The organism is Pseudomonas sp. RA_15y_Pfl2_54 (assembly GCF_963971015.1).
Taxonomy (GTDB): domain Bacteria; phylum Pseudomonadota; class Gammaproteobacteria; order Pseudomonadales; family Pseudomonadaceae; genus Aquipseudomonas; species Aquipseudomonas baetica_A.
In genome coordinates, this window is record NZ_CAXAPN010000034.1 from 1 (window position 1) to 55,936 (window position 55,936).

The window sequence follows — 55,936 nt, forward strand, 5'->3', positions numbered from 1 at the left end:
CGGCGGATGGAACGCTGGTGATTCAGGCCGGGCCGCATGCGCGGGTTACCGCGAGCCAAGTGGTGATTGATGCCGGGACAAGCCTGACGCTGAGTGCTGGCGGTCATCACATCGTCATCAATTCGGGTGGGATCTTCAGCAGCGTCGCTATCGTCGAGGGCGGCGCGCCAGTGGTTGGAGTGACGGCGTTATCTGCTATCCCATCAGCCGAGATCGCCCTTCAAGCCCCCGTATTAATTCAAACGCAGCGTCTGACCCTGATGGCCAAGAGGCCGATCTGCGCTGTTTGCGAAGCCGCCAAACAGCAGCGTGGAGAAGCCGATGCTTGAATTACCGTCCTTACCCGATGACTTGCCATGGTCCGTGCAGGCCTATTTGCTGCTGGATGGTGTAAGTGTCCCCAACCTGCCGCAATGCCTGCGCCGCTGGGACAATCCGGCTTACTGCCTCTACCAAGGCACACGCTGGCAGGAGCTGGCGGATATTTCGCCGTACCTGATCACACTCAAAGGCGCAGACGATCCGCTGCTCACGTACTTTCAGGAAAACGCCACGCAGGAATGGGGCTTCTTGCTGTTCAGCAAGGCCGATGCGCCAACGCTCTGCAAACACTGGCGTCGCCTGCTCACCGTCAAGCACCCGAGTTCGATTGAGGTCATGCTGCGCATCGCCGATCCAGCCGTCATGCATCCATTGCTGAACCTTGCGCAGCAAGCCAATAGCGCGCGCTGGTTCGGCCCGGTTCAGCACCTGTGCCTGCCCGATGGGCTACACGCCGTCTGGCAACAACATCAACGTGCGGACGCTGCTGCGCCCGACACCACCGATATCTATCAGTTGACCGAACAGGAACTCACCGCTCTGGGAGAGGCGCAGTTTCATCAGTCGGTGCTCAGCCTCAACAATCACTTGCAGCGATATTTCCCCGGATTCATGGCGGCCTGTTCAGCCTGGGAACGCCTTCGATTTGCCGAGAAAACAGCACAGCAGGCCTATCAACAAGGCTTCACCTCGGAACAGGAAATCACCCTCTACGCCAACGTTTTCGGCTATCTGGGCGAACAACCACTGAGCGCCCACCCGGACATTGCACAACTGCTGACAGCGTCCTCCCAACAATCTCCCTTGAGCCGCGTGCGGCGCGCCGCCCAATTGGCGCATGAGCGCACCACCCATTCACCGAGCGACTTGCCATGACAGCCGACGCCAATATTGCCGCCATGGCCAAGAGCGCCCAGGACACCCGTTCCCCTCTGGGAATGTGTCACTTGATGAGCGAAAAAGTGCAACTGTTACCGCTGCGCTATGGCCTGGTCGAACAGCTTGATCCTTCTTCTGAACTGAGCATGCCGCTGAGCCTGAGCAGCCAACCGCTGGGCATTCGACTGTTGCGTGACGGCTACCTGTACATCATCGATAACGGCACCGGTTACTTGCACGAATACCGCATTGAGCAAGGCCAGATCAGCAAACTGGTCTGGAAAGGCCAGGAAGTGGCCAGCGACACGCGCACAGCATCGGTCGGAGAGCCGCAACTGATCTTCACCCGGCAGCACACGCTGTTCGCTGGCTATTCGGAAATCCAGTGGACGGCCTACAAATGTTCGCAAGTGCTCAAGGACGCGACAGAGCGTGAACGTCTGATGCAACGCATCGAACCGGCGAGCGCCTGTCCGGACAAGGGCGGTGCGCACTTGTTGAGCCAGCGTCAGACCAATGCCTGGCTGGCAGAGGTCGCCGAAAAATCCGCGCCAATCGATCTGCCCGAGGGCGCCAACCCGCAAGAGCGCCAGTCTTACGCCTGGGAAGACACGCCGCTATTCAAGAACACGTCGATTGAAACCCTCACCAGCCAAGTGCTGGGGGCCTATCAGAACGATTACCTGTTTCTGGTCTTGCGCGACGACTTCGGCGTGATGCGCGATCTGGCCAGCGCCCAACTGAAAGTCGCGCACTGGCTCGATCAATGGAGCCGCGATGATGCCGCCCAGCGCCAGTACCTGACCGGCGCCTATATTCAGTCGTTGTACGAAGTGACCCCGGCACGCCTTGATGCACTGGCCAACACCGAACCCGCCGTCAAAGCCCTGAAGGACGAGACCAGCGCCGAGCAACAAGCGGCCGTTGACGACTACTTGCGGGCGAAACGTGACAACGCCGGACCGTCAATCTTTGGCGACGAGGCTCATTGGCGAAAAGCGGCGCTGAGCAATCCTTACGCACGCGCCGCCGTCAATTTGCAGGACGCATTGGGTGAAGTGCTTTGGCAAAAACACCAAGGCACGATCACGGCACTTCACTTGCAAACCTGGGAGGCGCTGCACGGAAAAGAGATCGGCCAACGCGGCATCGATCACCTGATCAACCGCAGCGACATGCAAGCATTCGTCAGCCGGCAGCAGACGCTGCTGAGCCATTGGCAAAAGCGCTTGCAGGCCATTCGCGAAGATCGCCTGAACATGATCGTGGGTGGTCATTTTCACCGAGCGGCTTGGTACTACGACTTGCGCAACGACGAGCAGATCCGCCATCGGCTGGAAACCGAATTCCTTTGCGTGGCCGCCCTGTGCTGGAACCGCGAGGCCACGGAAAAACTGGCCACCTACCTGGAAAGCAACCTGCTCACCGTCGTACCGGGGCTCGAGACCCTGACCCTGGCCGATCAGATGGACGTGAGCAAAAAACTCATGGACCTGAGCAGCTTCTCGATCAAGGTCGCGGCGGCGCAGGAAAGCCTTGATGCGGTGGACGTGCTGACCAATCAGTTCAGAAGCTTGATGAATGAGCGGTTGCCGAACTTTGCGGATTTGAATACGCGGTTTAGTGGGCTGCAGAGTTTGTTGGATGGGGGCGTACATGCCAGCGCATCAGTTGATCGCAGCGGATCAGTTGGATCGAGCGCATACAGAATTCAAACGCCAACAACCAATCGATCCCAACAGCTTCATCCGTGGCCTCGGCGTCTCAACTCGCCTGCAACTGCTGCGCGAATTCTCCCGCAGTGGCCTGACCCTGCGGGCCGCGTCGGCGTCCGAATTCCAGGCCTTCAACAAAGCCCGCGATACCGCGCTCGACCTGCGCCGCCGACTCAAGGACAGCTACAAATTGCGTCACCGCGAGTTGTCGCGGCAGATCCATGGCTTGGCCCCATCCGGTAGCGAGCAGGTGCATAACCAGCGCATCAATCAGCTCAGGGCTGCGTTGGTACCGCTGGAGGATAATCTGAGCCGCGCCCTGACCGTCGGCTCAAGCGGGCCGGGACAAATCGGCACGGTGATCGATGGCATGGCCCCGGCGTTGCGAGAGGAGATGCACAGAACCGTGCGTGATTTCCGCGCGACGGGGACGTTTGGCAAACCTATTGTGACTGCGCTGAAATCCAAGGGTGACGGGATTGCGTTATTGCTGTTTGTTTATCAGGGGCAGAAGTTTTTGGAAGCGTTGAGCTCGATTCTGAAAAAGGATGATCGTTCTTTAGTTGATGCAGTGGGTCTCGCTGAATCATTCTTTGGTATGTCGGCTGCGGGATTTGCAGCGGTACAAGGCCTGTCGGTAACCATCCTTCAAGCGCATATCGAGCAAATGGAGAGCGCCGCTGGAAAACTCAACACTATGAGCCGATTAGGCCGCTGGATGGGCATTGCCGGAAGCGGCGCATTTGTAGCAGGGGCCTTGGCCGCTGCTTTCGATTTAGGTAAGCACTCACAGCAATGGAGCAAAGCGCTGGCCGAAGGTAATCACCAAGCATTGGCTGCCACTACTATGCAAATTGCCGGCGACGCTTCCCTCGTAGGCACAAACATCTGGGGGGCCAAACACACGACGTCGATCATCAATCAGGTTCTGAAAAAACCCGCCGAATTGCGAGCTATTGCCTGGGCCGAAGCCAGTCCCCGGCTGCTGGGCATCGCTGCGCAAGCCAATCTCATAGGCTTGATCGGCACAGCCCTGCAACTGCTGGGCGAAGGCTTCTACAACTACTTCAATCTGGACGCCTTGCAAAAGTGGCTGCAGGCCAGCGCTTGGGGCACCGCCAACCAGCAGCGCAGCCTGTCAGAGGACTGGAGTGCATTGGCTACCGTGGTGCAACAACCGACCTGCGAGCTGATCCGCGAGAGTAAGCGCACCTATTTGCAACTCAGATTACCCGGCGTCCGCACACGGGAAATGGACAGCCGCCGACTGCAACTGCTGGCCTATCAGCAAACTCGCGCGGTACCGTTCCCCGGCCCCTACAACAGCCAGTTGCCACCCCGGCGCTGGCAGGAGTGCAGCGCCGCATGGGCCGCGGTGGCCGTAGTCGTCAGCCAGGAAGACGAGGCTCTGACCTTGCACCTGCCGATCCCCGATGTCCTGCAAACATCGGATTTCGCCCTGGCCCTGAACATTGGCTACCAATTGGAAGCCGAACGCGATTTGATCCATCGCACCTGTTTTGTCCTGCGCGATCTGCGCATTTCCACGGAACGTGGTGTACGGTTGCCGGCCCAAGGCCGATTTACACTCGACCCTGTGGAAGCTTTGCCCACTGGATTGAGCAAGGCCCCGTACTGGTTGTTCACCCGCGACGAAATGGCGACTGTCGATGTTTAGCAAACTGTTCAAGCGCAAAAAAAAGCCTGAAGCCAAAGACTCGGCACCGGACATTCGAAGCCAGCGGCCTAGTGCCGGTGAACTGCGGGTCAGGGGCTTGAACGAAACGCTGTTTCTGGCGCCGCTGCCGGTTTATACCGGCCAGGCGCAGGTGTCTCGGCGTAACTTTTCGGCGATGAATGAGGTTTATCTGGAGTTGGGAGGAAGTAACCGAGGGATGGTCGAGCAGGGGAAGATACTCGCATTTGGAATTTGGCTCGTCGTATTCATAACCTTTATTGCGCCCACCCTTTTCATCATTTATGGAGTGCTCTTCTATCCAGAAAACTTCAAAACCCCATTGCAGGAACTACTCGAGTTCCTAAATTTTATGATTCTGATTTCTTGGGGGGGAATCCTCCCCATCGGCGCCTTCATCTACGGCATGCTCTCCAACGTCCGCACCCTCGCCAAAAGTTACCCCGTGCGCTTCAACCGCCAACGCCGCGAAGTCTGCTACATCGACGACACCACCCATCGCGTACTTATCGTGCCGTGGGAAAGCGTGGTGGCCTGGGTCGCTCGCAGTCAGGGCGTCACCAGTTACGGCGCCATGCGCGATTACACCTTCGGCATGGGGCTGGAAGACGAAGAGCACGACACCGTGCAATTTATCCTGTCGGCCCAACCCAGCGATGTGCATGCACTGGGTATGTGGACGTCCATTCGCAATTACATGGAAGAAGGCGAATTGGTGGATGCCCCCAATCCCATGCTCGTTCTGTTGGGACTGACTCCAACCGAAGACGAACTCAAGCCTTATGAAGGCCTGCACACGTTCGAGATTGAACGTAAAGGTGCGCGCTTCACGGGTTCGCTTGACGATGGCGCCGAGCACCTGACCGCCGAACAACGTCACCGTTACGGTTACGGCAAACGCACCTCATGGCCCCTGCGCTGGTGGTACGTGCGCCGCATCCTGACCTTCTGGAAAATGCCCTACCTGATCGCCGAATGGGCGCACCGCAAGGGCCGCCCGACCCTGCCGGAAAACGTGCAAGCCTGGTCGCAACCCCTGCCCCCGGAACAATGGGCCAAACCCAGCCCAGCCCTGCAAAAGGCCAATGCACAGGTCAAACACGCCATGGACAAAAAAGGTGTCAACTTCGTCGATGCCTGCAAAGCGGCAGGGTTGCATTGAGCGCGCCCTTTGAAACCTTGCCCAGCGGATTGAGCGGGACGCCGGACTGGTTGTTAGATATCCAGAACCAGTAACTCGGCAACTCCTACACTGGCGGTTGCTGCATCGTTATTTATCCCGCGTGTCGATTCGCGGCGTTCCCGTTCGACTAAGCAGTGAATCCCCCACACTCCACGGAGTCACCACTATGCGATTCATGATCCTCGTAAAAGCCAGCGCCGATTCCGAGGCCGGCATCATGCCCAGCGAAGAACTGCTTAGCGCCATGGGCAATTTCAACGAAGCACTGGCCAAAGCCGGCATCCTGGTAGCGGCCGATGGCCTGCACCCGAGCAGCAAAGGTGTTCGGGTGCAATTCTCGGGTGATAAACGCACGGTCATTGACGGCCCTTTCATCGAAACCAAAGAGCTGGTGGCCGGCTACTGGATCTGGGACGTGAAGTCGACAGCAGAAGCCATCGAATGGGTCAAGCGTTGCCCCAACCCGATGCCGGGCACCGACTCGGATATCGAGATTCGCCAGATATTCTCCGCCGAGGATTTCGGCGCCGAATTCACCCCGCAACTGCGCGAGCAGGAAGAGCGCATTCGCGAACAGGCGAAGAAGCCCTGACCGCCCCTGCCCACCTCGCGCTCGATTAACTTTAGGAGCTGTCGAGTGAAACGAGGCTGCGATCTTTTGATCTTGCTTCTAAAGACCAAGATCAAAAAATCGCAGCCTGCGGCAGATATCAAGATCGTTGCGGTTCAGATGAGATGTATGTTTTTAGCTTGTTTGCCTGATTTGTCTACCGTTACATCAAACGAAACTCTTTGACCATCTCGAAGCAATTCTATATCTGTACGTTGAAGCTCAGAGAAATGCACAAAAAGATCATTCCCGTCCTCATCCGACGTGATATAGCCAAAACCCTTCGCCTCGTTAAAAAACTTCACCGTTCCCGTAGCCATATTTGCCTTCCTTCTTTCATTTACGCGCAAGCCGATAATTTTGCGCGGCACCCAACCATCAAAAACCCATATCTCCATTCCGACAACTGTCAAACCTGACAGGGTGTAAATATCCACAGTCTCACCCGCCTGCCGCTGGCCTGGCCGCGATTACCTGCTAGCTTCAATCGCAGGTGTCCTGAACGCTTGGTAAAGCAGGATTACTCATTAGCGGCACAGGCGTGCCGGCATCGACAATGTTCATCAGAGAGTCGTGAATTCATGGCGAAGAAAATGAGAAGGCATGCATGGCTATTGGCGGCGGCTCTTTTGCCCGCGATTGCGTTTGTCAGCTGTGGCGTCGGTACTTGAGAACTCGGCTCCCAAGCCCTTAGGCATTGCCTCGGATCACGCCTGAGGCAATGCCTGAAAGCGTCGGCTTATTTGGATTTGAGCTTGAGATAAGACTGGTTCAGATCCGACGCCCAGCCATCGATTACGCTTTTCACGTCATCAGCCTTCATGACCTGCGATTCGTTTGCCAGCGGCTTGCCGGTGCCCTTGCGTACCACCTGAGCAACCACTTTGTTGTTAGCGCCATCCAGGAACACCGCTTCGGTGGCCAGGGTGGTTTCCTGATCACGGATACCGCTCGCCGTACTGACAGCCGCAGCTACCAGCGCAATTGGGATCACTTCATAAGGTTTGAGACCTTCGGTCTTGCTGCTGACGGCGGTGATCGCCGCTCGCACCACCATCACGCCCGGGCCTGGACCGGTGGCCAATGGCAAGGACTTGCCGATTTCGCGTTTGAGTGCCTGATCGTAATAGCGGGTGATACCGTTGAGCGTCTGTTGCGGGATCTTGGCGGTTGGCTGGGGTTGGGGATAGAGCTGGGTCGGTTCAATGTAAACGCTGGTGAACTTGTTGATGTCGGCTTTGGGGTCGATCCAACGCATCACTTCGGCACCGGACGGTGACTTGGCCTCTTTGAGCAGGCTGTAGTCCTTGAGAAACCCGGAGTATTCATCGGGAGCAACGGTTTTGCTGGAGCACCCGAGCACTGCGAGGGTGGCAATGCACAAGGTGCCCATCATTACGGCTGGCTTCATGCTGTAACTCCTTTCAACAAGGCCTGAATGTATTGCGTCAGGGGAAGTTACAGGTATAGCTAAAGTCCGGAAAATTGCACTGCCGCCGAATGAGGGGGCTTTTGCCCCCTCGACTCTTCACCAGGACGACGTCTCGCCACTTCTCAACGCCATCTCACGCCGACTGTTGGCGCGCATCGCCTTGATCAGCGACACCGTACCTACCAACAAAATCGCGGCGCCAAACAGGAAGTCGATGTTGTACAGCTGAAAGTCTTGCACCGGTCCGATCAGCAGCACCCGCACCACCGCAATGCCTGCTAGCGTGGCAAGGAAGTCGATCCCCGGCTCATCGCGATAGAACACCAGCATCAACGGCAGGCACAGCACCAGCAGCATCAACAGCACCACGACCTTGAACGAGCCTTTGCGTTCGACGCTGAACGCGCATTCATGCGGGCCGTAGGCCTTGTAGTCTTCGTCGCGGATCATCGAGTTTTTCTCGTTGATGTAATCGACGCGGTTGTACTTCTGGATCGGTGTGAAGGTGTTGGACATCGCCATCAGCGTGGTGATGTTCTTGAAACGCAAGTCAATGCGTTCGCTCCCCTTGAGGTAATAGAGCACCGGTTTATAGCCGTAACGGTAGGTATCGAACGGGAACTCGGTGACCTGACCCTGAACGCCGATCGGGCGAGGCTCAAGTTCAGCGTAGGCACTTTTGTTGGAGGACGAGAGATTGCGGCTCAGTGGCTGAACCTTGACCTGCTCCAGGAAGATCGGCGTGACGCCGTAGGACCACTGCAACGGTTCCAGACGCAGGCGCAGTTCGTTGCGGCCCAGGTCGTAACGGTTGAACGTGCGTTCGGACACCACCACAGAACCGCTGAGCATGAATTCGCCGCGCAGGTTGTTGGTGACGCGCAAGGTCAGTTGGTCCTTGCCCAGCAACGCCGCCTCGTTGGTCGGCGGTGTGCCGCACCACGCGGTACTTTCACCGGCACCGCCGAGTTGGCCGTCGCGGTTTTCCTTGAATACATAAAAGTAACTGGCCCACAGCGTCAGCATCAAAAGCGACGCGGTGAGGCTCAGGATTTTCTTGCCCGGACTCACTGAACAGACTCCCTTCTTCGGTCCCATCGGCCAGCCGAAAACCCGCTGGCGACGGCGACTCTACCAAAAGGCCACCATCGACCCAAGAAAAAAAGCCCGAAACGTCAGCGCTCTAAGGGTTTCCCCTGTACCGGCAAAGGGTTAGCGGCGGCGGAATAACGGCCGCGGCTCAATCACCGAACGGCCATACAACACGCTCATCCCCGCCAGCCCTTTGAGCGCATCTTCAGCCGATTTGTCTTCGCGCACGGCAAAACTGTCGAACCCGCATTGGCGCATATGGCTGAGTTGATCACGCAGCACATCGCCAATTGCGCGCAACTCCCCTGCCCAGCCGAAACGACTGCGCAGCAGATACGCCTGACTGTAGGCGCGGCCGTCGCGAAAGCTTGGGAAGTCCAACGCGATTAGCGGCAGCGACGCCAGCCACGGGACCAGGCTTTCGACGTCATCGTCCGGCCCCAGCCACACCGCGTGGGTGGACGGTGACTCCAGCCAATGGGCCAGCGGCAGAATCAACAACCCTGCGGGCCTTGGTGTCGAAGGCTCGCGCACCAGCCTCCACGGATCATTCAGCTCAATCCGCGCCACTCCCTGCTCAAGTCGTAACAGATTGTTCATGCCGACACCTCCAGCGCCTTCGGATACACACGCTCCTTGAACGGCTCCAGCCCGATACGCGCCAACGTATCGACGAACAACTCCTCGCTTTCGCGATAGCGCACAAACGTGCCGATAATCCGTTCGATCACTTGCGGCACCTCGGCGGCACTGAACGACGGGCCGATGACTTTGCCCAACGCGCTGTTCTTGCCCTGGGCGCCACCGAGGGTGATCTGGTACCACTCGCTGCCGTTCTTATCAACGCCGAGGATGCCGATATTGCCGATGTGGTGATGGCCGCAAGCGTTGATGCAGCCGGAAATGTTCAAGCTGATATCGCCCAGGTCGTGCAGGTAATCGAGGTTATCGAAACGCGACTGAATCGCCTGGGCAATCGGGATCGACTTGGCGTTGGCCAGCGCGCAGAAATCACCGCCCGGGCAGGCGATGATGTCGGTCAGCAGGCCCACGTTGGCACTGCCTAGACTTTGCTCACACGCCAGTTGCCACAGGGCGTACAAATCCGCTTTCGGCACATCCGGCAGGACGATGTTCTGCTCATGGGCGATGCGAATCTCGCCAAAACCGAAACGTTCCGACCACTGCGCCACCGCGAGCATTTGCAACCCGGTGACGTCTCCTGGCGGTGCCGCCAGACCCGGTTTTGTCGACAGCACGACGCTGGTGTAACCGGCCACTTTGTGCGGCTTCACGTTACGCGCAACCCAGCGGGCAAAAGCCGGGCTTTCGGCCAGTCGCGTGCCGAAGTCCAGATCGGTGTCGGCCAGCGTGCGATAGGTCGGCGGCACAAAAGCGCTGGCGACCCGTTGATACTCGGCGTCGGTCAACTGCGCCGGGCCGTCCTTGAGGTGTTGCCATTCCTCTTCGACTTCTTTGGCGAACGCCTCGATGCCCAGCGCCTTGACCAGAATCTTGATCCTCGCCTTGTATTTGTTGTCGCGCCGCCCGTGGCGGTTGTAGACGCGCAGCACCGCCTCGACGTAGGACAACAAATGCTGCCACGGCAAACCTTCGCGGATCTGCAAACCAAGGATCGGCGTGCGCCCTAACCCGCCGCCGACGATCACTCGCAACAGCATTTGCCCGTCGCGGCCGGGATAAAGATACAGACCGATGTCGTGCATCATGATCGCCGCGCGATCTTGCTTCGCCGAGCAGATGGCGATTTTGAATTTGCGCGGCAAGAACAGGAATTCCGGGTTGATCGTCGACCACTGGCGCAGGATCTCCGCTAACGGACGCGGGTCGATCATCTCGTCCGCTGCGACCCCGGCGAACGCTTCGGTGGTGATGTTGCGCACGCAGTTGCCGGAGGTCTGGATTGCATGCATGTTCACTTGCGCCAGACGCTCGAGGATGTCCGGCACCTGGGCCAGTTCGATCCAGTTGAACTGCATGTTCTGCCGCGTGGTGAAGTGGCCGTAACCTCGGTCGTAATCACTGGCAATGCTCGCCAGCGTGCGCATCTGCTCAGCGCTCAGCGTCCCGTAAGGAATCGCCACGCGCAGCATGTACGCGTGCTTTTGCATGTACAGGCCGTTTTGCAGACGCAGCGGCAGGAACTCCTCTTCACTCAATTCTCCCGCCATGAACCGTTCGACCTGATCGCGAAATTGCGCAACGCGCTCGAACACCAGTGCGCGGTCGTAATCGTCGTATTGATACATGCAGCGGCTACCTCATCAGGTTGAACGAATATCAGAACTATGGGAGATAGCCACTATGCCGTTACAGCGCAGCACGTTACAGATTCACCTGAACGTATAAAAACCGTATCAGGGCGCGGCAGATCGCCGCAGGCAGCAGCCTGATCTGATCCGCACAAATGAAAGATTCCTGAGCCTGTTTTGTTTTTGACGGGGTTTCTACAGTGCAGCTCGTGCCAGACCGGGTGGCCTGGCAAGACTTTGCAACCGTGGATGAACTGACCATGAGCACAGCAACAATCGGACAGGCTTACAACTACAAGGTCGTCCGCCAATTCGTTATCGCGACGGTTTTCTGGGGTGTGGTGGGCATGGCGATGGGCGTGTTGATCGCCTCGCAACTGGTATGGCCGGAAATGAATCTGGACCTGCCGTGGACCACCTTCGGTCGCTTGCGACCGCTGCACACCAGCCTGGTGATTTTCGGTTTCGCCGGCAGCGCGCAATTCGCCGCCAGTTACTACGCCGTGCAGCGCACCTGCCAGGTGCGGCTGTATTCGGACACGCTGGCCGCGTTCACTTTCTGGGGTTGGCAATCGGTGATCGTGATCATGCTGATCACCCTGCCGATGGGCTACACCACCACCAAGGAATATGCCGAGATCGAATTCTCGGGCGCCGTGTGGATGGCCGTGGTCTGGGTCGCCTACGCCGTGGTTTTCTTCACCACTGTGGTGCAGCGCAAAACCAAGCACATCTACGTCGGCAACTGGTTTTTTGGTGCGTTCATTCTGGTGATCGCCATGCTGCATGTGGTCAATCACTTGTCGATTCCGGTGGACTGGTTCAAGTCTTATCCGGTGTATTCCGGCGCCACCGACGCGATGGTGCAGTGGTGGTACGGGCACAACGCAGTGGGGTTCTTCCTGACCACCGGGTTCCTGGGGATGATGTATTACTTCGTGCCCAAACAGGTCAACCGGCCGGTGTACTCGTACCGATTGTCGATCGTGCACTTCTGGGCGCTGATCACCCTTTACATCTGGGCCGGCCCGCACCATTTGCACTACACCGCACTGCCGGACTGGGCGCAGTCGCTGGGCATGGCGATGTCGCTGATCCTGTTGGCGCCGAGCTGGGGCGGGATGATCAACGGCATGATGACGCTCTCGGGCGCCTGGCATAAGTTGCGCACCGACCCGATTTTGCGCTTCCTGGTGCTGTCGCTGGCGTTCTACGGCATGTCGACGTTCGAAGGGCCAATGATGGCGATCAAAACCGTCAACGCCCTCTCCCACTACACCGACTGGACCATCGGCCACGTCCACGCCGGCGCATTGGGCTGGGTGGCGATGATCACCTTCGGCGCGACGTATCACATGGTGCCCAAGGTGTTTGGCCGCGAGCAGATGTACAGCACGCCGCTGATCAACCTGCACTTCTGGCTGGCGACCATTGGCACGGTGTTGTACATCGCTTCGATGTGGGTCAACGGCATTACTCAAGGCCTGATGTGGCGAGCGATCAACGAGGACGGCACGCTGACATACTCCTTCGTCGAGGCGCTGCAGGCCAGTCATCCGGGGTTCATCGTGCGCTTTGCCGGTGGGGTGTTCTTCCTCAGCGGCATGTTGTTGATGGCCTACAACGTCTGGCGCACGGTGCGAGTAGCGGATGTGGCGCTGGCGCGCAGTGAAGCGCAGATCGCCTGAGGCAGGGAGCCGGTGATGTTCGATATTTTCTTGAATGTGCTGGGGGTGGTGTTTTTGTGGCTGGCGGTGGAGTACTGCTTGCGGCACGAGACCGCGCAAAGTCTGGACGATGCGAGCATGGTGCCTTTTGCTGATGATCCGCAGGTGGCTCGGCGAGTTGAGCTGGCAACAGGCAAAACCGTGAAAGCGGTGGCGCCGGAAGAGGCGAAACCGGGTTGGATCAACCTGGATATGTAGCGTTACCCCTTACTTCCTGTGGGAGCGGGCTGGCCGGCTCCCACAGGGGGAAGGTGTGAGCCCTTGAAACTACGCGCGATCACGCGGGATCAGGCTCTGCAGTTGCAACGCCAGAAAATCCGCATCAAACAAAAACGTATCCGGATCCTTCAAGCCATTGGTCTTGCGCCATTGCCACTCTGCGCCCGGCAATCCCACCAGCGAAATACTGCCGTAACGCGCCGCCGTCAAGCCCATCACCGCCAGTGAAATCTGCCCCGCGCTGCCCATCACATCGGGCACGAACTCCACTGGTTTGCCAGCAATCACGATCGTCAGCTTCTCTGTCTTGAAGGTCGAGGTCTCGACCGGAGTGCTCGGTCCGAAGGCGACATAGGCTTCGCGGTTAACCTCCAGCAGATTCGGTGCCTGCACCGGTTGCAGCCATTGCTGAATATTGCCGAACAATTCGGTGATTCGCGTCGCCCATGCCTCCGACTGCGTTGTGAACAGTTGCTTCTTGTGCGCTTCGCTTTCGGCGTAGTGACGAAGCATCTCGCCCAGTTGCTGTACATCGTTCATTTGCTGCATTCCTCAGGGGAGCCTGCGAACTTCGATAGTGGCAGATCGAAGTCTGCGCGTACGGCAATCGTCAGTTTCGTAGTCCTGTACCACGTCTTAATGCGACGGACGGTATGTATCCACCGTGTTCACCTGTCAGATCTGACAGTAGGCACCCGTCCCCCATAGGTTTTAAATACGCCTATCCGTTAATGACACAGATTGGGGCATTCGCGATGGCGCAGCAGATCGATGACGAAGGACCGTTGAAAATCGACCGGGTCAATATTCCCGGCTGCGTTTCGCCAGTGGAGCACCCGCAGAAACCGCACTGTGGCTTGCCACTTTCTTTGATCTCGGATGGAAACATCCAACTGGTCGTCGACCCCTGGACCAATCAGTCCGCTTTTGACTTCGCCGATGTGTTGCTCAATGAGTCCGATACCTCGGTGGCCCATAAAACAATTCAGCCGGGTGAAGAGAACGAGCAATTCGATATGAATTTGCCGGCGGATCTTTTGAATGACGGTATCAATCAGCTTCGTTTACGGGTAAAGCGGATCAGCGGGAACGAGGATAGCTCTGATCCACTGGTTGTGCTTTACCACACGCCGCGACCGGCCGGCGAGATCACCGGCCCCGGGGACAACCCGAATCTGCTCATGAACCTTCCGGCTGACGTGATTACCCATGGTATCGATGCCGACCGGGCAGCGCGCGGAGTGGAGGTCACCCTGAGTTACGTTTACATGCGAGAACACGACGTCATCACGCTCGATTGTGACGGTCGAAACATATCGCATAAGGTGACCGCGGCCCAAGTGACCGCCCGCCGTGTGATTTTGACGCTCACCACCGCCAACTTCTGGCAAGACAACCCGAAATTCGCCCTGCGTTTCAGGGTGGTCGACCAGCTCGGTAATAGCTCGGGGCCGCGCGCAATCTTGTCAAAAACCACGTTTGTTGACGTACACATCCGCAAAATTGAGCTGGATCTGCTCCAACCCAAAGTCCTGGAAGCCAAGGACGCCAACGGCACTGTATTGAATTTTGTGCGCGATTTTTATTCCGCGCAGCACGCGACGGTCGAGGTGAAATACACCGGCTCCGATGAAGGACAGAGCGTCAAGGTGTATTGGCTGGGGCGTAATTCCACTTATGGCAGCGAAATTCAGAACATAACTGTCGCTGGCCAGACGTTGCGTTTTCTTGTTCCTCGCCAGGAAGTGGTGGACACCGTGGGAAGCGGCGCTGCGGTTTACTACACCGTCCGGCTGCCCGGCACCGATGAAGATCTGCCATCGAAAGACCTGCGATTGACAGTCACCAGGCAAAGACACGATCTGCCGGAACCGACGCTGAACGCCGCCAAGGACAACCTTAGAATTTACTACCCTACCCTTGAAGCGGATTACAAAGCCCGGATCTCTTTGACCGTTGGAACAGATCGCCAAGACAGTGAAGAATTTGAAATCACCCAGGCGTCTTATACAAACGTTCCCGTCCCGGCGAGTTGGATCATATCGAACAAAGGGAAGCTGGGGTTATTCAACTACACCCTCAGAAAAACCGGCACAAACGAGCCGATCATCTTTTCCTGGTACTTACGCGTGACGCTCTGACCAGGCCAGAACTCTGCACAACAGCTCCCCATTAACGGTTTCGGTTTACGAATAAACGTAGGGACAGTGTCATGCGTTATCTAATAGCCTTAATATTTATCAGCCTGTTGGCCGGTTGTTCCCAAACCAGTCCACAAGCCCCGACAATGATTAACGCCAGTAGTACGCAAGTAGTGGATGGCTTCGCCATCGCTGCTTATCTGCAAACGCTATACGGGCGCAAATTCCCCAACTGCAACAAAGTAAATTCGCAACCTGCATTTCTCTGTTCCGGCGTGACCATACGGGTCACATTGAAGAGCACCAGTTATAAAGTCTGGGAACCCAGCCCGTTTTCAGTGAGACAGGGTGGTGTCGCATTTTCATACTTGCGGGCGGATGCGGACTTCGGTCGCTTCGCCTATGCGCGTGCAAACGGTTACATCCTTTACCCCGTCCTCGAAGCGCCGGTCGATAAATACAAAATGCACTATTTGTGCGCTTACCCTTATGACGCTTGGTCCCAGACCCGTGAGGCAGACAAGCCATGCGGTCCGCACCCAAGCTATCCGGCTCAAAGCAGACTGTGCCAAGACACTGGGGTAACGACCGCAGAACAGTGGCTCGCCGTGTGGAGGATACCGGAGGGCAACCCCAACCAGCGGCAGTGCGGATTCGACGTGAATGACAATCGCAATGCGCTCGCCGGCCCTGCTTTTTATCAGTCGATCCGCGCCAGAAGCCTGGTGAACGGGAGTGGAGTCAATGAACACAACGAGCTCACGATCAAGACCTGGTGCGATCCCCTCAGCACCAATCCACAGAAGTCTTGTGCGCAATCGTTCCCGGCGAACAAGTTTCCGATCATGGCCTTCTTCTACACGCAAGACGGCCAGGCCCTGGCGGATGCTCAATACAATCAGCGGGATTTCTACAACTCGACCAACCCGAAAATCATCGTGCCGATCATTCGTCTTGTGCTCTCGACCAGCATTCCAGGCACAGCGAAGTTCGAATATATCCCTGCGGATCAAACAGTTACGCCATAAGCGCTTGCAGCGCAGCACCGAAGTACGCGGCATATTCTCGTAATGGCTAACGAGTGCAGTTCCACAAACAACGTGCAGTCGATTTTTCCACCTGTTTTTAACCGGACGAAGACAAACCATGAACAAAATAATTGCATTACTGTTTTTCGCTCTTTTGGTTGGTTGCTCACAACCTGCATCGCAAACGCCTGATGTCATCAGCGGGACCAGTGTTCAGAGCCAGAGAATGGATGGCGCGGCCACCGCTGCTTATCTCACTACGCTGTACGGTCGCCAGTTTCCGAATTGCAACAAAGTGAATTCGCAACCTGCGTTTCTGTGTTCAGGTGTCATGATAAGGGTCACGGACAAAGATCCGAACAACACCTATAAAGTCTGGGACCCCAGCCCCACTTCCATTAAAAATGGCGGTATCAACTTTTCCTACTTGCGGGTTGATAGCAACTTTAACAAGTTCGCCTGGAATAAAACCAATGCCAATGGCTACATTCTTTATCCCGTACTGGAGAGGCCTGCGAATACCGAGCAACTGCAGGTGCTGTGTTCCTATCCCATGGACTCCTATGGGTGGCATCGCAGTTCAACCGCAGTGTGTGTGGCCCACCCGTCTTATCCTGATAGTGGACATTGCCAAGACGCTGGTATCACCACAGCCGAGCAATTCAAGAACGCCTGGAGTTCGGCACCCGGCGACCAAAACAGGCGCCAGTGCGATTTCGACGTGAGGGACGAACGCAATATGCTGGCCGGCCCGGCGTTTTATCAGTCGTTACGCGCTAAATCACTGCTAGGCGCAACAGGCTTCGACCAATGGAACGACGTACTCGTTAAAACCTGGGTCGCCGGTAAACCAAACGGTTTACCAATACTCGCGTTCTTTTACGTGCCAGCAAAAAACGATCCTAATGCGCTCGCCGATGCGCGATACAACCAAAGGGATTTTTATAACGCCACCAACCCGAAAATTACCGTACCGATCATTCGTGTAGCACTTCCCACCGTCATAACCGGTAAGGCCACATTTACCTACGTAGCAGCAGATCAGGGAATCACACAATGAACATACTCAACCCGCCCTCGAACCTCCTCGCGCGTGCACTGGCAGCTGCCTGTCTGACAGTGCTCGGCATTTCTACCGCCCATGCGCAAGACACTGCGTCCGGTGACAGCGTCATTGTGGTCGCAGAGCGCTGCAATAAATACATCGAAAGTGCCCATTGGTTTTACAGAGACTACCAGTGGTCGTTTTCCATCACCCCCACCCCGTGTGCCAGGAGAACGCTGGAATCGGGCACTGCTTACTTGTGGAATGAACTCACACGCGACTACTCCAATAGTCGCTACTGGCAAAACACCCATGGCATGCGTCACCAGTTGATTTGCCACCTGGCCATCGCTCGCGACAAACCAGAATGGAATCTGGAGCCGTGGCGCCCGGATGTGGGGTATGCCAAAACGCTGGCAGCCGGATGTAATCACGTCGCCCCATTGCCAGAACCAGCACCCTGACACCTGAGCAAAACTTCAGCGATACAGTTGATTTGACGCTGGTATCCGTCATTGAACCGAAGGACACTCGGGGCACGCCTGAATCGACCGATACAGGCCATTGCCCGAGGACATTCAATGCGCACCATCGGCCTGATCGGCGGCATGAGCTGGGAGTCCAGCGCCGAATATTATCGACTCATCAATCAGCAGGTGCGTGATCGCCTTGGTCCATTACGGTCGGCGCAAGTGCTGATGTACAGCGTCGACTTCGGCCCGGTCGAACAGGCACAGCATGCCGGGCGCTGGGATGACGCAGCGGCGATTCTGGTGGATGCGGCGCGCAGGCTCCAAGCGGGTGGAGCTGAATGCGTGGTGCTGTGTACCAACACCATGCACAAGGTGGCCGATCACGTTCAGGCGGCGATCAACATTCCGTTCCTGCACATCGCCGAACCGGCGGCGCAGGCGGCTTTGGCGATTGATGCGCGCACCGTCGGGTTGCTCGGCACAGCGTTCACCATGGAACAGGACTTTCTCAAGCAACGCCTGATCGCCCAAGGCCTGACGGTATGGGTGCCGGACGACGCTGAGCGCAAGGAGGTGCACCGGATTATCTACGACGAGTTGTGTGTCGGCGTGATCAGTGACGAGTCGCGGCAAATCTATCAACGGGTGATCGAATCGCTGACCGCACGCGGCGCTCAGGCAATCATCCTTGGCTGCACGGAAATCGGCCTGCTGGTCAAAGCCGAGCACAGCGCCGTGCCCTTGCTCGACACCACCGAACTGCACGCGCAGTCGGCGGTGGCGTTCGCCTTGGGCGACTGACTCAAACCTTCGATGAGCTACGCAGGCGGGCCATGCTCAGGGTGTCGACCCATTGCCCGTCGCGCACCGCGTAATCGCGAAACAGGCCTTCGGTCTCGAAACCGAACTTGCGGTAGAGACCAATAGCCGCCTCGTTATCGGCGAACACCGAAAGTTCGACGCGGTGCAGGTTCATCCAGTTGTCGGCAACCTCGAGCGCCGCTGCCAACAGTTTCGAACCCACGCCTTTGCCCTGCCAGGCGAGCGCTACGCCCATGCCGAGACTGCCGGCGTGGCTGCGGCGAATCCGCGAATAGTTTTCCAGCCCCAGATGGCCGATGACCGCGCCCTGATGCAGCGCCACCAGTTTCACCGTTCGTTCGTTTTCCGCCATCAGCCGTTGCCGCCAGATCTCGGCGGATTGAAACGGCATCTGCAACACCTGCCGGGCAACGGCTGGATCGTTATAGAGCGCGGTAACGCTCTCAACGTGGGACTCGTTGAAACGTTCGAGATGTATCGCGGGGCTGTGCTCGGGCATGGCGGATCCTTCCTGGATCGATGGGTGGCCGATCACTCTAAACCGGCGGTTATCAATTTGGCGAGGTGCAAAACGGTGAGAGCGGCGTGGCGACGATTCGACTGGCTCGCGAATGCGGTGTTTCATTCAAAGCTATTGTTGATTGTTCGGCCGCTTTCGCGAGCAAGCCCGCGACCACAGGGGGCGGGGTTAAGTCTGGAACCATTCGTGGCGCTCGTTGAAGGTGTTGTGGATGAGTTCGATCAGGGTTTGTACTTCAGCGATGTCTTGCGATTGGGCATTCACCGCCAGCCACGCTTGCAATCGCATCGGCTCATCGAACAATCCGGGCAACGCCACCAATCCGCGATCAAACCGGCTCATGTAAGCCGGCAACAAACCGATGCAAGCGCTGCAGCGAATCATCTCCAGCATCAATTCATAAGACTGCATCTGCACCACACCCGCCAAACGTTGTTCGACCAGATCGTTCCATGGGCGAAAGCTGTCGATCTGCCGGTCATGCTGCCATTGCACCAGCATGAAATCGGCAAGGTCATCGGCACTCGCCGGGCGTGCGGTGACGCGGGAGTAGCGTTTGGCGATGTGGGGAAGGTAGTCCAGGCTCGCCAGGCGCTGCGGTGGCTGGGTGGCGAAGGTCGGGCCAGGGTTGGGGGTTTCGCCGTGGGCCAGCCACAGGATGACATCGGCGCTGACGGCGCGCAGTGACAGTTCGCTGTCGAGGGCGATGATGTCCAGACGCACACTGGCATTGCGGCGCAGCAGTGCGATCAGATCGCGCCCGAGGATGTCGTGCAGGATGGACTCGGCGACGGCCAGGCGAATCAGCGGCTGCTCAACCACCGGCAGTTTGCGCTCGTTGGCCAGGGCGACCAGTTTGGCCTGAAGTTGCTGGCCTTCGCGGGTCAGGCTCAGTGCGCTTCCCTGAAAGCTGAACAATGTGTGTTGGAGCTCCTGTTCAAGCTGCGCCAGTTGTTTGCGCAGCAGGGTCGAACGCACGTTGAGGCTGCGCGCGGCCTGCATAAAGCAACCGCAGCGAGCGCTGACCAGAAAATACTGCGCGACCTCAGCGTCGATGCTCGCGGTGTGTGACAGCCAGGGTTCGCTGCCGTCCTGCGCCCAGCGAAAATCGGCGCTGCCCTGTCGTCCTGCGGGTTCGTTGAATGACATCGATGACTCCCTGTCGATCTTTGTATTTTATTGGCTTTGTGCACTGTGAAAAATTTCTGAATCAGACTCCCAAAGTTTTTGTATCGGATAAAAAATCAGTGTTTTTCCTCGAGGACTTTATTGAGTTGCGCCCCGTCGATACTCAGCGTCGCCGTGTTGAGCATCCCGTCCAGATACGCCTGCGCAATCTGCTCCTGACGCTGGGCACGCAAGGCCTGCGTCAGTTGATCGCGCAGTTCATCCAGTGTCGCAGTGCGCGCGGGTTGTTGTTCGGTGAGTTTGATCACATGGAAACCGGCCGCACTTTGCACCGGCTCAGACACCGCGCCGACCTTCAGCCGCGCCACAGCACCGCGCACCTCAGGAACGAGTTGCTGCAACGGTTGCAAACCGGTATCACCACCACGCTCAGCGGTGACGCGATCTTGGGAATACTGAATCGCCAGCGCGGCAAACTCCGCCGGTGTCGCCTGCGCTTTTTTGCTCAGATCGAGCGCCTGCTTGCGCACGGCGTCAAGAGTCTGCGGCTCATTCACCCCAAGAAAAATCTGGCTGACCCGATACAGCGCCGGGGTCTGCCAGTTCACCTTGCCGGCGTCATACGCCTTCTGCAACTCGGCCGCACTCGGGTAATCGGCCGGCACCTCACTGACCGAACGCAGGTAATCGCGAAAGACGATCTGCTCAGTCGCCGCCCGAGTTTGTCGCGCGACGTCCGGGCGCTGCGCCCAACCCTGCGCATCGGCCTGCTCCAGCACGGCTTTCTCGGCCAGTCGCGTGCGGATCCAGCGCTCCAGCGCCTCACGATTACCGCGCAGTTGTTTGCGGGTTTCTGGCGGCACGGCCGCCAGCAGTGCCTGCAATTCGTCAGGCGAAACCTGCTGATTACCCAACCGCGCGACCGCCGGCCCCGTTACCGCCGTCGACACCGGTGCCGGTTGCTGGGCGGCGACCGGGTCACTGCCCGGCCGCAGCACCAGTGCCAGGGCTACCACCAACAGCGCCACTGCTCCAGCGCCGATCACCATGGCAGGCTTTTTCACAGCGCGACTTCCTCTTGCTCGGCGATGGCAACTTTTGCAGTCGAGGCGTGAGCGGCCTGGCTGAAGTCACGCAGATAAACGATGAATTCCTGCAGCAAGCGATCCCACAGTTCCAGATTGCCGCGCAGGTGATCGCTGCTCACGCCGGCGGCCAGCACCACGTCCATTTCCATCACCAGAAACTCGCCCTGCAACGACAGCCGTGCAAAACGTCGCGTCGCGTTCCACTGCTCGGCCACACCTTGTGGCAGCTCACCCTGCACGCGCAGCGCACAACTGAACGTGAAATCGACGTAGGTGCCCTGCTCCACCGCCGGGTTGCCGAAACGCACGGCATAACCGATGCCCTGACTGGCGCTGAGCAATTGGACGATACCGTTCTGTTCGGTCTGGTTGACGCGATAACCGGCCGCTTGCAGGACGTCGGTCAGCGATTGCGGGGAAACGTGGGTGATCAATTGAGTCATTGTTTCTTCCTTGTTTATCAGTGCGCGAGCGCGGCTTGCGGCGCGTCGAATTGAGTCTTGTAGAGCTCGTCGCCAAACCCCTGGGCCAGTTCATCGAACTTGACCCGGGCGCTGCCCGCGAAGGGCTGGCGGATCTTCATTACTTCGGCCACATCGATGTTTTCGTAGGCACTGAGGATCTGCTTGGCGACGCCGTACATCTGCTGATTCTTGACTGAACATTGCTGCACTTGTGTGTCACGTTCAGTCAATTGCGCTTGTAGCCTGGAACGCTCGGCTTCTTTCGCACGGGCCATGACCAACAACTCGTCATAGGCCTTCTTGTACTTGCCGGTCTGCTCAGCGCTGGCCGCCACTTGCGCCTGCGCCTGGCTGTGCAGGCTCTGCTGCTGCCCGGCCAATTGCTCGGCGACGCCTTTGACCTTGGCCAGTTCAGCGGTCAATTGCTTGATTTGCGCCTGCGCAGCCTTAGCCTCGTTTTGCGCTGCCAGTTGCGCAGCGCTGGCCTGAGCCTGCTGACTTTGCAAGGCCTGCAACTGCTGGGTGGTGCTACGCAATTGCGTACGCAAGCGCTCCTCCATGCCCTCGGCACTGGCGCCGGTGGCAACCAACATCCCAAGGCCCAGCAACAACAATCGCGTGTTCATAACCCTCTCCCGGCGCCTTAGAAGCGCGTGTTGATCTCAAGCTGCAAGACGTCGATGTCGAACGGCGCGCCATATACCGCCTCGGTGCTCAACCAGCGGCCGGTCGCAAAAACGTTCTTCGCCAGACCGTAGTTGCCGCCAATGAAATAACCTTTGGCGTTGGTGCCACCGAGGTGGAACGTCGAGTCGTTAAAGCCGTCCGGCAAGGCGTCCGGCTGGATGTACTTGTAGCCGGCGAACATATTCCAGTCGCCCTGCTTCTTAAGATCCAGGGCGTTGCCGAGGGTGAACTGCACCATCCACGCATTGGCGCCGCTTTCGATATCGCCGTTGCTGTCGAGGTTGTTGACGATTTGCCCGGCCGAACGCTTGCGCATGTCGCCTTCGTCGTAGCTGAGGTTATGGATGTAGTTGCCCTGGCTGCGCAGCTTGAAGTCTTGCGGCAAGTCGGCGTCCCACACCAGGTTCAGATCGAGCAGGTTGAACTCGGACGCCAGGCCGACGTATTGCGGTTGCGGCGTGGTCGTCGGGTTGAGCGGGTTCGGCGTGATGTCACGCAGCAGGAACACGCTGTTGCCCTTCTGCATGAACGCTGCGCGGCTGCCGTCGCTGTCGCAACCCGGTGCGCCGGCCCACGGTTCGCAAGGGCTGGAGCGCTGGCCTTCGATGTCGTCGAAGCGGTAATAAGCCAGCGCACCCTTCAAGCGGTTGTTGCTGTTGACCGCCCATTTGGCGCCGATTTGCGCGCCGTACAGCCATTTGTTGTCGCTCTCTTGCTTGTCGAAACCGTTGCTGCTGGTGGTGTCGTTTGTGTAGTCCACCGGGAACGCGCCGACGGTGCCGAACACGCCCCAATCACGATTGAGTTTGTGGTCGAAAATCGCCGCCACACCGTCGAAGTTAAGGTCGTTGGAATAGAGCATGTCGGTGGACATGAACGGGTTGGCAAAACGCCCGCCGGTGAGCGTCAGCTCATCCGAAGGTTTCCAGGTCAGATAACCCTGGTCGAGCCAGATGTCTTTTTTGGCGAAGCCACCGCCGAGGCTTTGCGTGGTCGATACCGGATTGTTGTCCGAGCCGGTGCCGATGCGGATGCCGGCGGTCCACTCTGGCGAGATCACCGCTTTCATGCCCAGACGTGCGCGAATGCGGAACTGGTTGGTGCGATCTTCGCGGGTATTGAGCAGCGGCGGCAGACTGGTGCTGCTGTTGGGGTTCACGTCATACGGGCCGTTGTTGTTGAGCTTGGCGAAGTCGACGATTTCGTTGCTGTTGCTGTCGGAGTAGTAGCGCGATTCGTCCCGCAAACGAATGTCGCCGTCAAAGCTGATGCGCGATGCCCAGTCGGGGAAGGTGTTGGGCGCAGCCCAGTTTTCCTGCTTGGCGGTGGCCATGACTTCGGCTTTGACCTGATCGCGAATCTGATCACGCACCGCCGCCGGCACGTACTGCACACGCACATCGCCAGGCGCGGCGACGGGGCCTGCCGCCACGGCGGTGGAGGCAGCGGCCTGCTTGGCCTGGACGGCCTCGTTCTGCGCCTGAGCGATCAGTGCGTCGGCCTTGTCCTGCTTCAAAATGCCCTGCTCGACCAGCAAGCGGATCAGATTGATCGTGGCGTTTTCCGAAGGCGCAGGCGCTGCTGCGGCCTGACCGACCAGGGTCGCGATGACCATGCCGACCGCCAGGGACAATCGATTCACATTGGAAATCATCTGCACACAACTCCTTTTGGCAAAACTGTAAGAATTCGGTTAACCCGCACGCCGCCCTTGCAGGGACAGGCGCACAGGCAAAGTCATGGAGGCCGGTGGCCGTTCGCTTAAGTGCGGCGCATTGCGCAGCGCCGCCAAAACCTGCGTGTCGATTTCAGGGTTGCCGCTGGACTTGATCAGCTCGACCCGGGTGATCTCGCCGACGCTGCTCAGCCACACATCGGCCTGCAAGGTGAACGCGAGGTTGCGCAGTTCAGGGCTCTCGCGCAGCAGCTTCTGGAACGTGAACGCGAGGAACTGGCTGTAAGTGCCGTTACCCAACCGCCCGCCTCCGGCGCCCACCATGCCGCCGCCCTTGCCCGCGCCGATGTTGAAGGCGTCGTTGCCGGACTGCGCATCGCCATCCATTTGCATCGGGTTGGCCAGATCGTCCGCCGGCGATGGCGGTGCTTCCTCTTCGGGCTTGACCTCTTGCGGCTCTGGCGTTGGCTCGGGCTCGACGACTTTTTCTTCGACCGGGGTTTCCGGCTCCGGCGGTTTCTCCGGCGGCGGAGGTGGTGGTGGCAACGGGATGATCGTCGGCACCTTCGGCGCTTCCCGGCGGATGCCGCTCATGTCGTTGGCCCACTGCCACAGGAACCACGCGGCGAGTGCGGCGAGAATCAGCCCCGCGCCCCACTTCGCATAGCGCAAGGGCGACTTCTTCACCGGCAGCGGTTCGATCGGAAGTTGTGCGGTCATGACTCAGCCCTGACTCGGTTTGCCGGTGACGAGACCGACCTGGGACAGTTCGAGCCGGCGCAACAGATCCAGCACTTCAATGACTTTCTGGTACTGCACCGTGGCGTCACCGCGCACGATCACCGGGAAGTCCGGGCTCTGTGCCTTCTCGATGCGCAGACGCTCTTCCAGTTCGGCCAAGGTCACCGGGTAGGCATCCAGGAACACTTGGCCGCCGTCGTTGACCGAAATGGCCTTGGTCTTGGCTTCGGACAACGACACCGCAGCGCTGGCCTTGGGCAGGTTGATCTGGATTCCCGACACCTGCGCGGTGGCGGTGAGGATGAACATCACCAGCACCACCATCAGCACGTCCACCAGCGGCGTGATGTTGATGCTGTCGACGGCTGAATCTTCGTCATCGTCGTGGGAGGCATTTACGGACGCCATGTCAGTGCTCCTCAGGCCGGTACGGAGTGGTTGGCGTGATGGCCGCGCGAGTGCGACGCCTCACTGAACTGGCTTTCGCCATGCATCTCCGCCAGACGCGTGATGAACTCGTCGACGAACACGCGCATGTCGGCGCTGACTTCCTTGTTGCGGGTGATCAGGCGGTTGTAGCCAAACAGCGCCGGGATCGCGACGAACAGACCCATCGCTGTCGCCAGCAAGGCAGCGGCCATGCCGGGTGCGATGGCGTTAATGTTGACGTCGCCGGCCATGGCGGTACCGAGGAACACCACCATGATCCCCAGCACCGTGCCGAGCAGGCCGATGTAGGGGCCACCGGCGATGGCGTTGGACAGGGTCGAGAGTTTCGAACTCAGTTGCTGGTTTTCCCGGGTACGCACACCGTCCATGGAGCAACGAATGGCTTCGATGGTCGCCGCCGAAACCGATGACGTGTCGGCGCCCTGTTCACGGCGGGTGCGGATTTCTTTCACGGCCACCAGATACAGGCGCCACAGCGACGAATGCTGTAGGCGCTGGGCAAGTTGCGCGTCGTCGGCAAACATCTCCAGGCGCGTGCCGACCTTGGCGAACTGCACGCGGAAATCTTCGTTGGCCGACGTCACGCGGCTGAGGGTGCGGTTTTTGCGCAGCATGATGATCCATGACTGGAACATCATCAGCACCAGCACGGCGATGATCACCCAGGCGTCCACCGGTACCGCGTTGAGCAGGAAACCGAGGCTGCCGAACCCGAAGCCCGATTGTTCTTCATCAACGCCGTAGGCGACCAGTTTCGACTCGGCGCCCTGCGAGGTGGCATCGGCGAGCAGCAACGGCGCCGGGCGGGCGACTTTTGACAGGCGCAGTTCGTCGATGGCGCCTACAAACGGCAGATAAGGGCCTTCTTGCAGATCAGCGCCGATGGCCATGACCGAATTGAACGCCGGCATGGCCAGGGCCAGTGCTGCCCCCTCACGACCGTTGATGTACAGGGTGACTTTGGCACCTTCGGCCGTCAGCGCGACGTGCTGCCATTGGCCGGGGTTGAGCGGCTGCGTGGCAACGGCGCGCTGGCCGTCGATTTCCACGAACGGCACGCCCTGATTCACCCCCGCCAGCAAACTGTTGGCACCTTCTCGGCGGGCCAGAATCAGTTGCTCGCCATCGGCCTGATCCAGTCGCAGCCAGGCGCTGAAGGTGAATGCACTGCCAGCGTTGTGCTGCAACGATGGGCTGGCCGGCAACAGCAACGGTTGGCCGCTGAACTGCAAGGCCCGCCCGATGACACCGTCAATCGCCGCGCCGGTCGCACTTTGCGCGGTGTTGCCGTAGGCCGTGGTGTCTTTGGCCGGGGTGCCGGTGGCACCGTCGAGGTGATACAGCGCGGTGTAATTCGGATCGAAGGTCAGTTGGCCGTTGCCGGTGGCCGGGGCCTTCTGATTGCCGTAGTACATCCAGATGTCCTGACGCTGACCGCCCTCGACATTCGGCACATCGACCCAGATCAACGCCATGCCCATCAGCGCGTCGAAGCTTTCGATCTGATGGTTGAGTACGGTTTTGTCATCGGCGGCGACGAAGCGCAGGTCCGAGCCGTCCTCCTTCACACCGTCGAAGGTGAAGTTGCCGGTGTGCAGGCGCACCAGTAGCGCGGTGCGGCCCAGCGGCTGATTGATCGCCGCCCCTTGCGGCGTGGTGTCGACGGCGATTTGTTTGCGGTAGTGCCAGTCGTCCTGCCACCAGGCCTGAGCCGTGGCCGGGAGCACGAAGCCCAGGCAGATCAACAACGAAAGAAAGAGGCGCTGCATGAACGTGCTCCTTTAGAAAGTGGCTTGAAGGTTGAAGTGCAGGCGCGATTCCTGTTTCGAGGTGTTCGGCCCTTCGAGTAGCGGATAACCCCAGTCGAGGCTGCCGGACAGCCATTTGCTCAGGCTGGCGCGGGTGCCGAGGCCGACACTGGCCAGGGCGTAATTGGCGTCCTGATCAGGCAGTTCGTCGCGCAGGTACAGTTGCGCGCCTTCGGCAAACGCATAGAAACGCCAGTCCTGCATCCAGGTGCCGGCGAACCTGGCCAGCGAGGGCGTGCGCAGTTCCTGGCTCAGCAGAAAACCGTCATCGCCCGTGCGCTCGGCGGCCAGATAGCCGCGCACCGACGTCGCGCCACCGGCAGAAAATTGTTCGTTGGAAACCAGTGGCCCCGACGCCAGTTGAAACGCGGCTTTGCTCGCGCTCTGCCAGTCGTTGTCGAAGGTCCAGGTGTAACTGGTGTCGCCCTTGAGCACGGCGAAACTCGGCTTGGCGCGGTAGCGTTTGTAGTCGAAGTCTTCGTCGGAACTGCCATAGCCAAAAAGGCTGCGAGTGGCCGCGACCAGGCTCAAACCGAGGCCGAGCTGACTCTTTTCGGTGTAGCGATAGCCGTTGTAGGCGAAGGTGAACGGTGCGTATTTCAGTGGCACCTTGTCGCTCTCGCCGGAGAGGGTCAGGCGTTCTTCGAAGTCCTTGAAGTCGACGCCCGCCGACAACGAGTTCGACCAACTGCCGCTGGATGGCAGCGTGTAGATCGCCGACACCCCGTAGGAATGGCCCTTGCCCAGCACGTTGCTGCCGCCAATGGTGGCGACGTTGCTGTCGGACTGGTAACCGGACAACTGCACGCTCCAGCGATCGGTCAGCGGGGCGGTATAAGAGCCCGACCAGACCTTGGCGTTGTCGGTGTCTTGCGGCGCGGTGAAGTAGGTCAGGGAAATGCTGTGGCCGAGCTGCCAGAGGTTGTTGTAGCCAAGGCTGGTGACGGTGCGCAGCTTTTCGGTGTCGGCGCTGTAGTCGTTGTTCAGACCGACGCTGGCCGTCCACGGGTTCTGATCTTCAACCTGCAAATCGACGTCCATGGTGCCGGGGCGCTGGCCCTCGCGAACCAGCGGCATGACCTGCCGGCCGGGCGTCTTGTTCAGTTGCGCCAGTTCACCCTGAACCTTGGCGAAGTCCGGTACCTCGCCCTCCTTGAGCGCTGGCACTTCGTCACGGATGTCCAGCGGCGAATAGTGCTTGGCGCCGACCACGCGCACCCGGCCGACCTTGGTTTCGCTGACTTGCAGATAAACGATGCCGTCCGCCACCGCTTGCTCCGGCAATTGGACGAACACCGATTGATAGCCGCGTTCCTGATAGACCTTCTGCAACGCGTCGCGCGCACCTTCGATGTCGCTCAGCGCTTTTTGCGGACCGAGGAACGGGTACACCGCCTCTTCGATGGCCCGTGCATCAAGCACGGTGTTGCCGCGCACAAAGTATTCGTTGACGTCGACCAGACGCTGCGCCGCTGCACTTTCGGTGGCCGGCGCGGCCCATGCCGGCTGCGCGCCAACCGCCACCAGCAGCCAGCCCCACAGCGCCAGCCGTGACGTGAAAATCTGTTCCACACTACCCCCTGAATTCGCGATGACCTGTTGGCGCCTCAGCGCCCTCTGTGTTGCGTCAATTGCTGGCTGTTGAGGCGCAGGCGTGCTTGCCGAGCCAGGTGTGCAGAAGCGCGAAGTTCAAGGAGAACTCAGGCATTTGCAGCAAGGCACCGCAGAACACTTCGCCGATGATTTTTTGAATGAGCTGCACCGCACGCGGGTTGTTGAGCAGCGTGGCGATGTCGCGACTGAGGATGTTGAAGCTCCAGACTTTCTGGTTCAGGCCCAGGCCGACGAACCAGCGGAACAACAGGTTGTAATTGAGCTGCTCGTAGAGTTGCTGCTCGCTGGGTACCGAGTACAGCAACTGCAGCAACAGGATGTGCATGACCGTTTGCGCGGGGATCAACATGCCGGGTTCGGCGTCGAGGTCATGGAGGATGTTGCGGTGGGCGTCGAGCAGGTCATCGATCTGCGGGCGCAGCAAGACCAGCGAATGGCCCGGCGGAATGTAACTGGACACCTCTTTCAAGGCACCCTGCCAGTCATCCTGCGAGACGATCCAGACCCACGGCGCGCCGTAGCGATACACCGAAACCGGCTTCTTGCGCGCGGCCTCGACGATCTTCGACAAGCGCTGATCGAGCTCCTGCATGCCCACTTTCGAGTAGCGTTCCATAGTCCCCATTGCCTCACTCCCGGCGTCCCGCCTCGGCTTGTGAAAAGCGCCCCGAAAGGCCCTCAAGCGCGTTACATAGGCATGACCGGAATGGCGATGTGCTACCGAACTTTTGTCATAAAAGCTTCATTACAGACGTTTGGGAATGGAATCTGAAAGGCACCCCGCCTCCTGTGGGCGCTGACTTGCTCCCACAGGTTTTGGGGTGTTTGGCAGACACACGTTTTCAGGTGTAGACCGGCCAGATGTCGACGATTTTTCCGCCGCGCACCGCCAACAAGTCCCCGAATTGCAGCAGCACGGCTTCGGTCTGAGTCGGACGCAGGAAGACTTGGTCTTCGAGGGTCAGGCCCACGGCGTTGGAGCCGTTGACCATCTCCTGGTTGGAACTGCGACCGTATACGCTGTTGCTTTGCAAACCCGGTGGCGATTCAAATTCGGCCATCCAGTTGCCGCCATAGATGAAAAAGGTCTGCCGCTGGTTGGTGTCCCACCACGAAAACAGCTTCGATTGGTCATCCAGTGCAGGGATGTTCACCGCGCCCGTGCTTTTCAATACCGGGGTGGCGATATAAACCGCTGGCTCGTGCTCGACCAGCGATGGCAGGTCATAGTGGGTCGGTTTGAGCATCGCCGTCCCCACCGAAACTTCAGTGCTGAGCTTCTCGTTTTCATGAATGCGATAGCTCGGACTGCCAGCGGTGTTAAGACACAAGCCGTCGTGCCACAACGCGGGAAACTGCTGCCGGGTGAAATCGACGCAACGCTGATAACGCATCATGACCTTGGCAAACAGCTCTTCGGGCGAACCGAGAATGTCCGGCACGCCCATGCCCACGAACGGGTCGTAACCCATGAACCCGGCGAATTGCAGATGCTGCGCATTGGTGCTGATCAGGCTGAGCATCTGCCCAAGCACATTCACATCACTGACGCCGCCGCGATGCAGGCCGACATCGAGTTCAATGTTGATGCGCATCCGCGTGCCCAGCCCCTGTGCCAACGCCAGGTATTGCTGCAGCCGTTCAGGCCCGTCGAGCAGCCATTGCAATTGCTTCGACGGGTCGAACGGACCTTTGTGGGTTTGATAAAACAGCTCAGCCGACCTCACCGGCAACGGCTTGCCGAGCAGGATGTCGGACTGGGGAAACGTGACAGCATCGTGATTGAGAAACGGCTGATGAAACGACATGAGTTTTTGCGTCCCGGCCCGCTGTGCGATGTAGCTCAACAACCCCGGTGACGGCAGAGATTTCTCCACCAGACGCAATTGCTTGCCGCCGCGTTTGACCGACTGCATCACCACGTCGATGTTGTGATCGAGGCGATCCAGATCGATCAACAACACCGGGCGCATCGGTCCGTTGTCCTTCAACTCTTTATTCAGCGCGCGGAAATACTCGCTGTACGGGCCGCCCCGATCACTCGGTCGCAGCCAGACGCCCACGCCCACTGACAAAGCGCCGACACCCAGCGTGCCGAGGAGAAAATTGCGTCGATTGATCGCCATCAGCTCACCCCCAATATCGACGACAGATGCGCATTGAGAAACCGCCCGCTGGGATCCAGCGCCTGACGCACCTCGACAAACTCACGCCAGCGCGGGTACAGCGGCTGCAAGGTGCTCGCATTGAGCGTATGCAACTTGCCCCAGTGTGGCCGGCCGTTGTACTTCCAGAAGATCGGCTCGACGGCCGCAAAAAAGTTGTGGTGGTCCATTTGATAGTGCTGATGCACCGAGATCGAACAGCTGTCGCGGCCCTCGAACATGCTCAGCGGGATGTTGTCAGCCTTGACGTAGCGGTACTCGATGGGAAACCAGGTGCGCAGGTCTTTGTCCTGAATCAGCTTGAGGATTTCGCGCAGGCACGCTGGGCCGTGTTCGGCGGGCACCGAGTACTCCATCTCATTGAAACGCACGGTGCGTACGTTGGCGTAGATGTCGAACGAGTCGCCTACCCGCTCATCGAAACTCGCCAGATGCCGCAGGTTGTTGAGCAGCGTGCGGCGCAAATCAGGGAAGTCGCTGCCGTACTTGTCGATCATCTCGATCAGGGTCACGAACGCGTTGCCGCCCTCCTCTTCAGGGCTGATCGGTGGCGTGGCCGGGTCGTCGGTTTCGTTGAGGGCGATGGACAAGGCGTAATCGGAATGGGTGACGACGAGCATTTCCCAGTGCTGGTTTTCACGGGTGTTCTTGTCCAGATCTTCGAGCAGTTCTTCGGTCCTGGCGATCCATTGGGTTTCGCGCAAACGATAGGCCGGGCGGTTTTGCAAACGGATTCTTGTCGCCACGCCAAGCGCACCGAGGGAGACGCGAGCGGCGTTGAACACTTCGCGATGGCGCTGACTGTCGCAGTCCAGCACCTCTCCGTTGGCCGTGACCAGTTGCAGGCCGCAGACGTGAGCCGAGTAGGACTGAAAGGTTTTGCCGGTGCCGTGAGTCGAGGTGGCAATCGCTCCGGCGAGGGTTTGATAATCGATGTCAGCCATGTTGTGCAGGGCTTGGCCGATCTCTTTCAACGGCACACCCATGCGCGACATCGGAGTGCCCGCGGCGAATTCGGCTTGCAGGGTTTTCGGGTCGTGGTCGAGCAGACCGTTGAAGTAACTCAGCGATATCAGCGTGCCGTCGGTGGGCACCAGAGCACTGAAGGAATGTGCCGAACCGACCGGGCGGATTTTGCCTTGGGCATGACGGATCAACGTCGTCAGTTCATCGAGGTTTTTCGGCGTCAGTCGCGCCGCCGGCAGGCAACTTTGCCCCCCCGACCAGTTGCGCCAGGGAATCAGCCGTGGCGCGCGCATCAACTGGCCCAGGGCCGGGTTGCTCGCCAACGCAGTGAAGGCGCCGAAGATGCCTGCCCGTTGCAACAACTGACGCCGTGTCAAATCCATCGTCATGCCGGGCACCTTATTGAGGGAGGGGCTGGTCGGCCATGAAACCGATCAATTGCAGGAATTGGTCTTCGGTGCACTCGACGCATTGGCCCATCGGCGGCATCGCGTTGTAACCGTTGATGGCGTGGTCCAGGAGCGTGTCGGCACCTTGCTGGATACGCGGTTCCCACGCTTTACGGTCGCCGGTGAGCGGTGCATTGGCCGCGGGATTGGCGTGGCAGAGTTGGCAACTGTTGCTGTAGATCTGCGCCAGCGCCGGATCGGCGGGGCTGGCGCTGCTGTGGGTGGCTGGGGATTTGACCTCATCGCCACAACCGAGCAGTGCCATCGACAGCACCATCAGGAAGGTAAACCGCAATGCCCGCATAACGATCCTCGCGTGGGATACCGCTTATTGTTGTGATCAAACCTTAAGGCAGGCACGTCAGCGGGTTGAGGGCATTGCGGGACAGTGAGGGGGGCTTCGGGGGCCAGCAGCGGATTTTCGACACACCACGGTCCAAAGCCGGGATGAGGTTTCATATGTGCCTTAAAGCTCTGTTCCGCGCCTCTGCGTGACATTCAGGTGACATTTGCAGGTTTAAATTTCGGCGCATTCAGGCGTATAACCTGTACAGACTTTTCCAAATGCACGCGGACATCCAACACGGGGTAGCGACATGACCACAGCAAATATCCTTGGCAACCTGTTCCCTTCTGTCAGCGACATCCCGGAAAAATACCGCCTCGACGGTCAGGTCGAGCAACGCGAATACCTGGTCGACGGCGAACTGCGCCGCTGGGATGGCCCTCTCGCCACCGTGCGCAGCCCGGTGTACTTGAATCACGGCGAGAACGGCGACGAACAAGTGATCCTCGGCAGCACACCGCTGCTCGACGCCGACACCGCCCTCACCGCCCTCGACGCCGCCGTCCGCGCCTACGACCGGGGCCAGGGCTTGTGGCCGACCCTGCGTGTGGCCGAACGTATCCAGCACGTCGAAGCCTTCCTCGGCCGGATGCGTCAGCAGCGTGATGCCGTGGTCAAACTGCTGATGTGGGAGATCGGCAAGAACCTCAAGGACTCGGAAAAAGAGTTCGACCGTACCTGCGACTACATCGTCGACACCATCAATGCCCTGAAAGAACTCGACCGCCGCTCCAGCCGTTTCGAGCTGGAACAGGACACGCTCGGCCAGATCCGCCGCGTGCCGCTCGGCGTGGCCCTGTGCATGGGGCCTTACAACTATCCGCTGAACGAGACCTTCACCACGCTGATCCCGGCGCTGATCATGGGCAACACCGTGGTGTTCAAACCGGCCAAGCTCGGCGTCCTGCTGATTCGTCCCTTGCTCGAAGCGTTTCGCGACAGCTTCCCCACGGGCGTGATCAACGTGATCTACGGCAGCGGCCGTGAAACCGTCAGTGCGCTGATGGCCAGCGGCAAAATCGATATCTTCGCGTTCATCGGCACCAACAAAGCCGCCAGCGACCTGAAAAAACTGCACCCCAAACCTCACCGTTTGCGTGCCGCGTTGGGGCTGGATGCGAAGAACCCCGGCATCGTCCTGCCGGAAGTCGATCTGGACAATGCGGTCAGCGAAGCCGTCACCGGCTCGCTGTCGTTCAACGGCCAACGCTGCACGGCGCTGAAGATCCTGTTTGTCCATGAGGATGTCGTTGATAGCTTCATAGAGAAATTCAACGCCAGACTGGCTACGCTCAAACCCGGCATGCCGTGGGACAGCGGCGTGTCGCTGACGCCACTGCCAGAGTCGGGCAAGGTCGATTATCTGCATGCTCTGGTGGCGGATGCGCGCAGCAAGGGCGCCGAGGTGGTCAACCCCAACGGCGGTGAATCCCGCGAGTCATTCTTCTACCCGGCGGTGCTGTACCCGGTGAATCCGCAGATGCGCATCTATCAGGAGGAGCAGTTTGGCCCGGTGGTGCCGATCGTGCCGTACCGCCATCTCGATACCGTGATCGATTACGTGCTGGAATCGGACTTCGGTCAGCAACTGAGTATATTTGGCACCAACCCGGTAGCGGTCGGGCGTCTGGTCGACACCTTCGCCAATCAGGTCGGACGGATTAACCTCAACGCCCAGTGCCAGCGCGGCCCGGACACCTATCCGTTCAACGGTCGCAAGAACTCCGCCGAAGGTACGTTGTCGGTACACGATGCACTGCGGGTGTTTTCGATCCGCACACTGGTGGCGACCAAGTACCAGGACAGCAACAAGGATCTGATCAGCGAAATCATTCGAGGACGCGATTCGAGCTTCCTGACCACCGATTACATCTTCTGACGAGGGCCATGCACTGAGTACGTTCAGCAACCACCGACTGCCACCGCTGTTGCGCCGAATCCTGCGTCCGTTATTGAACCCGTATCGGCGCTACCGACACGCCCGACTGATCCACGCGGTGCGGGTGGCATTGGGGTTGTTGGCGACCATCCTGCTGACCACCGGCATCAACCTGCCCCACGGCGAGTGGGCGTCCGTGACCATGCTGGTGGTGATCGGTGGCTTGCAGCACCACGGCAACATCGGCAAGAAAGCCGCCGAACGCGCCACCGGCACCTTGATCGGCGCCGGTGTGGGTTTGCTGCTGGTGGCTCAGCAGGCGTGGCTCGGGATGCCGTGGCTGACGTACTTCGCCATGGCGGTGGTCTGCGGTTTTTTCTCCTATCACGCCATCGGCAAGGGTGGCTACACCGCCCTGCTCTCGGCGATTACCGTTTTCATTGTCGCCGGGCACGGCGACAATCCGATCACTGACGGGTTGTGGCGTGGGGTCGATATTCTGATCGGCATTGCGCTGGCCCTGGCGTTCTCCTTCGCCCTGCCGCTGTACGCGGTGTATTCCTGGCGCTACAAACTGGCCGACGCCTTGCGCGACTGCGCCACCGTGTATGGGCGGATCATCAGTGGCCAAGCGGTCAGCGCTGATGAGCATCTGAAACTGATGGGGCGCTTGAGCGGTGTAATGGTGCAACTGCGCTCTCTGATGCCGTCGGTGTCCAAGGAAGTGAAAGTCTCGATGACAGAGCTCGATGCGATTCAGCGCAACCTGCGCATGTGCATCAGCACGCTGGAGATCCTCGGCAACACCCGTCCGGATGCCAACGACCCGCACGCCATGGCGCACCTGCAATCGGCGTTGCAGGCCGAGCACCGGCAGATTCGCGTGCAATTGATCGGCATGGCCCGCGCCCTGAAATCCGGCGCAACGCAGCGACTGGATCGCTCGTTGGAGTTGCCGGATGCCAGCCTTGACGCCCCCGTCTACAGCCCGCTGGATGGCTATCGCTTGTTGACCCGGCAACTCGCCGCGAACGTCGCGGAGATGCGCCAGCGCTTGGCGAAAACCGCGCCGCGCTGGAACATCTGAGGGCTACGGCGTTACCAGTCGCCGACTCTTGAACCCCCACCCCCTTTGCATACCGGCGGCCGCCAGCAGGATCGCGGCCACTCCCCCCCACTGGAGCACTTCCAGGCGATGGCCGAAGGCGAACCAGTCGACGAAAATCGCGGCAATCGGGTAGATGAAGGACAGTGCGCCGGTCAGTGCGGTCGGCAACTTCTGAATCGCGCCGTACAACAGCACGTACATAAGGCCGGTGTGGACGATGCCCAGCGCCAGCAGACTGGCCCACGCACCCGGCGCTTGCGGCAACTCGCTGAAATGCGCGAACGGCGCGAGCAGCAGTACCCCGGTGCACACCTGAATCAGTGCGATCAGGTGCGGCGGCGTGCCAGTCAGGCGCTTGATGATCATCGCTGCCATCGCATAGAGAAGCGCCGCGCCTAACGCCAGGGCGATGCCGATCAGATAGTCATCACCGCCCTCGCCTTGCTGGCCGTGGGCACTGACAATCGCCAGCATCCCCATGAATGAAATCCCCAGCCAGAACAGCTTCTGCAAGGTGATTTTCTCGCCGAGAAACAATGCTGCCAATCCGACCAGCATAAACGGCTGCACGTTGTACACCGCCGTGCCGATGGCAATCGAAGCCCGAGAGTACGAGGCGAACAACAATACCCAGTTACCGACAATCGCCGCGCCGCTGAGTACCGCCAGCAAGAACGTGGCGCGGGTCACAATGCCCGGGCGTAGAAGACCGAACGCCGCGCAAATCAACAGCAAGGTGACGGCACCGAACACGCAGCGCCAGAACACCACATCGAGCACCGGCTGCCCGGACATCAGCACGAACCAGCCGATTGTCCCGGATATCAGCATGGCGGCGGTCATCTCGATTGAGCCACGACGGAGTGTGTTGTCCATCATCAAATCTCCTTTACGTTGGAGGAAAGCGTGGCAAAAGTATGCCAAGCAGGCACGCGGCCGCTCCAGCGCAATAAACAGGCTAAACTCGATTTCTACCTTTCTTATCGCGGGTTATTTACGCAAACAGCCTAATACTGGAGTTGAATTCATGACCGACGATATCGACCGGATACTCATCAGCGCACTGATGGAAGATTCGCGGCGCTCGCTCAAGGCGCTGGCCCAGATCAGTGGCCTGTCCTCGCCCAGCGTGGCCGAGCGCTTGCGGCGCCTGGAAGAACGCGGCGTGCTCAAGGGCTTTACCGTGGAGATTGATCCGAAGTGCTTCGGTTATCAATTACAGGCCATCGTCCGCGTCCGTCCGCTGCCGGGGCAGCTTCAAGAGGTTGAGCGGCAGATCATGTCGATTCCAGAATTCACCGAGTGCGACAAGGTGACGGGCGAGGACTGCTTTATCGCCCGACTGCATGTGCGCTCGATGGAGCAACTCGACACCCTGCTCGATCGCCTCAATACCCTGGCCGAAACCAATACGGCAATCGTCAAGAAGACCCCGGTCAAGCGTCGTTTGCCACCGATGGCTTGAGTGCATTGGGCGCAAGATCGGGGTAGATTGAGGTTTTTCCGGCAAGGATTGGCGGTATGAAAATTCAGGCATTGATGCTGGTAGCGATGTTACTGACCGGGTGCGGCACGGTACAGACCGTTGTTTTGAGCGATAAGAGTGCTACCGAGCAGCTCAAAACCAAGAAAACCTACTGCGGCGCCGTCCCCCGAATCTACAGCGGCGTGACCTACGACTTCTGCATGCTGCACGCAGAAAAGCCGGAAGACGTCGATGCGTTCAGCCACAACAACGCCTCGTTCGGCCTGTTAGTCGATGCGGCCGCCTCGGGCATCCTCGACACTTTGCTGTTGCCCTATACGATTTACAAACAACAGGCCGACGGCGGCATCGTGGTCAACTGATTGAAACCTCCGGACGCCAAGACATCCAGAGGCTACAGCGGTTTATTCGAGCAGTTGTTGCAGGTCTGGGGCGCAATTGCTCGGATCTTTCCAGACCTGCCGATGGTGGAGGCGCCGAGGTCGATGTCGATACCTGATGTGTAGGTCTGGCCGCTAACGGACCGCAATGCTGCCACAGCCTCTAGTACCACTGGCGCAGCTCGTGTTGGTGCTTCAGAAGGCGGGCCTGAGTTTTGGCAGCCGTTCTTGCATGCTCACGGCTGCAGGTCATTTCAAAAGATGCCAGCCTTTCCCGGCATTTCGAGAGTCAATAGCCACAACCCTTTTTCTCGGGCAACAAAAAACCCGCCGAAGCGGGTTTCTTGTTGAAGCGGGCTGCGATCAGTCGTCGCGGCTCATGATGCCGAAGATCTGCAACAAGCTGATGAACAGGTTGTAGATCGATACATACAGGCTGATGGTCGCCATGATGTAGTTACGCTCGCCGCCGTGGATGATGGCGCTGGTCTGGAACAGGATGCAGACGGACGAGAACAGCACGAAACCTGCGCTGATCGCCAGTTGCAGGCCGCTGATCTGGAAGAAGAAACTGGCCAGCGTTGCGCCCAGCAACACGAAGAACCCAGCGGTGATGAAACCACCGAGGAAGCTCATGTCCTTGCGGGTGATCAGTACGTAAGCCGACAGACCACCGAACACCAGTGCAGTCATCGCGAACGCCGAGCTGACCACTTCAGCGCCGCCCTGCATACCCAAGTAACGGTTGAGGATCGGGCCGAGCAGGAAACCCATGAAACCGGTGAGCGCAAACGCGGACACCAGGCCCCAAGCGGAATCACGGAGTTTGTTGGTGAGGAAGAACAGCCCGTAGAAGCCGATCAGCACCACGAAAATGTTCGGGTAGCCAACGCGCATCTGCTGGGCAACAAAAGCCATCACACCGCTGAATGCGAGGGTGAGAGCCAGTAGGCCATAAGTGTTGCGCAGGACGCGGCTAACCTCTAGCTGCTCAGCCTGCACGCTGTTATTAACTGCGTAATCCTGTTCGCGCATGGCGACACTCCTGTTGGTTTGAAACGTTCAGTCGCAAAGATCATAACAGACGCTCTGTAACAAGCCATGCAGAGAGTTTGACAGTGTGTTTCATTCAGGTATTATGACGCCCGCAACGCAACGGAGGTGTGGCCGAGTGGTTTAAGGCAACGGTCTTGAAAACCGTCGACTGTAACAGGTCCATGAGTTCGAATCCCATCGCCTCCGCCATTTTATGTACGACAAAGCCCTGATTATTCAGGGCTTTGTCGTTTCTGGGGTTTGAGACTTCTGCTTCGACCTACACGGATCGTTTCCGCATCTTTTCTGCCATTTGCGCAACCCTGCCTTTCGGACCCCACTGGCCCAGTCATTCCAACGGGTCGTACCTGAGTAATGTCTTGGGCTCCAGATACGCGCTCATCCCCCACTTGCCCATTTCGCGCCCAAGCCCTGATTGCTTGAATCCACCGAAGGGGGCACGCGGTTCGTGGGCCAAGGTGTTGATGAGCACGCGTCCCGAATCGATCTGACGGGCGACGTTCATACAACGTTCGGAGCTTTTTCCCAGCACCAGGGCGCTCAGCCCATAGTCCGTATCGTTGGCAATGCTGATCGCATCGGCATCATCCTCGTAGGGGATGATCGTCAGCACGGGGCCGAAGATTTCCTCACGCGCGATGCGCATCCGGTTGTTGGCATCAGTGAAGATCGTGGGCTTCACGAACCATCCGGCATGCAAGCCTTCCGGGCGACCTTCGCCACCTGCCAACAACCTCGCGCCTTCTTCCTGGCCAGTGCGGATGTAGCGCTGCACCCGCTCCCATTGTTTCAGGCTCACCATCGGGCCTATGTCGGTGTCGGCGTTTCGCGGATCAGCCGATAGAATCTGTGAGACACCCTCCTTCGCAATCCGCTCGAACTCTGCCAACCGGCTGCGTGGCACGAGGATGCGAGTGCCCGCGATACAAGCCTGGCCGCTGTTGAGAAATCCGGTTTGCATTACTAACGGCATCACTGCGTGGAAATCCGCATCGTCAAGCACCACGGTGGGCGACTTGCCGCCAAGTTCGAGCGTCACACGCTTCATGGTGTCAGCACCGGTTTTTACCAGATGTCGCCCGATAGCGGACGACCCCGTGAACGAGATCTTGGCAACATCGGGATGACGGGCGATTTCCTCACCTACTACATCGCCTCGCCCGTTGACGATATTGAATACACCCGGTGGCAGCCCCGCTTCGTGCAACGCACTGACCACGACCTGCGTCTGTAACGCGCTCATCTCGCTTGGCTTGATGACGGCAGTGCAGCCTGCTGCCAGCGCGGTGGCCAGCTTGTTGCAGATGAAACCCGCATTGCTGTTCCAGGGCGTGATCAGACCGGCAACGCCCACGGGCGTCAGAATGACCCTGGCCATGCCGACCTGCTCCTCAAAATCGAACGCCTCCAGTGCATCGATTGCTTGCGCGATCACATCGGCCGGGTAAGTCGCCATCGAGCGCGCGCGATTCGCAGGTGCGCCGTATTCCACTAGGATGGCTTCCAGCAGTTCTTCCTCCTTTGCCGCCACGGCCTGGTGCATGCGTTGCAATACCGAAATGCGTTCTTCCCGGCTTGTACGAGCCCACGCCGGGAACGCCGCCTTGGCTGCTGCGATGGCACGCTGTGCGTCCAATGCATCGCCCAACCGAACCTGACCAATGACTTCCTCGGTGCTCGGGTTATGAAGGTCGAACCATTCCTGGCCGTGTGGCGTAACGAACTCGCCGTTGATGTAGATGTGTTCAATGCGCTGCATGATGACTCCTCGCTCAAAATGACTCGCCTGAATCGAGCCATTGTGATGAAGTCTATGAAGGGTTCATTAATCCGATAAGCCATCCTTTGGCATATGAACCATCCTTATATTCAGGACAATCCATGCACAGATCAGGAATGACCGAGCTGGAAGTCGTACTGGCCGTTTCGCGCCGCAGCAGTTTTCGCGGCGCTGCACAGGAATTGGGCATGTCCACTACCGCCGTGAGCAGCGCGGTGGCTGGTCTGGAAGCACGCCTGAAGGTACGTCTGTTCAATCGCTCGACGCGCAGTGTTGCCCTCACGGACATCGGCCAACGCTATGTGGCACGCATCGCACCTGCGTTGGCACAGATCAAAAGTGCCGGCGAAGAGGCCAGCGTCGGCCCCGATGAACCCAGCGGCACATTGCGCATCAATGCACCGCATGGCGCGGCCTACTTGTTGCTGGAGCCGTTATTGAAGCAGTACGCGCAGCGCTATCCCGAAGTACGCATCGACATCGTCAGCGAATCAAGCATGGTCGACATCATCGCCGGTGGCTTCGACGCCGGGATTCGCCTGGCAGAGTCTGTGCCGCAAGACATGATTGCCGTGGCACTGTCGGGTGACGTCCGGATGCTCGTGGTAGCAACGCCCGAGTACCTCGAACGCCACGGCGTGCCCGAGCATCCGCGAGATCTACTCACCCACCGGAGTATCGGTATGCGCATGGCCCATGGTGGCCTATACCAGTGGGAATTGGAGCGCGATGGCCAGAAAGTACAGATGGATCTGCCAGTGTGCTTCGCCTCCAACGAAATGCTGGCAATCAAACAGGCCGTGTTGTTGAGCCTTGGCATTGGTTTCATTTCCGAGTGGTTCATCCAGGAAGAACTGGCAAGCGGCGCCCTGGTGCCGGTATTGATCCCGTGGTGCCCGTCGTTTGGTGGGTTGAGGCTCTACTACTCGGGCCATCGCTTCGTGCCGGCGCGACTGCGCGCGTTAATTGAACTCGCGCAGGAGTTGCGGCCCAATCTGAGTTCGCGAGTATTTTGAGCCGATGACCACAGGTCTAATTGATGCCAACCTTCAGGATGTACTTGTGGTTTTTGAAGAAGTACCCAACGTAGATTTAAGCGTCATGTGTGAACAACTACAGACCGCTAGACGCGAGCTATTGAATCAACTGGCTATCTTCGTGGCTCGACTGTTTGTTGCTGCCAGGTAACCGGCAGGATCTCCAGGAGCCATCAGCTGACTCCTGAGATCACACGCTGCCAAGCAGAAGGGGCCGGCGGTGTCTGCTTTGTCGGCCGCGATCCCTATCGCTCGCGGTCATCCCTTACCTCCCGCATAGAGGTTATGTCAGCAACGTATCAATTGATTGACATTGGTTGCTCAGGCCGCGCTGCTGGGTACATTTGTCCCTCTACCTTCAGGTAAATAGGGGCTCATTTCTTCTATTTCAGCGTGGCTAAGACGAATGCTGGTGGCATCGATCAATCCATTCATGGACTAGGTCGGGCCGACGTACGCCTACGATAGCGCCGGTGACTGCCGGATCACGTAGTACCCAAGCGATGGCTACGGCCGCCGCACTGACCTCATGTCTGGCCCCAATTTTTGCCATGACTTCTACCAAAGCGAGGTTATTGCTGAGGCGAGGTTCCTGGAAGTCGGCGCTACGCGATTTTCGCCAGTCGTCGTCGGACAACTGTGCAATCCGCTCACGGGTCAGGCTTGCGGTCGGTAGGCCAGATTGTAAAGTCGAGTAGGCAATCACTCCAACCTGCGCCGTTGCACAATAAGGCAGGTTTTGATCCTCGATATCGCACATCAAGGCTGAATACGGCGGTTGAAGGGAGGCAATACCCACGCATCAATGTGGAGCTGGTGACTGACGATGGGTTGAGCGACATCATCGACAAAGGGTTCGATGCCGGCGTGCACTTCGGCGAAATCCTCACTGGTGAAATGGTCGCTGTCCCGGAGGGCTCTCCCCAGGTGATTTGTCACAGTTGCTGCCTCCGGTTATCTCGTGGGGTGCGGGACACCGGAAACGCCACAGAGGCTGCTTGAACACGCTTGCATTGGCAGACGCTTTCCCAGCGGCAAACTGTACAAATGGGAATGTCTTGCCGAAGGCCTGCCCATGCGCCTGGCCGTGACAGGGCCGTTGATACTGGGAGATGACACCATGATGATCCAGGCCGCGAAGGACGGTACCGGGATGGCGTACGTGTATGAGGAGATGGCAAGGGAGTACATAGCGCAGGGGCAGTTGGTGGAAATTCTTGAAGACTGGAAAGCCCTGCCAAGCAGGTTTTTTATCCATTATTCCAACCGGCATCACGTACCGCCGGCGCTACAGGCGCTCATCGAGTTTGTACGTGAAACGCAGCATCAATGACAAACTGAAGGCGGTACACTTGCTCGCCGTCTAGAAGCGTAGGGTTGTGAAGACGGCGTTCTGATCAAGCGTTATCGACAGGCCGTTTTTGGCCGATTGCTGCCTATCATAAGGCGCAGCAACCGACCCGAAGCAGCCTTGATGTCTGTTTATTGTCGCCATTCGTTATTGGCATTCATGGAGGATTCTGACTGATGGCACGTGTGGGTTTGATACTGACACCCGGTTTTGCGGACTGGGAATATGCTTTCATTGCTGGAACTGCGTCACCGTTTTACGGGATCGACGTCAGGTTTTTCGCTCCTGCTACGGGGCAGTTCCGCTCGCAGGGCGGATTGGCTGTAACGGTTGATAGCAGTTTGCAGCAATGTCTGGACTGGAAACCGGACGTTGTTGTCATCATTGGAGGAACGATCTGGGAACGTGCAGAAGCACCGGATATTCGAGACTTTCTTCATGCCAGTCGCTCAAGTGGGGCGACAATTGCAGGTATCTGTGGGGGAACGCTGGCACTTGCCAGGGCCGGGCTTCTCGACACGGTTCCTCATACCTCGAACAGCGCTGACTTCTTACAACAGAATGCCGTAGGTTATGAAGGGCGCACGCTTTATCGAAACAGTCCGGTCGCTGTGGTTGCAGACCGCATCATAACTGCTCCAGGCCCTGCACCCATTAGCTTCACCTGCGCAGTGTTCGAAGGGGCCGGGCTATCTTCAAAGATCATTTCTCAGTTCAGGTCAATGTTGGCAGCGGAACATGCGTGATCGCGTCGCCCCGGCGCTGACTGGACGCCGCTCAAGTTAGCTTCACTAGGCCGACCCGGTCTAATCCTTGTTCCGCCAGACGGGTCACCAATGGGATTACGAGCGATATGAAGGCGATAACTGGAACGTAACCGAGTTGCCATTTATGCGGCAGCAGCTCTTCAATTTCACATGCCCGATGCGTAAGCGTACACCGAAGTCACGATGCATGACTCAGGTCGATATCTGAAAGACGTTCTCACGCGTCTGCCGACGCAGCGGGCGAGTGATATTTCCGACCTGTTGCCGCACAGGTTGATGCCCATCTGGCTGTACAACCTTTGACTGGTCACCGTATCAAGATTCGCCTAGTTACCCAAACTAACGGTATTACTGTTGGCGCGGACATAATAATTATCAAATTCACCGCTTTCGACAAATACGAAACCATGGCGAATATAAAAGCGATTTGAAGCGCTTTCTTTGAGAGCGCCAACCTTAATAGGGCGTCCGATCTCATCCGCCTTTCTGAAAATCTGAGTGAGAACTTCGGTGCCTATCCCTGCTCCTTGGGCGCTAGGTATCACATACAAGTGGTCAAGCAGAAGCTCGCTTTGATGGTCTTTGAGAACAACAAAACCGACCATATCACCTGATACTTCTATGCGGCGCGTGCTGCTAGCGTCGAAACCACTATGAAACCGTTCGCGCGCGCGATCAGGATCAAACCGCCCAAGCCGCTCTAGGCTTTCGCGCATGGCCTCAATCCGAATGGCTATCAGATCTTCTAGATCGCAGTTTGAAGCACGGCGTAAAACGACAGCAAATTTTTGATCAGGGGAAGTTGACATAACAAGCGCTTTAGGCATGGCCGGTGACTCATTATAGAGAGCGTGAGTCGCATAACCAGTCCTGCAAAATAGAAACAAATATCTTCTAAGCTGCTGAAAGATAAGGATTAATATTCGAACTTGAAAACAGTCGACGGTAGCAGTTCCATGCGTTCGAACCCCACCGCCTCCGCCATCTTTATACGACAAAGCCCTGATTATTCAGGGTTTTGCCGTTTCTGGGATTCGCAACTGTCAAGCCGGTCTTTCTGAACCGTTTGAGCACCTATTCAGTCAATTCCGCAGCCCTGCACTCCAACACCACCTCGTCCCGCTCAAATAAAATAGCTCCAGACAAAATAATCACTCGCGCATAGAGCCGGTCAAGCGTTGGTTATGGACGGGGCGTCAGGATTGAGGATTTCCACGAGAAAGTCGATAAACACATTGATGCGGCTCGATCCACGATGATTGGGCAAATACAACGCGTTGATGCAACTGCTGGCACTGCCTGGGCACGTCGGGCGGGTTTCGCACCCAAGCTTCCAACCCGACGCCGGTCTGCCGGTCGCGCCCAGCGCCTTACCCGTGCCCGGCAAGACTTTTATCGTCGATGAAAAGGGTAACGGTATCTGGAGCGGCGCGCAACGCGCTGGATGCCGGCATGGACGGCGTGGAAATCCATGCCGGAAATGGTTATCTGCTCGATCAATTCCTTAACAGCAACAGTAACCAGCGCGAAGACGATTACGGCGGCAGCGTTGAGAATCGCGCACGCTTTCTGCTGGAGGTGGTAGCGGCGGTCGCTGAAGAAGTAGGTGCTGAACGGGTCGGTGTGCGGCTGACGCCGATGGGACGATTCATGGGCATGGGCGATGACACACCCGAGACTACGTTCGGTCATCTCGTCGAGATGCTCAACCAATGGAATCTGGCCTACCTGCATCTGGTGGAGCCTGCGATGGTCGGGACGGTCAAGGACGAAAACTTCGACCCGCGCTGGGACGCGATCATCGCCCAGCTTCGCCAAGCCTGGAAAGGCGTTCTGATTCTGGCCGGCGGGTATGACGCCGAGTCCGCCGAGCGAGCACTGATCTCAGGTCGCGCCGACATCATCGCGTTCGGTAGACCTTTTCTGGCCAACCCTGACCTGCCGCGACGGATTCACGAGGGCTTACCGCTCAACACCCCGGACCCGAGCAGCTTTTTTGGTGGTGATCAGCGCGGCTACATCGACTATCCGTTTTACGCCTGAGATGAGGACGCCGCCCTTTCACGCGGCCACGCTCTCATTTCATGAGCAAGGCTGAGCTCTGCGCGAATTTCATCGACGAGTGCAGTTATTGCCTGGTTTCCTTTCAGACACGTGATGGAAATGCCTGTGACCATCAACTCTATCCGCCCCGATAGAGGGTCATGGATCTGCGCCTGAAGATAACCCTGTGGCTCAATCTGACATGTGCACGAGAGCGGCAAAAAAGCCGATTCGATGATGTGGCGCAGTTCAAGGTTTGACAGCATGTCGACCCCTTTGAGCAGGAGCCAGCCAAGGCACTCGCGCCTTACTGGATTGATTGTGGTGCCATCACCCATAACACCTAGCGCAGCAATGACATGATCAGCGTACGCCTTCGTGCTCGACACGTTATACCCTTTAGCAATCGAACCCCTTTTATCTCGTTTCCATAGCACGCACTTGCCGAGGATGTCGCAATGCCGAAGAAACAGCCGGTCGTTCAAGAGACCGCAACAGCCGCAGACATCGAACGCGCCATCCAGGCGTTGAACAAAATGGCCGAACGCCTCTGGGGGGATAGTCGAGAAGCGGAGGCCAAAGCCCTTCTCGACGCGCTTGATGCGTTAAACAGGGCCCTCGACAGAATCAGGATTGGAGAAAGTCGCAGGGTGGTCACGCTCCATTGAACCGCTCACGTTATTGTCCAGCGACGCCAGCAACCATGTCCTGAGGGCCACTATTTTTTGCGAATCAGCCGTTTCATGAGGCGCCACCAGATAGAACCCCAAATCATCTTTCAAGCGCAGAGCAAATGGCGCCACCAGTCGCCCTGCTCGCAGATCATCGGCGACATAGGTCGAACGCCCCATGCATACGCCTTGCCCGTCCACAGCGGCCTGCACCGCCATCATCGCCAGATCAAACGTCAACCTTGGCCCTTCGGCCAGTTGCGCTGGCTGACCGGCGGCACTGAGCCAGGTGTTCCAGTCTCCGGCGGTCATGCCACTGACTTGCAGCATCGTGTGGTTCGCAAGATCGGCTGGTGTGCTCAAGGCCTTCGCCCCGCCAGGCAATGCGGGACTGCATACCGGGAATATTTCATCAGACATCAAGAAGTCGGCGCGCAAACCCTTCCAGTCGCCCCGACCATAACGAATCGCTGCGTCAATGCCGCCCTTGCGAAAATCCACCAGATCGGTGGAGGCGCTGACCCGAACATCAATATGGGGATACGCCTGCTGAAACGACGGCAGACGTGGCAATAACCATTTCGACGCCACCGATACCAAGGTACTGAGGGTCAACACACTGTTGTTGCGCGACGCCAGTAATTGTTCGGTCGAATAGCGCAGCCCTTGGAATGCCGAACGGATACCGGGCAAATAGGCCTGACCATGCTCAGTAAGTGCCAAACCGTCCTTGAGGCGCAGAAACAGAGGCACGTCCAACGCCTCTTCGAGCCGGCGAATCTGATGACTGATGGCGGTTTGCGTGACGTTAAGCTCTTCGGCTGCCCTAGTGAAACTCATGTGCCTAGCGGCGGATTCGAAGGCTTTCAAGCCGTTGAGAGAAGGAAGTCTGGCAAACATGTGAAGTTCAATGACCATGAGATTTTGTCATACGCTAACACTCGAAATGACCTTTGCGAAGCCTGAGACGACGAGTGATCCTGACACCTTCTTTCAGCCAGGAAGTGCCATGAAACTGTATTTCGCGCCCATGACCTGCTCCCTCTCCCCGCACATTGTCCTGCTGGAATTGGGCTTGCCGTTCGAACTGATTCGCGTCAATAACCAGAGCAAATGCACCGCCGACGGGCGCGACTTTCGCAAGATCAACCCCAAGGGGTACGTTGCAGCGCTGGAACTGGATAACGGCGAGGTCCTGACGGAGGGGCCGGCGATTCTTCAATATCTGGCGGATCAGGCGCCGGGCCACGCAATGGCAGCGGCCAACGGCACCTGGGAGCGCTCGAGGTTGCAGGAACATCTGAACTTCATCAGCGCCGAAATCCATGGTGGCAGCGCCCCGCTGTTCAGTGCTGAGTTCCCGGAAGCGATCAAAACCGTTTTCAGGCAAAAGCTCTTCAAACGTCTGGATTACCTGAGCGGCAGCCTCTCGGATCAGGACTATCTGATGGGTACGTTCACAGTTGCCGATGCTTATCTGTTCACCGTGCTCACATGGCTACCGACCTTCAATATCGACATAGAAAACTGGCCGGCCCTCGCCAGTTATAGTCGCCGCGTCGCTACACGACCCAGTGTCCTGTCAGCCCTCGCGGCAGAGGCGGCGACGCTGCCTGTGTGATCCGGATTGCCAGTACGTTTTCTCTGAAGGGGCCATGTCCGTAGGGAATCTGTAAACTGCCGCGATATTCACTCGCTCAGACAAGGACTCCCATGGCCAACCAAAACATCACCTTCACCCCCGATCCGGACGCCGACTCCATTTCCTCCGACGTCGCGACGTTCGGCGGGATCATGGTCTCCACCCAGATTCCGACCCGCGCCGATGGCAACCTGGAACTGGGTGGCATTACCGAACAAAGCGAATGCACACTGCAAGCGCTGAAAGTTGCCCTGGAACGTGCCGGTAGTTCGATGGATCGGGTCATGCACCTGACCATCTACCTCACCGATATGGCTGATCGCGCCGCGTTCAACGAGGTTTACAAGCGCTTCTTCGCCAAGCCGTGGCCGGTTCGTGCAGCCGTAGGCGTTGCCTCGCTGGCCGTAGAAGGCATGCGTGTGGAAGTGACCGCAATGGCCGCCAAGGCCTGACATCACACCACAAATTCCTTAATGAGCAGTTTGCGCATTAAGGCTTGCGGGCAGGCGACATCGACGCTGAATGTATCGCCGCCCTCAAGGGTAAAGCAGCACGTTGAGTTCAAAGTGGACCTGTTGCTTTGAGAAAGACGCTTTCACTTGAAATATGATAATGCTCTTCGTCATATTCGAAGTCCGTTTCAAAAACCACCTCAATTGTTTTAGATACTTTATCTCTCTTGAAAGAAACTGCGCCTTTGAGAAGGGTAATTATGCCGGCATGGGATACAAAGACTCCCGAAACCCCTTCGCCAAAGTGAACGAATTCGTACGTGCCATCTTCCATAGATCGCGCAAGCACAATCGAAAGCTGTACAAACTCATCCAATGGCGCGCTACGACCGATGATGCTGATAGTGCCCTCGCTTAATGATTCATATATAAACTGAGCCGCCGAAAAACCTCCTCGACCATCGGAAATGGTGTTGAGAATTTAACGTCGAAAACATTATTTCTCACGGCACAAGCCGTACCAGCCTTTAGCGTTTCTTCATCAAGATCATTCGTTGCATAATATTCAGTTTTTTTCATGACCAGGCACCCTTGATTCCCAAACTAACAAACCGGAATTTAGACAGCTGCGCACACCGGACTATCGGGCGATGAATGTGTTTGAATATTGGCGATTAAACAACTGATAGAAACCACAGTTATGGAATTTTCAGAACTGTGCCAGCGGACTCAATACACCTGAATCGGCATACGGGTGCCGGTCGGCCATTTCGCAGGTACAATGCGCGACTAACCGTGACAGCCTGACTAAAAAAACTATGTCCTTGCCCAAGCACCACCTGGAATTGCTCAGCCCTGCCCGCGATGTGGCCATCGCCCGTGAGGCGATCCTGCACGGCGCCGACGCCGTGTACATCGGCGGCCCGAGCTTCGGTGCCCGCCACAACGCCTGCAACGAAGTCAGCGAAATCGCCGAACTGGTGGAATTCGCCCGCAAGTATCATGCGCGCATCTTCACCACCATCAATACGATCCTGCACGACAACGAACTGGAACCAGCACGCAAGCTGATCCATCAGCTATACGACGCCGGCGTCGATGCGCTGATCGTCCAGGATCTGGGCGTGATGGAGCTGGACATTCCGCCGATCGAACTGCACGCCTCGACCCAGACCGATATCCGCACCCTGGAGCGGGCGAAGTTCCTCGATCAGGCCGGTTTCTCGCAACTGGTACTGGCCCGCGAACTGAACCTGCAAGAAATCCGCGCAATCGCCGACGAAACCGACGCTGCGATCGAGTTCTTCATTCATGGCGCGCTGTGCGTGGCATTCTCCGGCCAGTGCAACATTTCCCACGCGCAGACCGGCCGCAGCGCCAACCGTGGCGACTGCTCCCAGGCCTGCCGATTGCCTTACACCCTAAAAGATGAAAAGGGTGGCGTGATTGCCTACGAAAAACACCTGCTGTCGATGAAGGACAACAACCAGAGCGCCAACATCCGGGCCCTGGTTGAAGCCGGCGTGCGTTCGTTCAAGATCGAAGGTCGCTACAAAGACATGGGCTACGTGAAGAACATCACCGCCTATTACCGCCAGCGCCTCGACGACGTGCTCGAAGATCGCCCGGACCTGGCCCGTGCCTCCAGCGGCCGCACCGCGCACTTTTTCCTGCCCGATCCGGAAAAGACTTTCCATCGCGGCAGCACCGATTACTTCGTGACCGATCGCAAGATCGACATTGGCGCGTTTGACTCGCCGACGTTCACCGGTCTGCCGGTGGGCACGGTCGAGAAAGTCGGCAAGCGTGATATGCAGGTCGTGACCCACGAGCCGCTGTCCAACGGTGATGGCTTGAACGTGCTGGTCAAACGGGAAGTGGTCGGTTTCCGCGCCAACATCGCTGAGCCAAAAGGCGAGTTCGAAGAAGACGGCGAGAAGCGCTACCGCTATCGCGTAGAGCCTAACGAGATGCCGGAAGGCCTGTACAAGCTGCGCCCGAGCCATCCGTTGAATCGCAACCTCGATCACAACTGGCAACAGGCGCTGCAAAAGACTTCTTCCGAACGTCGCGTGGCGTTGAGCTGGCTCGCCCGCTTGCGTGAAGAACAGCTTGACCTCACCGCCACCAGCGAAGAAGGCATCAGCGCCAGCGTCACGCTTGACGGCCCGTTCGGCGTTGCCAACAAGCCCGAGCAGGCGCTGGAGCAACTGCGCGATCTGCTCGGCCAACTCGGCACCACGCAGTACCACGCCACCGACATCAAACTCGATGCGCCACAAGCGTTCTTCATCCCCAACTCACAGCTCAAATCCCTGCGCCGTGAAGTGATCGAAGCCCTGACTGCCGCCCGTGTCGCCGCTCACCCACGCGGCAGCCGCAAAGCTGAAACCACCCCGCCGCCGGTGTACCCGGACTCGCACCTGACGTTCCTGGCCAACGTGTACAACCAGAAGGCTCGCGACTTCTACCATCGTCACGGCGTGAAGCTGATCGACGCCGCGTATGAAGCGCATGAAGAGCCTGGCGAGGTGCCGGTGATGATCACCAAGCACTGCCTGCGCTTCTCCTTCAACCTGTGCCCGAAACAGGCCAAAGGCGTGACCGGCGTACGCACCAAAGTCGCGCCGATGCAGTTGATCCACGGCGATGAAGTGCTGACGCTGAAGTTCGATTGCAAACCGTGCGAGATGCACATCATTGGCAAGATGAAGGGCCACATCCTCAGCCTGCCGCAACCGGGCAGTGTGGTCGGCCACATCAGCCCCGAAGACCTGATGAAAACCATCCCGCGCGCACCGCACTGAGTGAGGGGCGCGCACGGTGCTCCGGCATCGTGCGCGCCAGCCCTCCTCCGTCGTGGCACAAATCGCAGGCATAAAAAAACGCCAACTTCTTGCGAAGTTGGCGTTTTTCGATATATGGCAGGGGCGGCTGGATTCGAACCAACGCATGGCAGGATCAAAACCTGCTGCCTTACCGCTTGGCGACGCCCCTACAGCTCTTATCAGCGGCTCCGTGAGGATCACTGCGAGAACGGGGCGCAATTTACCAACATTCTTTTCGTTTGTGAAGCACGAAATGAATTATTTTTTGTTTTAAAACAGCGACTTATTATTTTGCCCGGCTTCGGGCCAGTGATCAGTGGGTTTTTCGCTGTGTATCACACTCTGTATAACCCCTCGCCGCGATACAGCGCCTTTCAACAATGACCTGCTTCGACACAGGCCTGATACGTCCCTGCGCTCAAATGCACTCAAGGTTTGAAGGATTTATAAGGAACCCTTGGCCAGGAGCTTGTACAGGAGACGTCACCATGAAGATGGCACGCCGTTGCTGGCGACCAAGGGTTATCGAGTGTTGATGCCCTAGGCGCGAGCTTATGGCGATACGCAGTTCCTCTCCAAAGACACCCTGCGCAATAGGCAACCAGCGGCGCTGGCAGGGCGAAGTAAAATACGCAGCGCTGGAGCAGAAACTGGCCACCGCACCGTCGATCAGTGTGCCGACGGTAACGTTGAAGGGCGATGCTAACGCCGCACCGCACCCGGCGCCTGAGAACTACACCAAGCGCTTGACCGGCAAGTATCAGTTCCCTCGGGTTATTTAACGAGGCGTTTTTCTCTTGAGGGGCGATAGCCGAAGTATGAGCTGTAGCATTTACTGAAATGGCTTGGGGAAACGAAGCCGCAGGCCACCAGCACTTCCACCTGGGAAAGCTCGGTGTGTTGTAGCAAACGCCGCGCTTCGGTGATGCGCAGTTCCAGGTAGTAACGTTGCGGCGTGGTACCGAGTTGCTCCTTGAACAAGCGCTCCAACTGGCGCCGAGATCGCCCGGCATACACCGCCAGTTGTTCCAACTCCAGCGGCTCCTCAAGGTTGGCGTCCATCAACTTCACCACTTCACGCAACGGCGCACTCACGCAGATGTTTTCATCCGGTTTGATCCGCCGGTACCGCGACTCTTCGAACGCCAGAATATCCTCGATGCCTTCGACCAACGCTTTGCCGTGCAAGCCCTTGATCCAATCCAGCGCCATGTGGAAAGCTCCAGACGGACTCGACGCGGTGAGCCGGTCACGATCAATTACATAGGGTTCGCTGCTGACTTGCGTGGCCTTGGCAATCTCGGTGAGCGCCGGACGATGCTCCGGGTGAATCGCGCAGCGATAGCCATCGAGTAATCCGGCGCGCCCGAGAAACCAAGCGCCATTCCACAACCCTGCGAGACTGACGCCCCGCTCCGCCGCCGCGCGCAACAGGCTGATCAATTCATCCGTCGCCTTAAGCTCGGTTCGATAACCACCGCACACCACCAGTAGATCAAGCTCTTGAAGGGCCGCCAGATCAATCCGCACATCCGGGCGAATGACCAAACCCAGATCACTGTTCACCTCACCTTCGCCTAACCCGAACGTGCGGGAAGCAAACAACTCTGCGCGCAACAGATTGGCGGTGATGATGGTATCCAGCGCCTGGGTGAAGGCCGGCAGTGAAAAGTGTTCGAGCAGCAGAAAACCAGTGCGGGTCACGCGGGTGTCAGCTGATTGTTCATTCAAATAGCGGAGGTTTTTCCCCTTCATACCTCCGCTGAATTGGCGTCGTTCGATCAAGGCAGGGTCCTTCGGTCATGTTGTTATCCGCCGATAGTTAGCCTGATGGAACAAAGAGTCAATCACGCCTACGGTTGATGGCTGGTCGAAGACTCGATTCGCGGCCCGAACTGGGCGTTACCGACCCATCGCGACAGTGAGAACGGTCCGATGGCCCAACGCTTTATCGTTTGGCTATCGGATCATCTGCTGTCCGCCTGATCGTTGTTTAAACCACTGTAAAGACACCGGCACCGAGTCTTCCCTCCAAACGGCCAAACAGCAAATAGTGCTGGTAGCCGCTGGAGAAAGCGCCGCTTTGAACGGCTTGCCTGACGTCTTCATTCAATTGAAAGTATTGGGCTTCATCGAAGTTTTCGGCACTGACTTCGCCGGCCCGGCCAAGTTGTTCGCTATCAATCGGCAGTTCGAGAATACTGCGTCGTTGAAAATCGATGATGCGATTAACCGCATGGCTCTCCAACACACCCCGATTGTTATTCATCGAGTAGATATGCATGCCCTTGCTGGCGCATCGATCACACATGTCGGCGCAGTTTTTCTGCGTGGATTTGCGTCGAGTCAGTTCATCAAGGGGCATGTCAAGGTACTTACCCACTTGATATTCGGTCTGATTGAAAATCGAACAACACAGTACCGTATTGCCATTGCAGTCAATTACCAGCCAATCGTCCTTCAGGACACAGATCTGCGGGGGATAGTTTTGGATGACATTCACAAGATCAGCATAAGGCGGCAACGCGAGCCTTTTCAGGGTCTCGAGATCGGTCTCGGTGACAGAGGAATCGCCCTCGACAATCGCCAGGGTCTTCTCCAGCGGCATCATCACGGAATAGCCAGTAGTGAATTTGAAACCCAAGCGCTCACTGAACTCGCGCATCAGCGCTTCTTCTTCCATGTTGTCCAGGTAGCGATGATAGTAAACGTCGACCTGGGTGGCTAAACCATATCGCTGTTTAATGTCATGCAAGGCAATCATGTTTTGTTTTACAACTTCAATATCACCACCCACATGACCCTTCTCATAAGTTTCCTGGTAGAAACCCGAGAGCGATATACGGAAGAACCCTGGCTCGGCCATCAAGGCTTTTTCCATGTTCTTGGCCAGATTCAAGTTAGTGCTGACACCGCTGTTCAAGCCCGCCGCGTTAACGATTTCGATAAACTCGCCAATCTTTGGATGAACCAGCGGCTCGGTCCAGTTGTAGAGAAAGATTGAGCGAACACCTTCACGTTTGGCTTTCTCGACGATCTGCCTGAACATGTCGAGTTGCATGGATTTCTTGAAATTGAGGTTTTCCGAGTTACCCATCGGACAGGAAGGGCAGCTTAAATTACAGGCGCCGACGATATCGATGTACATGTTCATTATGGGTGCAGCTCCTGGAGGCGAAAACCATGCACATCACGACTGCAGGCTTTCAAGTCGCCATTTGTGTAAGTTATTTGACGGCATCGCAGTCGTACAAGCAAAAAGCAAACCAGTCACTCACTACGTCATCAACGCCACCACTCAATCGATAAACACTCGCAACTTCAGGGTTACATGCCGGCTGGGCGGATACGCTACATACAGAGGCATCGGCTCAAGTTGCCAATCTTCGAACAGCGGCACTCACTCACCCTCGTGCTACATGGGCGTCGGACATGTACGTGGGCAGCCAGAGGACTCCCATTCCGCGCCGTCCCGACGCGATGTGCCGGCGCGGGCCTGATAAGCAGGCGCGGCAAACACGCCCAGTGGCAAATCCGCGACCTTGCGGGCCATCAGCGACTGATCCAGCAGTTCACTGCCTTGCACCACGCAATCGACGTTTTCATCAATGATATCGACGATGCCAACACTAACGCCCATGTCGAACTGCATATCCGGGCAGCGCGCGTGAAATTCGGGCAATACGGGCATCAGAATCGGACGCGTAGATGGGCTAGGCACATCGACGCGCAGCCGTACCGTGGGTATCGCTGCCGCGCCAGGCAGACACCCCGTGACGCAGCGCGACGTAGTTTTTCCTCCTGAACGCAGAACGCTTTACGAGCGCAATCGCTACTCAGCGGCCATTCGCTCCAACAGCTTTCTCTTTGTCTCGGGACAAGTCGGCAGCACCGAGGACGGCTCACCCGAGCCGGATCTGCAAACCCGGGTGCGCCTGGCCTTCAGCCATTTGAACGCCATCCTCAATGAGTCCGGTTGTACCTTCGGCGACGTGGTGGATGTCACCGTCTTCATCGTCGACCCGCAATCGAAGCTCGAGGCGATCAGGAATGTGGTTCTTTCAGAATTCTGGGGCGACGCGCCACATCCGACCGTGACCGCAGTGGGCGTGACCTGGCTGTATGGTTTCGATTTCGAGATCAAAGTGATTGCCAGATTGCCTGAGTCCAACTGACCTTAAAGCCCGGGAACAAGCTGCTCGCGCCGCGCTCATTTATAAGCGGCGCCTGTCAACACTGGCCTTTGGATCGTCGAATGCGTATAACCTCGCCGTTTCGTCTAACCTGACTTTGCGCCCAGTTGCAGGCGCACCGACATTGACGCTTACGAAACGGAGATTCCCATGCTCAAGCGAACCCTGGCATTGACGGCCGGTCTGGCCCTGTCCTTTTCCGCTCTGGTGGCGCACGCCGCCGATGTGCTGAAGGTCAGCGCCATTCCCGATGAGGCCCCGACCGAGCTGCTGCGCAAATTCGAGCCACTGGGCGCTTATCTGGAACAACAACTGGGCATGAAGGTGCAGTTCGTGCCGGTGGCCGATTACCCGGCGGTAGTAGAAGCACTCGCCACCGACCGTCTCGACATGGCCTGGCTGGGCGGCTTCACCTTTGTTCAGGCGCGCTTGAAGACCGACGCCACCACCCCGGTGATTCCACTGGTGCAGCGCGAACAGGACGCGCAGTTCACCAGCAAATTCAT

General features: G+C 58.0%; 53 protein-coding genes, 2 tRNA genes and 9 pseudogenes (1 of these 64 cut by a window edge). 31 read left to right on the forward strand and 33 right to left on the reverse strand.

Annotation, left to right across the window (positions count from 1 at the left end):
- The 6 genes and pseudogenes from AACY50_RS22395 to AACY50_RS22420 all read left to right on the forward strand — a co-directional run.
- A pseudogene (locus tag AACY50_RS22395) lies at positions 1-329 on the forward strand (type VI secretion system tip protein VgrG); the annotation flags it as partial.
- Positions 322-1,197: a DUF4123 domain-containing protein gene (locus tag AACY50_RS22400; protein ID WP_339495930.1), complete on the forward strand. Its 876-nt coding sequence runs from the start codon at positions 322-324 to the stop codon at positions 1,195-1,197. The pseudogene AACY50_RS22395 and the gene AACY50_RS22400, both read left to right, overlap by 8 nt.
- Positions 1,194-3,158, forward strand: coding sequence for a toxin VasX (locus AACY50_RS22405; RefSeq protein ID WP_339539188.1), 1,965 nt, complete (start codon positions 1,194-1,196; stop codon positions 3,156-3,158). Before AACY50_RS22400 ends, AACY50_RS22405 begins: the two co-directional genes overlap by 4 nt.
- Positions 3,142-4,593 carry a hypothetical protein gene (locus AACY50_RS22410; protein WP_339539189.1) on the forward strand — a complete coding sequence of 484 codons (1,452 nt, stop codon included), beginning with the start codon at positions 3,142-3,144 and terminating at the stop codon, positions 4,591-4,593. Before AACY50_RS22405 ends, AACY50_RS22410 begins: the two co-directional genes overlap by 17 nt.
- A 370-nt stretch (positions 4,594-4,963) precedes the next feature.
- The gene (locus tag AACY50_RS22415) at positions 4,964-5,773 is read left to right on the forward strand and encodes a DUF6708 domain-containing protein (RefSeq protein ID WP_339539190.1); all 810 of its coding nucleotides are present in this window, start codon (positions 4,964-4,966) and stop codon (positions 5,771-5,773) included.
- A 187-nt stretch (positions 5,774-5,960) separates the two neighbouring features.
- Entirely contained in the window at positions 5,961-6,386 is a 426-nt protein-coding gene (locus AACY50_RS22420; protein WP_339539191.1) for a YciI family protein, read from the forward strand.
- Positions 6,387-6,520: 134 nt separating this feature from the next.
- Here AACY50_RS22420 and AACY50_RS22425 read toward each other — a convergent pair whose 3' ends face one another.
- The 5 genes from AACY50_RS22425 to AACY50_RS22445 all read right to left on the reverse strand — a co-directional run bounded on the left by AACY50_RS22425 (position 6,521) and on the right by AACY50_RS22445 (position 11,198).
- Positions 6,521-6,841 carry a cold-shock protein gene (locus AACY50_RS22425; RefSeq protein WP_339539192.1) on the reverse strand — a complete coding sequence of 107 codons (321 nt, stop codon included), beginning with the start codon at positions 6,839-6,841 and terminating at the stop codon, positions 6,521-6,523.
- Between the two features lie 302 nt (positions 6,842-7,143).
- Positions 7,144-7,815 (reverse strand): DUF3313 domain-containing protein, encoded by a 672-nt coding sequence (locus tag AACY50_RS22430; RefSeq protein WP_339466755.1) that lies wholly within the window; start codon positions 7,813-7,815, stop codon positions 7,144-7,146.
- Positions 7,816-7,932: 117 nt separating this feature from the next.
- Positions 7,933-8,907: a hypothetical protein gene (locus AACY50_RS22435; RefSeq protein WP_221732529.1), complete on the reverse strand. Its 975-nt coding sequence runs from the start codon at positions 8,905-8,907 to the stop codon at positions 7,933-7,935.
- 141 nt (positions 8,908-9,048) lie between these two features.
- On the reverse strand, positions 9,049-9,528 hold the full coding sequence (locus tag AACY50_RS22440) for a DUF934 domain-containing protein (RefSeq protein WP_221732530.1): 480 nt from the start codon (positions 9,526-9,528) through the stop codon (positions 9,049-9,051).
- The gene (locus AACY50_RS22445) at positions 9,525-11,198 is read right to left on the reverse strand and encodes a nitrite/sulfite reductase (protein ID WP_339539193.1); all 1,674 of its coding nucleotides are present in this window, start codon (positions 11,196-11,198) and stop codon (positions 9,525-9,527) included. Before AACY50_RS22445 ends, AACY50_RS22440 begins: the two co-directional genes overlap by 4 nt.
- 263 nt (positions 11,199-11,461) lie before the next feature.
- Here AACY50_RS22445 and ccoN point away from each other — a divergent pair, with 263 nt between their 5' ends.
- Positions 11,462-12,889: a cytochrome-c oxidase, cbb3-type subunit I gene (gene ccoN, locus AACY50_RS22450; protein ID WP_339466758.1), complete on the forward strand. Its 1,428-nt coding sequence runs from the start codon at positions 11,462-11,464 to the stop codon at positions 12,887-12,889.
- A 15-nt stretch (positions 12,890-12,904) separates the two neighbouring features.
- A complete protein-coding gene (locus tag AACY50_RS22455) occupies positions 12,905-13,126 on the forward strand; it encodes a cbb3-type cytochrome c oxidase subunit 3 (protein WP_339466759.1) in 222 nt (73 codons plus the stop codon).
- Between the two features lie 69 nt (positions 13,127-13,195).
- On the opposite strand, the gene AACY50_RS22460 is transcribed toward AACY50_RS22455, so the two are convergent.
- Positions 13,196-13,687 carry a hypothetical protein gene (locus AACY50_RS22460; protein WP_339466761.1) on the reverse strand — a complete coding sequence of 164 codons (492 nt, stop codon included), beginning with the start codon at positions 13,685-13,687 and terminating at the stop codon, positions 13,196-13,198.
- Between the two features lie 215 nt (positions 13,688-13,902).
- Between AACY50_RS22460 and AACY50_RS22465 the strand changes: the two genes are divergently transcribed.
- From AACY50_RS22465 to AACY50_RS22485, 5 genes are all read left to right on the forward strand, one after another.
- Positions 13,903-15,288, forward strand: coding sequence for a hypothetical protein (locus tag AACY50_RS22465; RefSeq protein WP_339539194.1), 1,386 nt, complete (start codon positions 13,903-13,905; stop codon positions 15,286-15,288).
- Between the two features lie 71 nt (positions 15,289-15,359).
- Entirely contained in the window at positions 15,360-16,316 is a 957-nt protein-coding gene (locus AACY50_RS22470) for a halovibrin HvnC (protein WP_339495923.1), read from the forward strand.
- 118 nt (positions 16,317-16,434) lie between these two features.
- Entirely contained in the window at positions 16,435-17,376 is a 942-nt protein-coding gene (locus AACY50_RS22475) for a halovibrin HvnC (RefSeq protein WP_339539195.1), read from the forward strand.
- A complete protein-coding gene (locus AACY50_RS22480; protein ID WP_339466682.1) occupies positions 17,373-17,825 on the forward strand; it encodes a DUF2599 domain-containing protein in 453 nt (150 codons plus the stop codon). Before AACY50_RS22475 ends, AACY50_RS22480 begins: the two co-directional genes overlap by 4 nt.
- A 117-nt stretch (positions 17,826-17,942) precedes the next feature.
- Positions 17,943-18,635: an aspartate/glutamate racemase family protein gene (locus AACY50_RS22485; protein ID WP_339539196.1), complete on the forward strand. Its 693-nt coding sequence runs from the start codon at positions 17,943-17,945 to the stop codon at positions 18,633-18,635.
- A gap of 1 nt (position 18,636) precedes the next feature.
- Here AACY50_RS22485 and AACY50_RS22490 read toward each other — a convergent pair whose 3' ends face one another.
- The 14 genes from AACY50_RS22490 to AACY50_RS22555 all read right to left on the reverse strand — a co-directional run bounded on the left by AACY50_RS22490 (position 18,637) and on the right by AACY50_RS22555 (position 32,715).
- Positions 18,637-19,155 carry a GNAT family N-acetyltransferase gene (locus AACY50_RS22490; RefSeq protein WP_339539197.1) on the reverse strand — a complete coding sequence of 173 codons (519 nt, stop codon included), beginning with the start codon at positions 19,153-19,155 and terminating at the stop codon, positions 18,637-18,639.
- Between the two features lie 189 nt (positions 19,156-19,344).
- Complete coding sequence (locus AACY50_RS22495) at positions 19,345-20,325, reverse strand: LysR family transcriptional regulator (RefSeq protein ID WP_339466685.1); 981 nt, start codon at positions 20,323-20,325, stop codon at positions 19,345-19,347.
- Between the two features lie 95 nt (positions 20,326-20,420).
- A complete protein-coding gene (locus AACY50_RS22500; protein WP_339539198.1) occupies positions 20,421-21,368 on the reverse strand; it encodes a peptidylprolyl isomerase in 948 nt (315 codons plus the stop codon).
- On the reverse strand, positions 21,365-21,835 hold the full coding sequence (locus AACY50_RS22505; protein ID WP_339466688.1) for a YbjN domain-containing protein: 471 nt from the start codon (positions 21,833-21,835) through the stop codon (positions 21,365-21,367). Before AACY50_RS22505 ends, AACY50_RS22500 begins: the two co-directional genes overlap by 4 nt.
- 17 nt (positions 21,836-21,852) lie before the next feature.
- Positions 21,853-22,482, reverse strand: coding sequence for a DNA repair protein (locus AACY50_RS22510; RefSeq protein ID WP_339466690.1), 630 nt, complete (start codon positions 22,480-22,482; stop codon positions 21,853-21,855).
- A gap of 17 nt (positions 22,483-22,499) precedes the next feature.
- Positions 22,500-24,197 (reverse strand): putative porin, encoded by a 1,698-nt coding sequence (locus AACY50_RS22515; protein ID WP_339539199.1) that lies wholly within the window; start codon positions 24,195-24,197, stop codon positions 22,500-22,502.
- A 39-nt stretch (positions 24,198-24,236) separates the two neighbouring features.
- Entirely contained in the window at positions 24,237-24,938 is a 702-nt protein-coding gene (locus tag AACY50_RS22520; protein ID WP_339466694.1) for an energy transducer TonB family protein, read from the reverse strand.
- 3 nt (positions 24,939-24,941) lie between these two features.
- Entirely contained in the window at positions 24,942-25,367 is a 426-nt protein-coding gene (locus tag AACY50_RS22525) for an ExbD/TolR family protein (RefSeq protein ID WP_339466696.1), read from the reverse strand.
- Positions 25,368-25,378: 11 nt separating this feature from the next.
- Entirely contained in the window at positions 25,379-27,178 is a 1,800-nt protein-coding gene (locus tag AACY50_RS22530; RefSeq protein ID WP_339466698.1) for a DUF2341 domain-containing protein, read from the reverse strand.
- A gap of 12 nt (positions 27,179-27,190) precedes the next feature.
- Positions 27,191-28,789 (reverse strand): ShlB/FhaC/HecB family hemolysin secretion/activation protein, encoded by a 1,599-nt coding sequence (locus AACY50_RS22535; RefSeq protein ID WP_339466700.1) that lies wholly within the window; start codon positions 28,787-28,789, stop codon positions 27,191-27,193.
- 55 nt (positions 28,790-28,844) lie between these two features.
- Positions 28,845-29,456: a transposase gene (locus AACY50_RS22540; protein WP_339495915.1), complete on the reverse strand. Its 612-nt coding sequence runs from the start codon at positions 29,454-29,456 to the stop codon at positions 28,845-28,847.
- A 217-nt stretch (positions 29,457-29,673) separates the two neighbouring features.
- Positions 29,674-30,882, reverse strand: coding sequence for a DSD1 family PLP-dependent enzyme (locus AACY50_RS22545; RefSeq protein WP_339495933.1), 1,209 nt, complete (start codon positions 30,880-30,882; stop codon positions 29,674-29,676).
- A 74-nt stretch (positions 30,883-30,956) separates the two neighbouring features.
- Complete coding sequence (locus tag AACY50_RS22550; protein ID WP_339539214.1) at positions 30,957-32,285, reverse strand: D-arabinono-1,4-lactone oxidase; 1,329 nt, start codon at positions 32,283-32,285, stop codon at positions 30,957-30,959.
- A 76-nt stretch (positions 32,286-32,361) separates the two neighbouring features.
- Positions 32,362-32,715 carry a c-type cytochrome gene (locus AACY50_RS22555; RefSeq protein ID WP_339539200.1) on the reverse strand — a complete coding sequence of 118 codons (354 nt, stop codon included), beginning with the start codon at positions 32,713-32,715 and terminating at the stop codon, positions 32,362-32,364.
- A gap of 292 nt (positions 32,716-33,007) precedes the next feature.
- On the opposite strand from AACY50_RS22555, the gene AACY50_RS22560 reads away from it, so the two are divergent.
- Complete coding sequence (locus tag AACY50_RS22560; protein ID WP_339466705.1) at positions 33,008-34,636, forward strand: NADP-dependent glyceraldehyde-3-phosphate dehydrogenase; 1,629 nt, start codon at positions 33,008-33,010, stop codon at positions 34,634-34,636.
- Between the two features lie 46 nt (positions 34,637-34,682).
- Positions 34,683-35,723, forward strand: a complete 1,041-nt coding sequence (locus AACY50_RS22565; RefSeq protein ID WP_339539215.1) for an FUSC family protein — start codon at positions 34,683-34,685, stop codon at positions 35,721-35,723.
- 3 nt (positions 35,724-35,726) lie between these two features.
- On the opposite strand, the gene AACY50_RS22570 is transcribed toward AACY50_RS22565, so the two are convergent.
- Positions 35,727-36,620, reverse strand: a complete 894-nt coding sequence (locus tag AACY50_RS22570; RefSeq protein ID WP_339466707.1) for a DMT family transporter — start codon at positions 36,618-36,620, stop codon at positions 35,727-35,729.
- Positions 36,621-36,771: 151 nt separating this feature from the next.
- On the opposite strand from AACY50_RS22570, the gene AACY50_RS22575 reads away from it, so the two are divergent.
- Together AACY50_RS22575 and AACY50_RS22580 are read left to right on the forward strand one after the other, a co-directional pair.
- Complete coding sequence (locus AACY50_RS22575; protein WP_339466709.1) at positions 36,772-37,209, forward strand: Lrp/AsnC family transcriptional regulator; 438 nt, start codon at positions 36,772-36,774, stop codon at positions 37,207-37,209.
- Between the two features lie 56 nt (positions 37,210-37,265).
- Positions 37,266-37,592 (forward strand): YceK/YidQ family lipoprotein, encoded by a 327-nt coding sequence (locus tag AACY50_RS22580; protein WP_339539201.1) that lies wholly within the window; start codon positions 37,266-37,268, stop codon positions 37,590-37,592.
- Between the two features lie 381 nt (positions 37,593-37,973).
- On the opposite strand, the gene AACY50_RS22585 is transcribed toward AACY50_RS22580, so the two are convergent.
- The gene (locus AACY50_RS22585) at positions 37,974-38,645 is read right to left on the reverse strand and encodes a Bax inhibitor-1/YccA family protein (RefSeq protein WP_008081508.1); all 672 of its coding nucleotides are present in this window, start codon (positions 38,643-38,645) and stop codon (positions 37,974-37,976) included.
- A 122-nt stretch (positions 38,646-38,767) separates the two neighbouring features.
- Here AACY50_RS22585 and AACY50_RS22590 point away from each other — a divergent pair.
- Positions 38,768-38,855, forward strand: a tRNA-Ser gene (locus AACY50_RS22590).
- Positions 38,856-38,994: 139 nt separating this feature from the next.
- On the opposite strand, the gene AACY50_RS22595 is transcribed toward AACY50_RS22590, so the two are convergent.
- Positions 38,995-40,425 carry an aldehyde dehydrogenase family protein gene (locus tag AACY50_RS22595; RefSeq protein ID WP_339433040.1) on the reverse strand — a complete coding sequence of 477 codons (1,431 nt, stop codon included), beginning with the start codon at positions 40,423-40,425 and terminating at the stop codon, positions 38,995-38,997.
- A 122-nt stretch (positions 40,426-40,547) separates the two neighbouring features.
- On the opposite strand from AACY50_RS22595, the gene AACY50_RS22600 reads away from it, so the two are divergent.
- Entirely contained in the window at positions 40,548-41,462 is a 915-nt protein-coding gene (locus AACY50_RS22600) for a LysR family transcriptional regulator (RefSeq protein WP_339466719.1), read from the forward strand.
- Positions 41,463-41,804: 342 nt separating this feature from the next.
- Here the strand turns inward: AACY50_RS22600 and AACY50_RS22605 are convergent.
- Positions 41,805-42,276: pseudogene (locus AACY50_RS22605) on the reverse strand (aldo/keto reductase); the annotation flags it as partial.
- On the opposite strand from AACY50_RS22605, the pseudogene AACY50_RS22610 reads away from it, so the two are divergent.
- The 3 genes and pseudogenes from AACY50_RS22610 to AACY50_RS22620 all read left to right on the forward strand — a co-directional run.
- Positions 42,273-42,816 (forward strand): annotated as a pseudogene (locus tag AACY50_RS22610) (LysR substrate-binding domain-containing protein); the annotation flags it as partial. The pseudogenes AACY50_RS22605 and AACY50_RS22610 overlap by 4 nt on opposite strands.
- A gap of 194 nt (positions 42,817-43,010) precedes the next feature.
- The gene (locus tag AACY50_RS22615; protein ID WP_339539203.1) at positions 43,011-43,580 is read left to right on the forward strand and encodes a DJ-1/PfpI family protein; all 570 of its coding nucleotides are present in this window, start codon (positions 43,011-43,013) and stop codon (positions 43,578-43,580) included.
- Positions 43,581-43,787: 207 nt separating this feature from the next.
- Positions 43,788-43,904: pseudogene (locus AACY50_RS22620) on the forward strand (transposase domain-containing protein); the annotation flags it as partial.
- 23 nt (positions 43,905-43,927) lie between these two features.
- Here the strand turns inward: AACY50_RS22620 and AACY50_RS22625 are convergent.
- Together AACY50_RS22625 and AACY50_RS22630 are read right to left on the reverse strand one after the other, a co-directional pair.
- The gene (locus AACY50_RS22625; RefSeq protein ID WP_339539216.1) at positions 43,928-44,410 is read right to left on the reverse strand and encodes a GNAT family N-acetyltransferase; all 483 of its coding nucleotides are present in this window, start codon (positions 44,408-44,410) and stop codon (positions 43,928-43,930) included.
- Between the two features lie 362 nt (positions 44,411-44,772).
- Positions 44,773-44,904, reverse strand: a pseudogene (locus AACY50_RS22630) (LysR family transcriptional regulator); the annotation flags it as partial.
- Position 44,905: 1 nt separating this feature from the next.
- Between AACY50_RS22630 and AACY50_RS22635 the strand changes: the two are divergent.
- Positions 44,906-45,644 (forward strand): annotated as a pseudogene (locus AACY50_RS22635) (oxidoreductase); the annotation flags it as partial.
- Here the strand turns inward: AACY50_RS22635 and AACY50_RS22640 are convergent.
- A complete protein-coding gene (locus AACY50_RS22640) occupies positions 45,635-46,129 on the reverse strand; it encodes a DUF1652 domain-containing protein (protein WP_339539204.1) in 495 nt (164 codons plus the stop codon). The pseudogene AACY50_RS22635 and the gene AACY50_RS22640 sit on opposite strands and share 10 nt — an antisense overlap.
- Between AACY50_RS22640 and AACY50_RS22645 the strand changes: the two genes are divergently transcribed.
- Positions 46,103-46,312 carry a hypothetical protein gene (locus AACY50_RS22645; RefSeq protein ID WP_339433034.1) on the forward strand — a complete coding sequence of 70 codons (210 nt, stop codon included), beginning with the start codon at positions 46,103-46,105 and terminating at the stop codon, positions 46,310-46,312. The two genes, AACY50_RS22640 and AACY50_RS22645, sit on opposite strands and share 27 nt — an antisense overlap.
- Here AACY50_RS22645 and AACY50_RS22650 read toward each other — a convergent pair.
- Complete coding sequence (locus AACY50_RS22650; protein ID WP_339466086.1) at positions 46,250-47,215, reverse strand: transcriptional regulator GcvA; 966 nt, start codon at positions 47,213-47,215, stop codon at positions 46,250-46,252. The genes AACY50_RS22645 and AACY50_RS22650 overlap by 63 nt on opposite strands.
- 109 nt (positions 47,216-47,324) lie before the next feature.
- Here AACY50_RS22650 and gstA point away from each other — a divergent pair, with 109 nt between their 5' ends.
- Positions 47,325-47,936, forward strand: a complete 612-nt coding sequence (gstA, locus tag AACY50_RS22655) for a glutathione transferase GstA (RefSeq protein ID WP_339433033.1) — start codon at positions 47,325-47,327, stop codon at positions 47,934-47,936.
- A gap of 92 nt (positions 47,937-48,028) precedes the next feature.
- Complete coding sequence (locus tag AACY50_RS22660; protein WP_339466020.1) at positions 48,029-48,409, forward strand: RidA family protein; 381 nt, start codon at positions 48,029-48,031, stop codon at positions 48,407-48,409.
- Between the two features lie 109 nt (positions 48,410-48,518).
- Here AACY50_RS22660 and AACY50_RS22665 read toward each other — a convergent pair whose 3' ends face one another.
- Positions 48,519-48,785: a hypothetical protein gene (locus AACY50_RS22665; protein ID WP_339433031.1), complete on the reverse strand. Its 267-nt coding sequence runs from the start codon at positions 48,783-48,785 to the stop codon at positions 48,519-48,521.
- A 442-nt stretch (positions 48,786-49,227) separates the two neighbouring features.
- Between AACY50_RS22665 and AACY50_RS22670 the strand changes: the two genes are divergently transcribed.
- A complete protein-coding gene (locus AACY50_RS22670) occupies positions 49,228-51,216 on the forward strand; it encodes a peptidase U32 family protein (RefSeq protein ID WP_339433030.1) in 1,989 nt (662 codons plus the stop codon).
- A gap of 115 nt (positions 51,217-51,331) precedes the next feature.
- Here AACY50_RS22670 and AACY50_RS22675 read toward each other — a convergent pair.
- Positions 51,332-51,406, reverse strand: a tRNA-Gln gene (locus AACY50_RS22675).
- Between the two features lie 445 nt (positions 51,407-51,851).
- On the opposite strand from AACY50_RS22675, the pseudogene AACY50_RS22680 reads away from it, so the two are divergent.
- Positions 51,852-52,004: pseudogene (locus AACY50_RS22680) on the forward strand (alpha/beta hydrolase); the annotation flags it as partial.
- 7 nt (positions 52,005-52,011) lie between these two features.
- On the opposite strand, the gene AACY50_RS22685 reads toward AACY50_RS22680, so the two are convergent.
- Positions 52,012-53,022 (reverse strand): GlxA family transcriptional regulator, encoded by a 1,011-nt coding sequence (locus AACY50_RS22685; protein ID WP_339433029.1) that lies wholly within the window; start codon positions 53,020-53,022, stop codon positions 52,012-52,014.
- An 81-nt stretch (positions 53,023-53,103) separates the two neighbouring features.
- Between AACY50_RS22685 and AACY50_RS22690 the strand changes: the two are divergent.
- Positions 53,104-53,211 (forward strand): annotated as a pseudogene (locus tag AACY50_RS22690) (LysR family transcriptional regulator); the annotation flags it as partial.
- 19 nt (positions 53,212-53,230) lie between these two features.
- Here AACY50_RS22690 and AACY50_RS22695 read toward each other — a convergent pair.
- Both AACY50_RS22695 and AACY50_RS22700 read right to left on the reverse strand, forming a co-directional pair.
- Positions 53,231-54,391 carry a radical SAM protein gene (locus AACY50_RS22695; protein WP_339433028.1) on the reverse strand — a complete coding sequence of 387 codons (1,161 nt, stop codon included), beginning with the start codon at positions 54,389-54,391 and terminating at the stop codon, positions 53,231-53,233.
- A gap of 144 nt (positions 54,392-54,535) precedes the next feature.
- Positions 54,536-55,003: pseudogene (locus tag AACY50_RS22700) on the reverse strand (LysR substrate-binding domain-containing protein); the annotation flags it as partial.
- A gap of 7 nt (positions 55,004-55,010) precedes the next feature.
- Between AACY50_RS22700 and AACY50_RS22705 the strand changes: the two are divergent.
- Together AACY50_RS22705 and AACY50_RS22710 are read left to right on the forward strand one after the other, a co-directional pair.
- Positions 55,011-55,412, forward strand: coding sequence for a RidA family protein (locus AACY50_RS22705; protein WP_339539205.1), 402 nt, complete (start codon positions 55,011-55,013; stop codon positions 55,410-55,412).
- 168 nt (positions 55,413-55,580) lie between these two features.
- Positions 55,581-55,936, forward strand: the 5' portion of a protein-coding gene (locus AACY50_RS22710; protein WP_221732561.1) for a putative selenate ABC transporter substrate-binding protein. It continues 508 nt past the right edge of the window; 356 of the gene's 864 nt are visible here — the first part of the coding sequence; it begins with the start codon at positions 55,581-55,583; its stop codon lies off the right edge, out of view.

What these genes read in the sequence shown, in the direction of transcription:
- ccoN (WP_339466758.1), top strand. Translation starts at nt 11,462, where the DNA reads ATGAGCACAGCAACAATCGGACAGGCTTACAACTACAAGGTCGTCCGC.
- gstA (WP_339433033.1), top strand. Translation starts at nt 47,325, where the DNA reads ATGAAACTGTATTTCGCGCCCATGACCTGCTCCCTCTCCCCGCACATT.
- AACY50_RS22650 (WP_339466086.1), bottom strand. Translation starts at nt 47,215, where the DNA reads ATGTTTGCCAGACTTCCTTCTCTCAACGGCTTGAAAGCCTTCGAATCC.
- AACY50_RS22615 (WP_339539203.1), top strand. Translation starts at nt 43,011, where the DNA reads ATGGCACGTGTGGGTTTGATACTGACACCCGGTTTTGCGGACTGGGAA.
- AACY50_RS22495 (WP_339466685.1), bottom strand. Translation starts at nt 20,325, where the DNA reads ATGTCATTCAACGAACCCGCAGGACGACAGGGCAGCGCCGATTTTCGC.
- AACY50_RS22660 (WP_339466020.1), top strand. Translation starts at nt 48,029, where the DNA reads ATGGCCAACCAAAACATCACCTTCACCCCCGATCCGGACGCCGACTCC.
- AACY50_RS22475 (WP_339539195.1), top strand. Translation starts at nt 16,435, where the DNA reads ATGAACAAAATAATTGCATTACTGTTTTTCGCTCTTTTGGTTGGTTGC.
- AACY50_RS22420 (WP_339539191.1), top strand. Translation starts at nt 5,961, where the DNA reads ATGCGATTCATGATCCTCGTAAAAGCCAGCGCCGATTCCGAGGCCGGC.
- AACY50_RS22570 (WP_339466707.1), bottom strand. Translation starts at nt 36,620, where the DNA reads ATGGACAACACACTCCGTCGTGGCTCAATCGAGATGACCGCCGCCATG.
- AACY50_RS22560 (WP_339466705.1), top strand. Translation starts at nt 33,008, where the DNA reads ATGACCACAGCAAATATCCTTGGCAACCTGTTCCCTTCTGTCAGCGAC.
- AACY50_RS22530 (WP_339466698.1), bottom strand. Translation starts at nt 27,178, where the DNA reads ATGCAGCGCCTCTTTCTTTCGTTGTTGATCTGCCTGGGCTTCGTGCTC.
- AACY50_RS22625 (WP_339539216.1), bottom strand. Translation starts at nt 44,410, where the DNA reads ATGTCAACTTCCCCTGATCAAAAATTTGCTGTCGTTTTACGCCGTGCT.
- AACY50_RS22430 (WP_339466755.1), bottom strand. Translation starts at nt 7,815, where the DNA reads ATGAAGCCAGCCGTAATGATGGGCACCTTGTGCATTGCCACCCTCGCA.
- AACY50_RS22465 (WP_339539194.1), top strand. Translation starts at nt 13,903, where the DNA reads ATGGCGCAGCAGATCGATGACGAAGGACCGTTGAAAATCGACCGGGTC.
- AACY50_RS22645 (WP_339433034.1), top strand. Translation starts at nt 46,103, where the DNA reads ATGCCGAAGAAACAGCCGGTCGTTCAAGAGACCGCAACAGCCGCAGAC.
- AACY50_RS22525 (WP_339466696.1), bottom strand. Translation starts at nt 25,367, where the DNA reads ATGGCGTCCGTAAATGCCTCCCACGACGATGACGAAGATTCAGCCGTC.
- AACY50_RS22480 (WP_339466682.1), top strand. Translation starts at nt 17,373, where the DNA reads ATGAACATACTCAACCCGCCCTCGAACCTCCTCGCGCGTGCACTGGCA.
- AACY50_RS22600 (WP_339466719.1), top strand. Translation starts at nt 40,548, where the DNA reads ATGCACAGATCAGGAATGACCGAGCTGGAAGTCGTACTGGCCGTTTCG.
- AACY50_RS22400 (WP_339495930.1), top strand. Translation starts at nt 322, where the DNA reads ATGCTTGAATTACCGTCCTTACCCGATGACTTGCCATGGTCCGTGCAG.
- AACY50_RS22445 (WP_339539193.1), bottom strand. Translation starts at nt 11,198, where the DNA reads ATGTATCAATACGACGATTACGACCGCGCACTGGTGTTCGAGCGCGTT.
- AACY50_RS22415 (WP_339539190.1), top strand. Translation starts at nt 4,964, where the DNA reads ATGATTCTGATTTCTTGGGGGGGAATCCTCCCCATCGGCGCCTTCATC.
- AACY50_RS22460 (WP_339466761.1), bottom strand. Translation starts at nt 13,687, where the DNA reads ATGAACGATGTACAGCAACTGGGCGAGATGCTTCGTCACTACGCCGAA.
- AACY50_RS22575 (WP_339466709.1), top strand. Translation starts at nt 36,772, where the DNA reads ATGACCGACGATATCGACCGGATACTCATCAGCGCACTGATGGAAGAT.
- AACY50_RS22490 (WP_339539197.1), bottom strand. Translation starts at nt 19,155, where the DNA reads ATGCCCGAGCACAGCCCCGCGATACATCTCGAACGTTTCAACGAGTCC.
- AACY50_RS22555 (WP_339539200.1), bottom strand. Translation starts at nt 32,715, where the DNA reads ATGCGGGCATTGCGGTTTACCTTCCTGATGGTGCTGTCGATGGCACTG.
- AACY50_RS22440 (WP_221732530.1), bottom strand. Translation starts at nt 9,528, where the DNA reads ATGAACAATCTGTTACGACTTGAGCAGGGAGTGGCGCGGATTGAGCTG.
- AACY50_RS22695 (WP_339433028.1), bottom strand. Translation starts at nt 54,391, where the DNA reads ATGAACATGTACATCGATATCGTCGGCGCCTGTAATTTAAGCTGCCCT.
- AACY50_RS22585 (WP_008081508.1), bottom strand. Translation starts at nt 38,645, where the DNA reads ATGCGCGAACAGGATTACGCAGTTAATAACAGCGTGCAGGCTGAGCAG.
- AACY50_RS22405 (WP_339539188.1), top strand. Translation starts at nt 1,194, where the DNA reads ATGACAGCCGACGCCAATATTGCCGCCATGGCCAAGAGCGCCCAGGAC.
- AACY50_RS22520 (WP_339466694.1), bottom strand. Translation starts at nt 24,938, where the DNA reads ATGACCGCACAACTTCCGATCGAACCGCTGCCGGTGAAGAAGTCGCCC.
- AACY50_RS22670 (WP_339433030.1), top strand. Translation starts at nt 49,228, where the DNA reads ATGTCCTTGCCCAAGCACCACCTGGAATTGCTCAGCCCTGCCCGCGAT.
- AACY50_RS22540 (WP_339495915.1), bottom strand. Translation starts at nt 29,456, where the DNA reads ATGGGGACTATGGAACGCTACTCGAAAGTGGGCATGCAGGAGCTCGAT.
- AACY50_RS22505 (WP_339466688.1), bottom strand. Translation starts at nt 21,835, where the DNA reads ATGACTCAATTGATCACCCACGTTTCCCCGCAATCGCTGACCGACGTC.
- AACY50_RS22515 (WP_339539199.1), bottom strand. Translation starts at nt 24,197, where the DNA reads ATGATTTCCAATGTGAATCGATTGTCCCTGGCGGTCGGCATGGTCATC.
- AACY50_RS22510 (WP_339466690.1), bottom strand. Translation starts at nt 22,482, where the DNA reads ATGAACACGCGATTGTTGTTGCTGGGCCTTGGGATGTTGGTTGCCACC.
- AACY50_RS22580 (WP_339539201.1), top strand. Translation starts at nt 37,266, where the DNA reads ATGAAAATTCAGGCATTGATGCTGGTAGCGATGTTACTGACCGGGTGC.
- AACY50_RS22455 (WP_339466759.1), top strand. Translation starts at nt 12,905, where the DNA reads ATGTTCGATATTTTCTTGAATGTGCTGGGGGTGGTGTTTTTGTGGCTG.
- AACY50_RS22485 (WP_339539196.1), top strand. Translation starts at nt 17,943, where the DNA reads ATGCGCACCATCGGCCTGATCGGCGGCATGAGCTGGGAGTCCAGCGCC.
- AACY50_RS22595 (WP_339433040.1), bottom strand. Translation starts at nt 40,425, where the DNA reads ATGCAGCGCATTGAACACATCTACATCAACGGCGAGTTCGTTACGCCA.
- AACY50_RS22470 (WP_339495923.1), top strand. Translation starts at nt 15,360, where the DNA reads ATGCGTTATCTAATAGCCTTAATATTTATCAGCCTGTTGGCCGGTTGT.